This is a genomic window from Chryseobacterium aahli (assembly GCF_022699665.1).
Lineage (GTDB): Bacteria > Bacteroidota > Bacteroidia > Flavobacteriales > Weeksellaceae > Chryseobacterium > Chryseobacterium aahli.
In genome coordinates, this window is the sequence record NZ_JALDNB010000007.1 from 56,603 (window position 1) to 114,273 (window position 57,671).

A 57,671-nucleotide genomic window follows, 5' to 3' on the forward strand; every position below is an offset into this window, starting at 1 on the left:
GATGTAGGCGTTGACTTCTTTACCGTTTGAAAGTCTTACCCTTGCAACTTTTCTAAGTGCAGAGTTAGGTTTCTTAGGAGTGGTAGTATATACTCTCGTACATACACCTCGTCTTTGTGGACAAGAATCAAGGGCAGCCGATTTACTCTTCTTGGTGAGTGCGACTCTTCCTTTTCTTACTAATTGTTGAATAGTAGGCATTTAATTGCTTTTTATTTTAGGGTGCAAAATTATGAATAATTTTTTAATTGACAATAAGTTATGTGTAAATAAATATTTTTTATTGAAAATAAATTCGACAAAGAATCAGGCGTTTATCTCATAAATATTGACATTACTAAGATAATTCAATCTAAAAAAATTAATCTATAGAAAGTTGTGATGTATATAAAACTTCAGATTTGTTTCGCACCGTATCATACTTTAACCATTTTATTTTAGGATAAACGCTTCCGGCTAAACTTTCTTTAAGCTTTCCTTTCTGCTTATTGGTATGTTCATAATTGAACGTTTTCTTTATAATAGGTATCTCGTATGTCGTGAGTGTTTTAATATTTCTTTCATCATTAAATAAATATTTTTTGTTTTTAAATTTTGGCATCTGAGCTTTTATCACTTCTTTCTTAGTTAAATAATATGCAGGATCTTTTAAGCTGTAGGCAGTTAAAAAAACTAAGAAGAAACACGATATCCACCAAATCTTTTTATCATCAGCATTATATTTAAAATACAAGATAAGAAATGAAAAAAACAAACAGAAATTAGCCGCCGCCAAAAGCCTGATTCCCATTTCCTCAATCTGCTGAATCCAGCCAGAGAACAACAATGCAAATGTATAAACCACTGCAACTACCCAAAGTAAAACATGAAAATTTCTATGAGGAGCTCCCTTTGCTTTTTTGTAATATCTAAAGAAATACATAAAGATGAAAATATCTACCACTAGAATAAACCCTTGAAACAGTAAACTCCCTAAACTATTAGACGCAGGCTTTAACCCAATAAAAGGATCAATAACATTACAAACGCCTAACAAATCTCTTATTATATATAGGTACGTCATTCCACTTGGGGTTCCTCTTAATTGCTCTCCTGTAAAGCTTTTAAATTCTAAATAATTTACAAATAAATATCCTGAAATTCCGAAACCCGATAAAATCAAAAACAAGAAGAAGGCTTTAGCATAAATTTCATTTTTAATTTTAATAAAATTAAAAAAAAAGAAAACCAAAACTCCCAAATAAATAAAAACTGCCGAATATCTTATAGAAAACAAGCTGACTATTAATAAAGCCGCAATAACTGCATTTTTATATAACTTTTGTGGTTTGATAAGGATTTCATGTAAAAAATAAACAAGAAAATAAAGTACAAAAACAAATGCAGATTCAGAAACAGCCTGAGTAAAAACAAAGAAGAAAGTTTTACCCGCAAACAGCAATGTGGTCTCTCTGAAATAAAATTTCTTTTTGTAAGAAAAAACTAAAATAGAAATAGTAAATAGAAGATTAAGAATTTTATACGCCCAAAAATAATCTTGAAATATCAGATGAAAAAACTTAATCAACAAGGGATATCCCAAAGGAAACAAATTAGTTTCTGGTCTTGGCAAATCTTCCGCAATGCCAAAATACGAAAGACTGTCTGACATGATACCGCCAAAAGGTGTGAATATTGATTGTAAAAAATAGATAACGACAACAATTATCGCAAGTACTTTATATTTTTTCATGTTTGTTTAATAGCAAAATTTTAATACAAATTAAAAATACCAAAGATAAGTATCATCAATCATCTTCATACAATTTCGGCACAATATTTCCTGCCTTTAGTATATAAAAAATAAACATTATGAAAAACGCCAACATTATTGGGTTACAAGAAGCGGACTGTAAAAACATCTCAGAAAAACTCAATATACTTCTAGCCAACTATTCAGTATTCTATCAGAACACAAGAGGTTCTCACTGGAATATAAAAGGTGAACAATTCTTTACGCTTCACCCAAAATTCGAAGAGCTTTACAATAGTCTGGTTCTAAAAATTGATGAAATCGCAGAAAGAATCCTTACTTTAGGCGCAACTCCTGCACATAATTATTCAGATTACCTTCAGGTTTCAACAATTAAGGAAAGCAAGGAAGTAAGTGATGGGAACAAAAGTGTAGAAATCATTCTAAACTCTTTCAAAGTTGTTATCGATTTACAAAGAGAACTTTTAGACATTACTAATGAAGCTGGTGACGAAGGTACCAACTCTCAAATGAGCGACTATATCACCGAACAAGAAAAAGAAGTTTGGATGTACAACTCATACTTAGGAAAATAAAACAAAAATCATTTCATTGATTTCAAAATCGCCCGTCAAAAAGGCGATTTTTTTTATTTATTTTATTAAATTTATTTAAAATTAAAATATGTCCGAAATACGACTCAATTCAATACTCGACAACGATTTTTACAAAATTACCATGCAAAATGCCGTTGTCAAACTTTTCCCAAGCCAAATCGTAAAATATGAATTCATCAATCGTGGAAAACATCATTTCCCTGAAGGCTTCGACGTTGCCCTGAAAACTATTGTTGATAAAATGGCAGAATTGAAACTCACAAAAGATGAGAAGAAATTTCTGGCTAGAACTTGTCCATATTTAAATTTACCTTATTTAGATTTTTTAGAAGGTTATCACTACGACCCGTCAGAAGTAAAAATTACACAAACCGGAAATGACTTGAGCGTTATCGTAGAAGGACTTTGGTACAGGACCATTTTATGGGAAGTCCCTTTATTGGCTTTAATAAGCGAGCTGCATTACGAGATGAACCACATGGAAAGAGATTCTAACGACGTGGTAATGAGCAAAACATTAGAAAAAGCAGACTCATTAAATGACTTAGGAGTAAATTTCGCAGAATTCGGAACCAGAAGAAGGCATTCTTATAAAGTTCAGAATTTGGTAATGGAAGCTTTGACGCAGAAAAAAGATTCCACATTTATCGGAAGTTCAAATGTACATTTTGCGATGAAGTACAATGTAAAACCTATTGGAACACATGCTCACGAGTGGTTTATGTTTCACGGTGCAGAATTTGGCTTCAAAATGGCCAACGAATTAGCCCTTGAGCATTGGGTAGATGTTTATCGTGGTGATTTGGGAGTTGCACTTTCAGATACTTACACTACCGATGTTTTCTTTCAGCAGTTTGACAAGAAATTTGCTAAACTTTTCGACGGTGTACGTCACGACAGTGGTGATCCGTTTGAATTCGCCGATAAAACAATTGCCCATTACAAAAGCAACGGAATCAATCCTTTATTTAAATACATCATATTTTCAGATGCTTTAAATCTTGAAAAAGTAGAAGAAATCACCAATTACTGTAAAGGAAAAATCGGCGTTTCTTTCGGTATAGGAACCAATCTTACCAACGATGTCGGTTTAAAACCCATGAATATTGTGATGAAACTAATCGGAGTTCAAGCTTTAAACAAGGAGTGGATTCCTACAGTAAAACTGTCAGACGAACACGGAAAATACACCGGCGATCCTAAAATGATTGAGTTGGCAAAAGAATTTCTAAGAATTAAAGATTAATTAAAACATAAGAATGATGAAAAAACTTATTACACTAATTTTAATCTCATCCACTTTGACCTCTTGTTTTGTTTACAAAAAAGGTGAAGATGGAAAACCTGGAGCCCCAGGGAAAGATGGAAGTTCTGGCGATTCAAAAATCAGTTACAAGCAAAAGTTGGCTGACTCTCTAGGTGCGGATCAATACGGCATGAAACCTTATGTTATTGTAATGCTGACAACAGGTTCAGCAAAAATTGATGATAAAACAAAAATGGGAGAATTGATGAAAGGACACATGGAAAACATCGGTAAACTCGCCAAAGAAGGAAAAATTGTCATAGCCGGACCATTCTCAGGAAAAAACCAACGCGACTATCGTGGAATGTTTATTTTCAATACAAAATCTAAAGAAGAAGCCGAGTCTTGGGTAAAAACAGACCCCGCAGTTTCGGCTGGAGTTTTCAATTATGAAGTTTTCCCATGGTATGGCTCTGCTGCACTACCTCTTTATTTAAAGCATCATGACGAGATTGCAAAAGAGAATCCTTAAACAACAAACGGAAACCTTTCAAAACTGAAAGGTTTTCTTATCTTTAAGTAAAACTAAACCACCATGAAAACTATCGAAGAAGTTCTGAAAAAATTAGATGAAATTATCATTTGGAGTAAAGCAAACCAGAGTCCTATCGGCTATTTTGCTTGTACTTACAGAATAATGACCGCTCAGGTTTTGAAAGGAATTCGGCAGAAAAAATTTGAAGACAATCCAAGAATGGTTCTATTGGATCTCGCTTTTGCTAACAGATATCTTGAAGCTTGGGATAATTATAGTAAAGGGAAAAAATGCACAAACGCTTGGTATCTCGCTTTTGAGGCGACAAAAAATAAAGACCTTTTGATTCTTCAGCATATTTTTCTTGGGATGAATGCGCACATTAATTTAGATTTGGGAATTTCTGCAGCTTCGGTGATGCCTTACCGTAAAATAAATCCTTTGAAAAAAGATTTTGAAAACATCAATTCTGTTATTGCATCGATTAATCAAAATGTTCAGGATTCGTTAAATAAAATCTGTTATCCAATCAATCTTATCGACAAACTTTCTAACGGAAAAGACAATGTAATTTTAGATTTTGCGATCTCTAAAGCGAGAGAAACTTCGTGGACGACCGCCGTGATTGCTTCAAACACACCAAATTTCTTGAAAGAATCTGTAATCAATATCGTAGATTATGCCGCAGCAAAAGTTGCTTCACAGATTTTAAATCCCAAATTGCTTTCTTCGACTTTAGCCAAAGAATTGAAGAAATGTGAAAGCCATGATGTTGTGAAAAATATTGAAATTTTAGAGAAAACTAAAACCATATAATTACAGTAAGATTACTGTTAACCATAAAAAAAAATAATTCATTGTTTTGTAATTTTGAAAAATGGAAATCACTTATCTCATCATCGGTTGTTTTATTGGAGGAATTTTAGGTTCAGTGCTAATTTATTTTTATCTAAAGTCTTCAATGATTTCAAGAAAATCTTATGATGAACTGAATCATTTAAATATTAAGTCTAATGCAGATTTAGAAAACTCTAAATTCAAAATTCAGGATTTAGAACTAATTATTAAAAGTGAAAAAGAAGCCAATCTTCAGCAATCAGATCTTTTAAATGATTTAAAGGCCGAATTTGCAAAAGTTGCTGCTGAAAACACTTTTTTGAAAGCTCAAAAACAAGAAACAAAAAGAATTCAGGAAGAAGGAAAACTGCAGTTTGAAAATTTAGCCAACAAAATCTTAGAAGAAAAAACAGAAAAATTCACCAATTTAAATCAAACCAATTTAAAAAACATACTTGATCCTTTTCAGGAAAGAATTACTGATTTAAAAAATAAGGTGAATGAAGTTTATGAAAAGGAAAACAAAGAGCGCTTTTCTTTGGGCGAAAAAGTAAAAGAATTATCCTTACTGAATCAACAAATCTCCGAAGACGCTAAAAAACTAACCAGAGCATTGAAAGGCGAAAGCAAAACTCAGGGAAATTGGGGTGAAATGATTTTAGAAAGTATTTTAGAAAAATCAGGTTTGGTAAAAGGAAGAGAATATTTTCTGGAACATGAACTTAAAGATGAAGATAATAAAGCTTTATTTTCAGAATTTTCGGGTAAAAAAATGCGTCCGGATGCTGTTGTAAAATATCCAGACGAAAGAAATGTGATTATCGATTCTAAAGTTTCCCTGACCGCTTTTACAGAATTGGTTGATGAAACAGATTCAGATATTCACAAAATAAAAGTCAATCAACATTTGTCTTCTATTAAAACTCATATCAGCCAATTGAGCCAGAAAGCTTACGATGATTACGGAAAATCATTGGACTTTGTGATGATGTTTATTCCAAGCGAGCCGGCTTACATTGCCGCCATGCAGGCAGATCAAAACCTTTGGAATTTCGCTTATGAGAAAAGAATTCTACTTCTTAATCCGAGCAATCTGATTACTTCTCTGAAATTGATTGCCGATCTCTGGAAAAGAGAATATCAGAACAGAAATTCTATGGAAATTGCAGAAAGAGGGGCTAAATTATATGATAAATTTGCAGGTTTCATAGAAAATCTCGAGAAAGTCGGGAAAAATATTGATCAGGCAAAAAATGTTTACAATGATGCTTTTAAGCAATTATCTACCGGTAATGACAACTTAATTTCGCAAACTCAAAAGCTGAAATCTCTAGGAATTAAAAACAAAAAAGAGCTTCCACAAAGTCTGATTAATGGTATAAATGAGGATTTATGATGGTTAAATGATTTTTAAAAATTATTTTTGCATCAACTATCATTTATCAACCATCAATCATGATTATCGAAAGTTTTCAGAACGAAAAAGTAAAAAACATCACAAAACTTTTAACGGATAACCGTTTCCGAAAAAAATCGGGTGTTTTTGTTGTGGAAGGACAGCAGGAAAACGAAAGAGCTCAGAAATATCATTTTGAAGCTGAAGAATTCTTTGTTTGTGAAAGTATTTTCAAAGGAGAACTTCCGAAAGAGAAAATCTATTACGTTTCTGAAAAAGTCTATGAAAAAATAGCCTACAGAGGAAGTTCTGAAGGAATTATTGGGATTTATAAAGCAAAAGAAGCTGCATTGAATACTTTTAAACCTAAAGAAAACTCAACCGTAATCATTGTTGAAGGCGTTGAAAAACCAGGGAATTTGGGAGCCATTCTGAGAAGCTGCGAAGCTTTCGGAATTGATGCTTTGATTATTGCTGATGCAAAAACAGATTTCTACAACCCGAATGTAATCCGTTCCAGCGTGGGATGTTTGTTTGGAATGGAAGTTTTTCAGGCTGAAAATCAGGAAACCTTAGAATTTCTTAAGGAAAATAATTTCAACATCTACACAACCATTATGGATGAAACTTCTGAGGATTTATATAAACGTGATTTTACGAAAAGATCTGCTGTTCTATTTGGAACCGAGCATTCAGGACTAAGTGAGTTCTGGTTTGGAAAAGGTAAGAATACATTAATTCCTATGTCAGGAAGTATTGATTCTCTAAACTTGAGTAATGCCGTAGCAATTACCTGCTATGAAACTTTGAAACAAAAGAAAAATTAAAATTGATTAAAGTAGCGTTTTCACATTCTTTGATTTAATTAAAATTCAATAGTGTAAAGACTACTTTGCGATTCGTCATTATAAGACATAAAAAAACCGCTTCGCTAGGCGAAACGGTTCTTTTATTCTTTTGTAACTACTAATTACTTAGCAACTTTAGCAGAATCAACTTTTTTCTCAACAGCAGTAGTAGCTGAATCAGCTTTTTTGTTGATTGTATCGATAGCAGCGTTAGCTGTAGAATCGATGTTTTGAATAGCTGAATCACCTTTGTTCTCTAAAGAATCTGTAGCTGTAGTTGTAGCTTCACCTTTCTTACAAGCAACTAAAGAGATTGCAGCAATAGCAGCTACGAATAATGACTTTTTCATAATAAATTAAATTTAATTTGTTAATATTGTTTTTTAAATCTTTTTCTCTGTTCGGATATTTGAACAAGACAAAGGTAGAGCAGATATGAAATTTGTTTATGAAAAATAATTGTAATACCTTTGTAAAACAGTTTTACAAATAAATAATACTGAAAATCAATACATTAATACTTTATTAAAAAATTGACTGATTTAGATTTACTACACTTTGAGCAGCTGAAAAAGGACGTACAGGCTCAATATTTGAAAGAATACACTCCTTCCTATGATGATATATCAAAATGGAAAGGGATAGACATCATATATTTTCAGGAAGATCTCCGAAAAAAGGCTAAAGGTAACATTAGCGAGAAGTCTTTTTATACTTATTTTAAAAATACTCCGGTTACCAAATTACCTCGTATCGACATGCTTACTTTACTCAGTGTTTATGCAGGTTACACTTCATGGTTTGATTTTAAAAAACAACATCTTTTTGCCGGTGAATTGCTACAGGATGAGAAAGATTTGGAAGATGATGAGCGCAGGGAATTAGAAAAAACAGTTTCAAGCGCATTAAATCTTCCGAAAACTGATTATCAACCTAAAATAATTGAATTTAAAGCACCTGAAAACACTGTTTTACAAAAAAACGATACTGAAAATCAAATCATTGAACAAAAAACAGCAATTGAAAATTCTCCTGATAAAACAGAAGCAAAACCAATAAAAAAGAACCATCAAAGAATAGCTTGGATTACCGCAACATCAATTTTTGTAATCTTATTGGGACTTTTAGGTTTTAAAGATGAATTATTTGAGAAAACTTACACTTATTGTTTTACGGATGCTGACAGAAATCAAAAAGTACAAAGTAATATCGAAATAAAAGTGATTAAACAAAACGAATCACCCGTTTATTTCAGATTAAAACCCGGAGAATGCTTTCATTATCCTACGAAAGATAAGAACTTAAGGATGCAAATAAGTTCTACAGTATATGAAAATCTGGAAATCAACAGAAATCTGGAAAATGCTTCAGATGAAGAAACGATTGCTCTAAAACCAGATGACTATAAGATGGCGGTATTTTATTACTCAACGAAAGATGTCTCGGGAAACCCATCGGAGCAAATCACCACTAAAAGACGTCAATTAGAAAACCGTATCAGCAACGACGCTGTTATTTCTCAAGTTTATGATAATGAAATTTATGGAATTGAAACTTTAGATAAGCAGAAATACATTACTTTAGTTACAACACCTACAACCTCCCTGAAAAACCTTTCGGTTATTGAAATGAAAAAGGACAAAAAGGGCAAAATAATTTCCATTAAATTTAAAATCTCAACCAATGAAAATAATCAATAAACTTTGGATTTTTGCATTAATGATGCTCGCTTTGACATCGTGTAAAAAAGAGGAACAGACTATCAGCGACCTAGAAAAATTAAGAAACAGCAGCAATCAGAAGACCTATCCTGCCGTGCAGATGGATAGCGTACAGGTCATCAACGGAATTACAACCCTAAAAGTAGAGCAATTATTAGAGCTCACTACTTTATATTTGTCAGGAAGCAGAAATACGGAGATTGACACGACCATTTATTCTCAAATGCAGGGATATTTCCACAAACCGGACAGCCTTACATTTAAGCCATTATTCAAAGAGCTTGAAAGTCTTAAAGTAAAATCTGTGAAAGTAAATAATTTGAAGGTCTATAAAGAAATTCAGAATCAGGATACCTTAGATTTAGCTAAATTTAATGTCGAATATTTCGATAGCAAAAACAAATCAATCGGCACATTTGAGAAAAATGCTCAATATACCTTGATTTCAAAGCCTAAGAAATTTAAAAAAGAATTTCAGTTTTACTTTGTTAATTTCTATCAGAACCCTTTTAAAAAAGATAGTACTTCTTTAGGAGTTACCAGGTAATCTAAGGGAATATCATTTTCCCAGACATCATCAACTATATCATCGGGGTCAAAATAATTGACTCCGATTTTTTTTGAATCTTTGGAAACGCTTTCAAAAAATTCATCATAAAAACCTTTACCATAGCCTACTCTATTGCCTTTACTGTCACAATATAAAAGCGGAGTAATGATAAAATCAAAATCATAAATTCCTGAATCTTGATTTGAGACAGGCTCAGAAATTCCCCAATTATTTATTTCAAATTTTGTTTCATTGAAAATCTCAACAGAAATCAATTTAGTATCAACAATTTTTGGGACAAAAACCTGAATATTTCGGCTTAAAAAATATTGAATGAAACTTTCAGTTCGGATTTCATTAAATTTTTCAATCGGAATAAAAATATGAATTTTCTGTTCCGAAATCGGTTTAAAATAATTGACGAAATTCTCGAAAATTTTCTCAGACAACGAAACAACCTCATCTTGCGACATTCCTTTTCTTTTCTCAAGATATAATTTTCTGATTTCTGACTTTTTCATTCTCAAATTTATAAAAAATAGCGTTGAATCGATAAAACTGTAAGAGAGTTTCCAAAATACTGTAATGATTCACAAAAAAAAGTTGCACTCCAAAGAATGCAACTTGTATATCATCAATCTAAGATTATTATCCTAAAATTTTATATATTTTATCAGACAAACGAACTCTGAAAGGAAGTTCGAAAGTAATCTGATCTCCTGTTTTTGCAGTTTCACAAGAATTTCCATCAACGAAAATTTCAGTGATTGTAACTTCCTGTTCACCGGTTGTAGGTCCTGAAATCAAAACTTTATCACCAACTGAAAGTTCGTTTTGTTCAATTAAAAACTGTGCAATTTTTGATTTTGTATAATAATGTTCAGCCTTACCAATCAATGATTTTTTAATGGCAATTTTTTGACGGATATTCTTTGTTTCTGCTTTTGCCAAAGGTTTATCTGGTAAATCCCCTGAGTTTTTAAAGGTTAAAGAATCAGATTTTCCTTTTCTGAATACTTTATTTCCGACTTGTAATCCTTTTCTTAATCTTAATTGTTCAGCTGCAGGCAAATGCGTTATTTCTAGGCATTCAGTTGAGCAGCAGTTTTCCATCGCCGCTTTGCAGTCATCACATTGAATGAACAATAAATGACAAGCATCATTAGAACAATTGGTATGGTTGTCACAAGGTTTACCACATTGGTGGCATTGTGAAATAATATCATCTGTAATTCTTTCACCTAAGCGATGGTCGAATACAAAGTTTTTTCCTAAGAATTTACTTTCAACACCGTCTTCCTTTACCTGACGTGCATACTCTATAATTCCGCCTTCCAACTGGAATACATTTTTAAAACCCTGATGTTTAAAGTAAGCACTTGCTTTTTCGCAACGGATTCCTCCTGTGCAATACATTAAAAGGTTTTTATCTTCTTTAAAATCCTGTAGCTGCTCGTTGATAATGGGTAAGCTTTCTCTGAAAGTTTCAACATCAGGAGTGATTGCGCCTTCGAAATGACCAACCTCACTTTCGTAATGATTTCTAAAATCAACGACAATTGTATTTGGATCTTCTAATAAATTATTAAATTCCTGCGCTTTTAAGTGAATACCTTTATTGGTTACATCAAAAGTTTCGTCATTCAGACCGTCGGCAACAATTTTATTTCTAACTTTTATTGTCAGTTTTAAAAAAGAATGGTCATCCTGCTCCACCGCCACATTTAATCGGATTCCTTTCATAAAATCATAAGCTTCCAGCGTATCACGAAGTTGTTCCAGATGATCAGCAGGAATACTCATTTGGGCATTAATTCCTTCATGGGCAACATAAATACGGCCAAGTGCATCAAGTGCATTCCAGGCTATAAATAAGTCATCGCGAAATTTTTTGGGATCTTCAATTTTGGCGTACGCATAGAAAGACAAAGTAAGGCGTTGCTTACCGGCTTCATCAATAAGTTGAGCTCTTTCTTCTGCGCTTAAGGTGTTATACAGTTGCATGCTATAAACGTTTTAAGTGAGAAAAATTTTTGCAAATATATGAAATTCCGACGGTATGACTAAAATGCAAAAACAGATTCTATATCATGTAAAAATGTCACTTTTTCTTTAATAAAATCTTAAGCTTTGTTAATAAATATTTTAACAATTATGATTTAATGTATAAAATGACACAATAGTCGTTAAATTTTAGTTAAAACAGTAACACAGCATACATATTGCATACTAATTAAGCATTAAATTTACATTCACTAATACAAATAATTTTAAACAAAGAAGATATACAATGAAGAGTACTTTAAAAAAACTTTTACCGTTTGCCGTTGTAGGGGTTATCTCAGGAGCTACTACCGTTGGCGTACAACAATACTTAGGTCATGATTCTAATAATACTGACCAATCTTACTTTACCTCATCAAAGAATGCCTCTTTTGTCGGTATGAATACCGGAGCTGTAGGTGATGATTTTGTAAAGGCTGCCAAAACGACAGTTCCGGCGGTGGTAACTATCAAAAATTACCAATCAAGAAGTACAAGCCGAGCGTCTGAACAAGATTTATTCGATTATTTCTTCGGTGATCCGTTTGGAGGAAGAGGTCAGCAAAGACAGAAACAACAGCAGCAACAGCAAGCGCCTGATAATATGCCTTCAGGTATGGGTTCTGGCGTTATTATCTCTGCAGATGGATACATTATCTCCAACAATCACGTTGTGGCCGGAGCTAATAAGCTTGAAGTTGTTTTAAGCAATAAAAAATCTTACATCGCAACTTTAGTAGGAACAGATCCCAATACGGATATTTCTTTATTGAAAATTGAAGAGAAAGGTCTTCCGTTCTTGAATTTTGCTAATTCGGATAATATTGATGTCGGACAGTGGGTTTTAGCCGTAGGTAATCCATTAGGTTTAAATTCTACGGTGACTGCCGGAATTATCTCTGCAAAAGGAAGAGGAATCGGAATTTTGGGTGGACAAGGAAAAGCAACAAACCCTATCGAAAGTTTTATACAAACCGATGCGGCTATTAACCCAGGAAACTCCGGAGGTGCATTAGTAAATGTAAATGGTGATTTAATTGGAATTAACTCAGCGATTTCTTCTACCACAGGATACTACCAGGGTTACGGTTTTGCAGTTCCTGCAAATTTGGCAAGAAAAGTTGTTGAAGACATCAAAAAATTCGGAATCGTACAGAGAGGTTTCTTAGGGGTAATGTCATTGGATCTTTCAGACCAAAATCAAGTTACCAATTATAATAAAACTGAAAAAGCAAACCTTAAAGTGGGTTCAGGAGTTTTCTTGAGAGCCTTCCCTGAAAAAAGCGGAGCTCAAGATGCCGGACTAAAAGTAGGTGACGTTATCGTAAAGGTTGATGATATGCCAATCACAGATTTCGCAGACTTATCTATCTCAATTGGCAGCAAGAGACCTGGCGATAAAGTTTTGGTAACTTACCTTAGAAATGGAAAAGAAAATACAGCAACCGTAACTTTAAAAGATCAAAATGGAGGAACTACCGCAAGATCAAAAGCTGACTTGAGTGTTACTGAAAAAATAGGAGCAGAATTTGAACCGCTAAATGAAAGATTTAAAACTGAATACGGATTAAATAGTGGTGTTGTCAGCAAGAATGTATCTGAAGGAAGCGAAATGGCTAAAATAGGCGTCGTTGACGATTATATCATCATTGAAATCAACGGGAAGCCAGTCAATTCTCAGAAAGATGTAGAGAAGATTTTAGATAAATATCAAGGTAATGTACAAGTGAAATTTGTAGATAACTTTGGAAGAATTTATACAAAAGGATTTAAAATGCCTTAGTAGAAATTCAGAGCAAAAGAAAAACGCTGCGGTTTAATTACTGCAGCGTTTTTTATGTTTTAAAAATCTATCGATTATTCATTTTATCGGCGATTCGTTTTTTCTTTTTTCTTTCATAAATGATTTCTACAATTTTCCCTCCCATCCAGGCAAACGGAAAAAAGATGAGGAAAATTGAGATTTTATAAAAAGTTGGGTGATAAGGAAAAACAATAACATCAAGCATTGCTATAAACAACATGATGAAACCAATTAAAATCGCATAAGCCACCTTAGCATATTTAACAATAATAGCTGTAGCAACTCCACCAACTGTACTTCCCAATCCTGAAATAAAAAGAAGAAAACCGAAAAATGCATCATTATTTTTCATGCTTTCCAAAAATCTTTGCCAGTGCTCGAAAGGCGCAAAAGCTTCAAAAGTCACCCATTTCGGGAAAGCTCTTATGCCCAGCGTGATGATAAGCCCTGCAATAACAAGACCCACTAAAACAGCAAATGTATTTCTGATAAAACTCATTAATCCTGATGTGCAATCATAGAAATTTCAATATCAACATTTTTTGGCAGACAAGAAACCTGTACAGTCTCTCTTGCCGGATAGCTTTCTGCATCTAAGTAAGAAGCATAAATATCATTCATCACTGCAAAATCATCCATGCTTTTAAGAAAAATACTTGCCTTAACAACATTTTTGAAAGTCATCCCAGCTTCAGTAAGAATAGCCTCAAGGTTTTTCATTACCTGATGCGTTTCTTTTTCTATTCCTTCTACCAATTTGCCAGTAGCCGGATCAACCGGAATTTGTCCTGAGATGTATAAAACTCCGTTTGCAAAATTAGCTTGAGAATAAGGCCCGATAGCTGCAGGAGCATTTACAGTAGATACTATTTTTTTCATAAGTAGATATATTATTTTATTATGTATATCGCACTATCTTCACTACAAGTGAAAATCATGCCGATTTTGACAAAATTTATTTCGGATGCAAATATAAAATTTAAAATTAAATAAAAATATCGATTAGAAAGGTGGATTTGGCGATGTAAAGCTACGGTCTTTGTACTTCAATGCATCGCTTAGGATATTGGCTTTAATTCCGATAAAAAAGTCATATACTTTATATTGTCCGAAAGGTACCCAGTTAAAATTGATGGTGAAACTTCGCTGATCTCTTGAGAAACCAATTCTGGTGTACGCCAACTCTCTGGTCACCATATCGTAGTGAGTACTTCCTGTAATATTCCAGAATGGAGTTAGTTTAATACTTCCGTCTAATCCTACAGAAGCGATTCTGTTTGGAGTTCTTGCGGTTGTTTTAGAATATGCGTAGTTGGCATTGACATTCAGCGTCCACGCCTGATCAAAATGGGCATAATTATCATCATCAAAATAATAGTTTTCGTTTCTGATTTCCCCTTTCTGTTTGTATTTTTTGGCGTAATCTGTTTTCTCTCCAAACAATTCGCTGCTTAAAGGATAAGATAACTGAACATTGAATCCCTGTACGCTGAAAGCACCAAACTCTTCCGTTCTCACTCCTATTTCCTCGCCCGGAGCAAAAACTGTTCTATAAGGATCTAAAGTTAAACTCGTATTAACACTCAGTTTATTATCAAACAATGACGTCTGACCGTTGATAGAGATGATAGACCAAGGATGAGTTTTTGCAGCAAAATTATAATTACCAGTAATATTTAATGATTCAAATAGTTTGACTTTCTTAATTCCTGTAGAATCGCTTTTAGATTTTACTTTCATCTCGATATTATTCCCGATATTAAATCCTAAAGCTCCTACCATTCCTGAAGTTGGTGCACCTACAATTCCGCCATCAAAAATTGAGTAAGGCGTTATCGCACCATTGGCATCAGAAAAGTTTCTGAAATACCCAAATCCTGGCTCACCAAAATCCGGAGAATAAGTAAAACCAATGCTTGGCGACATCATGTGTCTTATCGCTTCAATTGCTGCTCCTTTTTTGAAATTAGCCTGCCCGTACAACTGCGTCTGAATACTTGCTGTGGTAGAAAAAGTAGAATATCCTGCTACTTTTTTATTCACCTGATCAACCACTTTGTTTTGAAGCGGATCATAGAATCTTGTCAGTGTTTTCGTCGTTAAAGCATTATCAATATTAGCTCCCAAACTGAAGGTAAAATATTTTGCAATTGTGGTATTCGTTCCTATCGTGATATTATTTTTAAGACCAGTCTGCATCTTATCCCACATCGCTTTTGTGAAAAGTTCGCCTTCACCAGTGCTCACAAAATTGGTTAAATTTAAACCTGTATTAACCGTAATATTTTCTAACAAACCACTTCTAACCCCAGTTTTTGAACCAAATAAATAAAATTGATTAATCGCAACATTCATTTGAGGCAACCTTAAATCTGCTAATCCTGTAGAGAAATTCTGAGAATAAGAAGCCGTTCCGGTAATTGTAGCGGGAAGCTTTAGAAATCTTTTGGTAAGTGAAAGCGTGGAATTCTGAGAGGTCCTCAATACACTCTCATTCAAAATATAGGCATTATTGACCGTATTGTTATAAAACGTCTGGCTGGTAACATCCACCGATGCAGAAAACGTTAAAAATGGATTCGATTTTGCATCCTGGCTGTGTCTCCACGCGATTCTGTAAGTTCCGGTTTTGCTGTAATCATCTAAACCTTTAATCCCTCGAATAGTTGTCCCAATATCTGCCGAGAAGTTACCCGAATATCGGTATTTTTTGAGGTAATTCATTTCAGGACGAAGATTCCAGCTTCCTTTTGTATAAATATCTGCTAAAACTTTCAGGTCAAAATGTTCTCCGATGGGTTGATAATATCCTATTCCATTTAAGAAAAACCCGACATCTTCCCTTTCTCCAAAGCTAGGAATCAAAATACCTGCGGATCTTTTTTGCGAAAACGGTAATATAGCAAAAGGCATTACAAGCGGAGTCGGAACTTCCTCTATATACATCTGCACCGGACCCGTAATTAAAGAAGAACCGTTTTTACCTTTTACCATTTTTATATGGGATGCACGTAATTTATAATCGGCTACGGTATCTTTCTTTTTGATAAAATAATCATCTGTCGTAAAATCTGCACGTCGCATTACATATACAGAATCATTGTACTTTTTTGTCTTCTGAGCAACAATCACCCCTTCACTTTCCTCAGTTCTTGCATTATAAGCAATTGCCTGCTTCGTTTTTGTATTGTAGCTAAATTCTGTTGTTTCGTACTTTTTACCAGCTTGTGTAACTTGTACCAACTCTACAATTTTACCTAAAGAATCTTGCTTACCTCGGGCAAAAACGGTACTTTTTGCTTCATCGATCGATATATAATCTGCATCAACCTGCATATCCTGATACTTTATCTGAGCATTTTTGATCAGATAAATCATCTTTTTCGGAAAATCTCTACGTTCTGTGTCTGCCTTAGTCTCGAATACATCCTCTAGGGCTTCTTTTTTTACAATAATGGTATCCTTTTTGGGGATGGTATCATTAACTACCTTTGTTTCCGTTAATTTTTTAGGCGACTGCTGTGCTAAAAAACTGTTAAAAATTAGGATAATTAAAATTTGTAATATATTTTTGAAGACGGTTTTGTCCAATTTTGTTTTTATATAATTTAGGCTCAAAATTAGTATAATTTTTAAAACTGTAAGATGTACACACGAAAATTTAAAATAATTTTAGCATTTCTCTTCATACTTTCTACTCAATTTGTCTTTTCTCAAAAAAAATTCACTGTTGTTTTAGACGCAGGGCATGGGGGAAGCGACCATGGAGCGAATAGAAATTATTCAGATATCGGCACCGTTTTGGAGAAAAACGTCACTTTGGCAATTGTACTAAAATTAGGCTCTATGCTTGAGAAAAACAAAGATTTCAAAGTAATATACACCAGAAAATTTGATGAATATCCATCATTAACGGATCGAACCAATACAGCCAACAGAAGTAAAGCAGATTTATTTATTTCTGTACACGTAAATTCTTCGCCCAGCAGATCAGCAACAGCAAGAGGAACCGAAACTTTTGTACAAGGGCCTGCCCAAAACAGGGAAAACCTGGAAGTTGCGAAGCAAGAAAACAATGTAATCTATCTTGATGAGAAAGATAAAGAGACTTTTGCCTCGTATGATGCAGGTTCTCCTGAATCTTTAATCGCCTTAAAACTTCAGCAAAGTAAATATCTTGAAAACAGTTTAATTGTAGGAAGTTTTGTAGAAGGAAATTTTGAAAAAAGCGGACGTTTTTCAAGAGGGGTAAAACAGGAAAACCTTCACATTTTAAGAAGAAGTTCGATGCCTTCTATCCTTATTGAAACAGGATTTGTAAATAATTATGAAGACGCAGCATTTTTGAACTCAGAAAGCGGACAACAACAAACGGCTGAAAACATTTACAAGGCAATCATTGATTACAAAAAAGCAGTCGACAGAAAAGGCGGCGTGCAAGAACCAACGAGAAAACCCGAACCTGAGAAAAAAGAAGAAGTTCCGTTGAAGAATGATTTCAGAATATTATTGATGACTTCTGCGGTGAAATACAACGAAGATGATCCTGCTTTAAAGGGCTTAAATTATATTCTTGCTCTAAAAGAAAATGGAATTTACAAATATTATTACAGCGTGACCAATATGGCGTCTGTAAGAGATAGCAATATCAAAACTGCTAAAGACGCAGGATTTAGAAATGCGTATGCAGTAGGATTTATGCCAAACCAAAAATTAAATGCCGGATATTACACCATCGAAGTCTTTACCGGAAAAGATAAATTGAGCGCCAACTCATTTATTCTACAAACTTTAAAAGATGTGGAAAGAGAGAAAAACAATGGTATGTTCTATTACACCTACGGAAAAGTGTCTTCTTTGGAAGATGCTGTAAAACTTCAAAAAGAATTAGAAGCCAAAGGGATTAAAAATACGATTATCCAGAAAGTGTATAAATAAGGAGAATAATTTTGAAGTGTAAATGTTAATTAATATTTTTGCATCCTCAAAATTTGGTCTATTCGTCTAGTGGTAAGGACTCAAGGTTTTCATCCTTGCAACAGGAGTTCGATTCTCCTATAGACTACCATATGGTAAGTTATAAATATTTTCACCAACCCTTCAAAAGCCCTATAGATAGGGCTTTTATCATTTTTACACTTTAGTTTATTTGACATTTTTTATATCGTTTTATAGAATTTCGTCTCCGGTTTGTCCTTGATTTGTCCCTCGTTTGCCATGAGAGATTAACTTTAAAATAATTATTTACATATTATCTCGATATATATGTGAACGGAATACGAACAAAAAAGACACTTTTTAAAGTGACAAGTAAAGATGATGAAAACGAATGTAAACGGTTTATCTAAATTTAAAAGAAGCCAAAGAGCAATGGAAATTGAATGCCAAGGTACAGACTTCACACCTTCATTCAAGAAAAATGTTCAGGTGATAAAGTATTGCAAAAAAATGTTGACGATTACACAAATTTAAAAGGAGGACTTTCCCCCATCAAACCCTGTAGGATCTGCAAAGTTAACAGGATCGTTCCAGACATATGCATAAGGAGATAAAGTAATATCTGCTAACGGGTCTACAGACAACCAGAAACTTCGTTTTGGGTCGTAATATGCACCATAGTAGTAATACCACTAAACAAGATGAAGCATAAACATTTTGTCTCAAAAAAGATAGCAACTCCACCTTCTTAACTTCGAAATTAAGATACATTTTGGTTTTAAATCGATTACACTTATATAAGCACATCTAAAACACACCCAAGCATGGGGAAAGTACTTTTATTTAATATTATGAAAGAAATCAATAGTTATAAGTTCGTAGTCATAATTATACATCATTTCAGCTCTAAATTTCTCAGTTAAAATGTATCCTAATTTGGTATCAAAATCTCCAATTATAATATTAACTTGAAAAGGTAAAAATATTTGTTCATGATATTTTTTTGTAATATAAATATCACTTATAACAATAGAATCATGATTTTTTATTTCATGATTTTTTATGCTTCCACTAATCTCATGACTTGATGATAAAAAGTAGCTTTGGCTATCATTATTTTGATTAATGTAAGAAAAAAGATCTTTAGTTAGCTTTTCAACATTAAAAATGGGTTCTAGTTTTTCAAAAAAAAGATTGTAAATTTTATTTTCAGTCATTACTTTTTATTTTTTATATCATATAAAAAAATACCATCTTCATTTACAATAAGAAGATCATCATTTTCAAGCCATCCTACGAATATGGAGGCGTTTATTTTAATAATTGAAAAAGATTCCATTCTTCATTTAGACTTACAATGTCTTCTTGCAATAACTCATTATTAAATTTTGTTTGTAAAATATCTATAATTTTCATAGTTTAAAAATCTAACAAAAACTCTTTGTTTTTTTCATAAGTATTTTTTATCAACTCAGGATTATCGTTTATTAATGTATCAAGATCAGACCCGCACCAAGGACAATATAATATTCCTACTTCTCCTACAGTTAAAATGCCCGTTTTATCATCTCTATCCTTATTTCTATATTGCTGAACAAAGAAAAAAGCTGTATTATTATATCTACCCATTTCAACTAAAACTGAAAAACCACTATTTCCAGCATTATTGATAGCTGTATAAAGTCCATCACAACAAAAATTATTATTTATCATGTTATATTGTTTTACTATTATTTAATATGATTTTGTAATATAGGAAAAGTTGAAGATTTGAATCTTATTTCTTTGTTATAAACTCCTGTGGCGTGGTCTAAATCTCTTCTTCTTTCTATAAAATTGATACCTTTACTTCTCCATTCCTGAAATTGGCTTAAGGGAATTTCAATTTTCCACATTTTACCCGATCTGTTTAAGGCATTTACCGCTTCAAATTCTGTTCCTGTGCTTAAAAATCCTTTATTAGGATTTAAAATACCACCATTTAATTCTCCTTTATGATAGAATGTCATTATAGGATCAGAAAAATCAACACCACCAGTATAATCAATAGGGGGTTTTTTCACATTTTGCGCACCTACTTTAGGACTTAATCTAATACTTCTAAAACTATTTAATAAAAAGCCTCCCCCCTCAGTCAAAGCAGCTGTCGTCGCAAATTGTGCACCATTATACCCAGCAAAATGTCCAACATCATAAGCAGATGCTTTAGAAACACTCTTAAAAAGATCCATCCCATTTGTAGAACCATCAGGACGAATTTTATTTATGTCACTTATAAATGCAGCACCCATTAGGGCTTCACCGCCTTTTTGTTGCCAATATTTTTTTGAATACGCATTTTTAGTTGCAAAATTATATGCATCTTTAGTGTAATCCATGACTCCATCATCAAATCCTTTATCTAAATCTAGGGACATTTGCATAAAAGCATGAATTCCATTTTGCTTTTTTGCACCTCTTATTACAACTTCTTGAATAAGTACACCACCTTTAGGTCCATATATTTTATTAGGATCAGGTTTTCTCCCATCTCCAGGACCATCTCCACCTTTTCTCTCACCCATTAACCCCGTAGGATCTGCATAGTTTACAGGATCATTCCAAACGTAGGCATAAGGAGATACGGTAATTTCTGCTAATGGATCTACACTTAACCAGAAACTTCGTTTTGGGTCGTAATATCTTGCACCGTAATAATAATATCCTGTAGCCATATCCAATTCTTTGCCGTTGAACTTGTAAGGATGATCGTAATTCATGGTGGTGTTTTCCATCAGCATTTCACCATATGGCATGTACTCGTACCAATTGGTAACATCTCCTTTATTATTGGTCAATATAGACGCACCACTCAGATGGTCAGGATGTATCCAATACATTTCATGCTCTACACTTTCTGGTGGGGTATAGTTGGTCATACAATCTTCTTTCAAAAATTGATCCCACCAATAACAAAACTGGTAATCATTTAACGCCATGGCAAACATATCAGAAAGTAGATTATAACACTGTGTATTATTATCCTGCTGAAAGGCGTCCATTTGTTGATACATGAAGAATTCACAGGCACCTTGAGTTCCATTCGGTGGTGTATAGGTACCCTGAGAATCTTCATTCTGCACCCAGACTGGCGAAGGAAGACCAGCTGCTTCTATGATTTCCTTTATTTCAACTTCTAATAAATCTGCTAAACCATTATAATCGGTATTGCCCGTCTTAAATCGATGAGTCGGTATTTGTCCTACACTGGTAGCAATTTTTTGGTTTCCCATGTAGTAATGCTTACTCATGGTTTTTTCGCTGAGCACCAAATATCCGTTTGGATAATAGATGAAAGAGCCCATTTGTGTTGTACTATTGGGATCATTACCGTTTACATAAAGATTTTTAGAAACGGCATCATTTTTCAGTATTCTCTCTCCGGCAGCATCATACACATAGTAATTTAAATTTTCTTTCTGGGTCACTACAGCTTTCAGGCGGTTTTGATCATCCCAAAATAAATTTCTAAAACCTACTTTCTCACCATTAGCGTCTACTTCCTGTATAGATTTCAGGTTACCGTTTACATCATACGAAAAATATTCTTTTGCGGTAACTACAGCATTAGCAGGATCGGGACCGCAATCTAACGGGGCTGTGAAATTCTCAAACTTGGTATAGTCTATAGCCGTTACCGCATTAGGATGATCGGGGTGACCATATATATACTTTCCTATATCCCCTTCATTATCTGGAGTATAGCACAAGAGATTAGCATATGTTTTAAGTTTAGAGTCTTTTGTGGACATGTTTCCTACACTATCATAGGCCATGTTTAAATTATAATATTTTGTATTATCTTTTCCTTTGGCTGTAATTTCTGCTGACCCTAACCTTCCAAAAGTATCGTAGGTAAATGTTTTATTGGTGGCTATACCCAAGTCCATAGACGGGTAGTTCCCTGCCATTGGTGTTGTTCCTACTATATTTGCAGCATTGTCATTACCATCAAAAGTATAGTGGTTTTTACGGATTAAATCTCCCTTGGTATACAACAATGAAAGCTCATTGACCTTTCCCCAAGGATCATAGTCATATTGGGTTCTTGTTCCATTAGGAGCGAGATAAGAAGTCATCTGATCTCTATGATTATATTCCATAGAGTATGCAATCTTTGTAGGTTTAATTCTTCCCGGAAGCTTGCTCCCGATAGCCTCAAGGAGCCCTGACATATTATAGTTATACATCACTTTTTCTGTATCCGGATAATTAATCTCATTGATTCTTCCATACACATCATATAAATGAGAGGTCTTAAACATTTTTGTCACATTATTTGGTGCTACCACAAAACGCATGTTTTCCTTTACATTACCTCGTACATCATATTTAAAAATCTGCACACCTGTTCTATCAGTCTGTTTTACCAGCCTTCCATTCTCTTCAGGAGTGCCTCCTTGCGAACCATACGCAAATGCAACTAAATGATCAGGATATTCTGCTTTTACTAACTGGTCAAAATTATATGTATATTTTATGTTCTTGCCAAGCGATAGCAAAACAGCATTATATGAACTTATCAATTTGCCTGATAAATCATATTTAAAACCTGATTCTCCTGCATCCGGCTCTACTTTCTTTATATTTCTTCCCAACTTATCGTAGAAATATTGAGTAGGATTATTTCCGGTATCTTCCATCGTCGTAAGCTGATTGAGACGATTATATCTGTAGCCTACCCAAATATCATTATTTCCATCAGTTTGTCTAGTTGAAGTTGTTTGACCAAATTCATTTGTGTATGAGATGCCGGTATTTCCCAAAGGACTTACTACTCTCGTTGAGAATTGAGTTCCACCATATCTATCTGCTCCAAATTCGTAGAACATATTTGTAGTAAGATCCTCAAGACCATTGTTCGTTGTTACATTATGTTGTGTAGTGGTGAGAGGACGGTCTAACTCATCATATGTTGTTGTTGTATAAATTTGGGCTGCCTGATCTTCCGGAGTGGTATAATCATCAAAAATTTTCAGGGAGGTCATAATATCATCTCCGGTTGTCACTTTATCTCTCAGAATTGTTTTCACTGGTCTTCCCAATTTATCCTTAATCTGATAGATATTATTGGCAAAATAGTAGCCCTTTCCATCTTGCTTAAACAGTTTTTTTGACATCAGCCCTTCTCCCCAAGCATCGGTAAATAAACTGATGAAATAATTAGGATAACCATTACTGGGATCATATTGAAAACTTTTTCTTTCTGTGATGGCAACCGGTATTGTTTGGAAAGGATAATAGTGCATTTTTATTGTCCAATCGGTATCTCCGGGGGCAAGATATTCTGTTATTCTTCCGAAAGAATCGTAAGTATATTGAGCGGTTGAGCCGTTGATATTTGTTATGGTGAGAGGAATTCCTAACAAATAGTTATTATCATATTGCGTAGTGCTGGTAAATCCGTATGCATCAGTAGTAGCTTCTAAATAGGTATGGTATACAGGGTCATAAGTGTAGTTGAAAAACATACGCTGCCCGTTCTCTGATTCAGGTTGTGTTACCTTAATCATATTTCCGTAATTATCATACTCCATATCAAAATCTGCAGTTCCTGAAAAACTTCCTCCGGTTCCCAGAAGATCTTTTTTGATTTTTTGGATATTCTGATTACCATCAAGAATGGTCATTGTTTTTCGCATGACTTCATTATTGACAACTGTAATTACTGTTTGTTCCGAAGGAATCCCGACAATATTTTTAGCTCCAGGGGCATGGTAAGAGATTCTTGTTTCTATATCATCCGGAGTATAAGCAGGTGTGGAACCTTTGTCGGTAGAACGCAAAACATTTCCATACTTATCATACGCATCAACTGTATTGAATGTCGTTTTGGTATGACTACTTGATCCCGAAAATTCTGTAAATGAAGATTCTGTTTTATACAACAACGGGATAATCCTGCCAATGTCTTTATATTGAGGTTCCGATTGAGATTCTGTAAGTAAATATTGTGAAGATGAAGGCTCTCCAAAATATCTGTAGGTGTATTTCGTTTCACTACGCTTTCTATTTTGGTTGTCAAGCATGTAGGAAGAGCGTACAATTCCTTTTTTATAAAAATACTGTCTTACTCTAGTATCATTGAAATTAACATAAAAATTACTCTCATTCCCTGTAAAATCAGTCTCATACTGAGTTACGTGAGTCTGGTGAAGAGTCTGCTCATTAAAAACTTTAGTTTTTATAATCCCGAAGCCTAAAAACTCTCTTTCTCTTCTGTCCTGTATTCCTTTTTCATATTCAAAATGCAATCTTTGGGCAGGTTTTATTCTCTGTGGATCAAGAACTCCATTAGTGTAAGGAAGAGTGGTATCGATAGCTCGGAAATTCCAGACAGCTGCTCTCCAAAGTATTGTTTTTGAGAATGGCATCTGGTAAGTTCCTCCGACAAGTGTTGAAAGGTTATCTTTTTCATTAACATTATCATACTCCATCATTATTATCCCCTGCAGAGGATTTTCAATGGTCAGGAGCAAATTAGAACTTCCAAAGTTATTGCGATAATAAGTAAGCTCAGTATCATTTTCAGAAATAAGCAAATCAGGATATCCGTCTCCATCGAAATCTCGAAGATCTACTTCTTGTTTGGTTACTGATTTGTCAGTTCCAGCCCCTACAGAAATACATAACTTTACCCCTAAACACGCACACAAAGTTCCATACAGATTAAAACCGGATGAATTTTGTTTATTATCTAAACTGAAATTTTTATTGATATTAAGAGTCGCAATAAAAGAAGTTCCGCTATTGATTAAAAAATCGTAAGAATTTCCATTTTTAATAATCTTATCAGCAAGACCATCACCGTTTAAATCAATCAATCCTATTTTAGCTGTTGATTTTGATTTTGAAAGTCCGACACCTCCTGCCCAGCTCCCATTAGCCCAACTAAAGCCTCCACCTCCTGAAACCGCAAAAGAATCTCCTTTTGACACTTCTGAAACATCCCATCCGTATGACTCGACTGCAAAACCATTTCCGGTATTGATATGTGTGCTTCCATCTGAAATATAATCAATAAGGCCATCTCCATTGATGTCTGCCCAAACACCATTACCTTCAGCCCAAGCTTTACCAATACCAAGGTTAAACCCTATGCCAAGTGCAAAAGAAGAAGCTCCCGTATGAGTATCTTTTTCTCCTGCTGATGCAATAAACGTGTTTGCCAAATTGCTGAATTTCGCTACGGATGCTGAACCCGAAAGACCTGCTCCCAATACGAAACTTCTATTTTTAATTTCTTTGTTCGCTATAGATGATACAGCATCCAGCTGCCCCAAAACATTTGTCTTTTGGAAGTAGCTTCCCGAGATAATATCCGGATAGTGGTCTCCGTTAAAATCCTGAAAATAATCAGAAGTTCTATCATTAGAAATTCCTGCCTGACCATTAATTCCCAGCCATGGACTTATTGATCCCGCAGCATACGCATGAAATGAATCAGATTTTGATCGAAGAATGATGCCTCGAGGATTAGGTACCGAAAAGACAGGAGTAGTAACAACTGTAGAACTGCTTGAAGATACTCCTAATACATAAGGCTGTAAATCATACTCTGATAATTCCACAGCTTCCAGAGGTGATATGAACGCATTTTGCTCTGCTTCCAATTGCAAAGGAGTAAAATATCTGTTATTATTCTGCTGGACAATATAATTTGTCATACAGGTATAATAGTTCGGATCAGTAGGATTACAAGGCGACGCTCCACCAGGAGGAGGGATATTTCCTAAAGGGTTTGATGTAAATTCATTTTCTCGTATAGCCTCATCAGGGAACTTCGATCCGTTATAACTGAATGCGCCCCAGCCCTGGTATACTAAACCGGTATTGATATTATAGTGAGTGTTAGTTGATCGATAAGCAAAATAATCAGCTTTTAAATCGGTATTAGCCATTGAAGGATTGGCTGCATATACTGAATTTATAATGAACGGATTTACTTGTGCTAATCTTTTTGCAACATCATAATCGGGCGAACTTATTTCAAAATAGAATGGAAGCAAATAAAGCTCGCTGTAAGGAATAGGTATGGTCGAGAAAAAAGCACATATATCAATCTTAGGAATAGGCATTACATTGTTGATAACATCTACGGTATTTTTAGCTGTATAAACTTTACCATTATTATCTTTAATTTTTAAAGAGAATGTAACCCTTGTATTATGTAATGCGCTTAAACCAATTGTATAATTATTTTGTGTACTGCTATTGCCATTAAAATCCGGAAATACATCAGCAAAACCTGATAGAGTGCAACGTGGACAATCCTCTTTATTGCAAAAATTACCACCTCTATATTTCTCAAAATTCTTAGGTAAAGTATTAATAAGCCTTTCACTGAAAGGATTGTACTGTACTAATGCCTTAACTGCTGTAGTATCTGTTGGAGACATTATTGTAATAATAGGTCTCCACTTGATTTTTTCCCACGAAACATTTGTATCGGAAGAAACATCAAAATGCAGAAGAGTCATTGTAGAATCTGAAGGATTTTGATTAAGCAACAAATCTGAAATATCAGAGTTTGGAATCTCATTGCCAGCAACCGTAACAGAGCTCAAATCGCTGCCCTTAAGTAATCTTTGATGATATATTAATGTTGTTACCGGTGGAGGAGTTGTTGTGGCAGTATTGGATATGGAGTGAATACTTTTGTAGATTTTAAAATCGACATCATCTGTAAAAATTGCATTTTTTAATAAATCCCAGGAAATATTCACATTACTTTTATCACCAATTAAGTTTTGCTGCTGACTAGATGGTAGATAATACCGTCTTGCATCAAATTTGAAGTAATGATTATCATTAGCATCTTGGATGGTTATATCTGACCCATCCGAAACATTACTGTATCTGATGTGAGTATCAATCCTAATCCGGTCTCCATTCTGATCTGTCTTTGAGGAAGCAATTATAAAGATCCTTTGCCCTTTCTCAACATGAGTTGTCGCACTCTGGCCTTGAAACTGACCTTGGGTACTTAATGTAACCTTGGAAGAAATTTGAGTTGAATTCGCTGGATTGTAACTTGAATTATCTTCATTTGCTTTCGTCATTCCCCCTTTTTCAATCCAAACTTCTACGCCATCTTGTGAATTTTGTGTAAGGGTTATTTCATTGCTAATCTGGATATCTCCTGAAACCGGAGCTTCCCACATTCTTACAATATTAGCTAAGGAAGAAGAAAACTGGGTTGTTGTAATGGTATCTTGAACGGCAGCACTACCGGCTAAAATAGCGTTTGGTGTTTCTTCCGTAACATTTGTTGATCCGGTTTGAGACCTAAACTGAGGAATTCCGTTTCTTATCTTACCAAAGAAAACATCACCATAATGAATCATATCCAAAAGACCGTCCCCATTAACATCGGAGAAATAGATTGGAGAATTGCTATTTCCAAAAGAGTAATTAGCACCAATTACAGCTTTTGGTAAGGAATATTCTAAACCAAGGGTTGTATGATAGCTGTTATGGGTATATATCGGAGTTTCTCCTGGTAGTCCCATAGAAGCATATACGCCACTAAATCCTGTCTTTGTGTTTTTTCTGAAGTTAATATTTCCATTGGAAGAGTAGAAAACTTTATCTAACAATCCATCGCCATCAATATCTAAAAGCTGATTTTTTCCATATGCCCTATTGTCATCGTAACTTACCGTAATTCCGGCTGTTCCTTTTTTATCAATTCCAAATAAAAAGCAAAAACCTCCACCAAAACTTAAAGCTCCTCGGATATTTTTATTTTTACTATATGTCCCGGAGATAAAACTAGTATTACCTCCTGAAAACGACCCTACATCTCCATTATCTTTTGGTGTATTATACACTTTAATAGGTGTTTTACCAAAAATTTCAAGGTTATGGCTATAACCTAACTTGTGCTCATTGAAAAAAACACCATTACCATCCTTTTGAATGATTTTTGTTAAAAGTCTCTTTGAAAAAAGCCCTACTGAAGTATTATTGAGTTCATATTCTCGGATATTGGTATTGGCTCTTTTTACTATAATCTTATTTAATATTTTTGCATCCGTTAATTTAACTCCCAATTTATAGTTGAAAGTCATATCTCCCCTTATTCCTCCCTCATTTTCAAACTCAATTACGGTATTGTTACTATACGTGATTTTAGATAGGTATTTATTTTTCCCTCCTCCATCATAAGAATCTAAATAGGTATATGTGATGACATTTCCAAAACGATCGGTTACTCTAGATAAGTACCATTTAACAACATTCCCAGAAGAGTTGCCGGAAGGATTAGCTGTCAACACATCCAGATATTCTTTTTTTGTTCCGCTTCCATCCAAGGTTTCCCAAGTATATGTCGTGGGTGAAGATCCTTTTCTTGTAATGATATAGCCTTCTTTTATTCCGTTACGATAATAGAACTTTCTGTCTGCTGTTCTTGGTTCAGAGTATGGAAGTTTATTAGGTAAATAGTCATCTTTAAAAACAAGTTGCTCTCCTGCAATTAAGTAAATTTCACTTTCATGACTGGAAAATGACGGAACACCCCATCTGGTGTCAATATCAATAGTTTCCAAAGGAATATCCCAACCTATTCCGGCCCAACCAAATTTGTTGTCACTGTTATAAACAAGTGATACCTGTGGTTGAAATCCTCCAATTCCTGCAGGTATTTCAATTGGATATTTTACAACTGCACTACCCTGCTGGTTAGCTGTAGGCGGAGCAATCATGTTCATTTTAGACCCCGGATTAGCTATGGGCGAATCATCAAAAGTGATAGGAGCATTCGCTCCTGTCTCAGGGCTTTCAGGTTGTTTTACAACTCCCGCCATAAAGTTGGCTTCGAGCAATGTGGTACTCAGAACTACATATTTTTTGACCGTATTTACGCTGTCAATTTTAACAGGTGTCCATTCCTTTTTAGTAAAATCAAATGTAAATGCTGTAATATCATTTTCCTGATATCCTTTAGGAAGCTTTTTCTCATCGTATGGAAGCTGAAATTCTACTTCTTTTGATATTCTGTTATAAAACCGAAAACCGGAATAATCATTACTTACATTTACAACCGAAAGATCTACCGGAGGTATATCAATACTTCTTAATCCCTTTAAAATTCCCGAAGCATTCTGATAAACAATATTATGCCCTTTGTTCTCATAAGAACCGATTTGGACAAAAGAATTATCTTTTGTTTTCTCAACAATAATTTCAGGGACATATTGCGAACCTGTAAATTTAATAGTAAAAGATTCTGATTCTAAATTTTCATGGGAAACATATTCAAATTCATTTCCTTTCAAATCTATTTTTTGCCCTTGGATTTCAAGGGATTGAATTCCAGATTGAGAATTTACAAATCCCCTAATATATGCAATGTTATCATTGTAAATTTGAGAAACAATGGTATATGGAACGAAAGAAATACTTTGATTTTCTGTAATCCTTACATTTTTTATTGTATAATAATCTCCTTTATTTAAAGCATTGAATAATACTTTGTTATTTCCTTTTTTTAAAAGTATCGGATCAAGAGTCTCAGAAACTTCACTCCAGCCTTCTTTCTTATGTTTTATGTAACCGCCAATTGCAAAGCTTCCATTAATACTACGAGTTACAGAATTTACATCAGAATAACCATCTACTTCATATTTGAGAATATAAGATTTATCAGGGTTAATACCTGAAAGCTGAATATCAAATATGTTATCTGAAGCATTAGCATCTCCCCTCAGAGGATCTTTATTTCCAATTTCTCCAATAAATCCAGAATTAACAAATGATGAACTTAAATTATTAGAAAATGATTGAGTTTGACTTAACTTTTGATTTGACAAATTCCTAAATGGTCTCCCACCTGAAGGTAAATAGTTAGTAGATGTTGAATCACTCTCGTTATTTTTTATGATATATTGATCAGTTTCCTTTGGAATCCGATCAATATTATCCTTCGATTTTGAAGGCTTTAAAAAATCACAATTAATTTTGAATTGATTTGAATAATGATTTGAGACCATTACTATTTCATTGGCTTCCTTATCTTTATTGATAACTTTATACAGTGTCCAGCTGCTCAAAGAAAGAATGATAGGAATAAAAACGGGTAAAAGTTCTATCTTTTTTATAGTTGAAGAAAAGATTTTTTTCATAGTGAATAATATGTGGTCATTTGTGTTTAGTTAATTAAGAAGTTCACTCCTTTTCCTTCTTCAGGAATAAATATTTTAATATTATAATATCCTACCACAGCAGGGATAGTCATTGGAATTGAAAAATCAGACGCCGCATTGTATTGTCCTTGTTTAACAAGTACTCCTAAGCTGTTAAATATTTTTATTGTTAATGGCTTAGCCATGGTTAATTCAACTTTAATGGTAAGATTACCATCATGAGAAGGATTAGGTGATACCGTTATTTTTTTAAATAAAGAATTGCTTTGCAAAGCATCATATTCAGCTTGATTTAGAACAGCTAATGTTTTAATTACTTCGCAACCTAATTTATTTTTAATCTTTAGTTGGTAATTACCTAGTCCATTCAGGAAGTAGGGAGCAGCATTATTCGTTGCACCTGAAGGAGCCGTAAGTGTATATTGATAAGAAGCAGTATTGAGATCTAGTTCTATTGGTGTTCCGTTCCAGATATACTGATTGTCAATATTCTGATTAATAATCCCTTCAAGATCAAACATTCTTATAATATCTGGCTGTCCTTGTTTATGAAGGCTTAGTTCATAATTATCAGGAGCTAAGTTACTGAACAAAATAGGATTGGAACTGCCTGAAATATTATTGATCAGCACTTGATTTGTTGTAGTACTTTTTAGGGAATATGAAAATGGAAAAAGATTTTCAGGAATTGATATTTTTACGACACCATTACCTAATTCGGCACATGTACTTGTAAGATTTACAAGTACATTACTTTGTGGGTTCTGTAAATTAAAGGTAAAATAATCCATACCATCATGATCAATATCCCAAACCGTATCTTTGAAAACATAAAGAGAATCATTTAGTTTTTCCCCTAAAATATCCGTAGAAATATCACTTTGATAGTTACTTTCATTACCGAAAATACGAAGTCTTAGTTCATCATTTTGGGTCAATCCGGTAAGAGTAAAATAAAGATGAGTTTTTATAGGAACAGATCCTGTGTTTTTCACTTGAGTCTTCCACATTCTTTTCATGTCACGTTTAGGATGTGCAGAAATCAAATCAACTTCTTTAAAGGTCATAGTCTGATTATTATCTCCCCACAAAAAAAAGCTGCCTTGATTAAGAATGGAAGTATTTTGTTTGTTCGTTGTTTTTATTTGTCCTAAAGAAACTACAAGATGATCGTCTTCAGAATTTTGTGATTGTTTCTGATATAACCCGAAAGGATTATCTCTAGCTATTCCCGTAATCCTAAAATTATAATTTTTATTTTTTTTAGAATCCCATACAATTTCATTGTCTGAAGAAATGTAATTTTTTTCTGAAATATCATTGATAGTGATTCCGTATTTTATAGAAAGATAAGTTTCAATTTTTTGCCTATCAGTTAAAGATAGGCTCTTAGCAAAAACAAGTATCTCAGGAATTAATAATTTTTTATCTGTTTTCTTATTGAGAAAAACAACAGAGTGAATTTTATGGTTGCTGTCATTCTTAGTAAAAACCAATATTTTAGGACTAACTTCAGCACTGTTAATTTTTAGGGTATCATTGAAGTCGTTAATCCCGGTACTGCTGATAATAGAACTTCCTATTTTACCGTATATTTTTTTTTCAGTTCCTCCAAACTTATTGCTTACAAAAAATAAAGAAGTTTGATTTAAGCCAGTGTCTAATTTTTTAAAAAAAGAACCGGATACAGGATCATGCACTAAATGAAAATTCATTAATTTATTAGCAAGTGTATCGGTAGGTAAAATACTGTCTTTTACATTGTTTTTTCTGAATGAAAGTCCAGAAACTCCACCGAAAATGGTGCTTTGGGAGAATAAAAAAGAACAGCAAAATATAAATATGAAGGTATATGCTTTACTCATATTGAATTAAGGTATAGAATATTATGGAAATTATTAATCGATATGTTGTAATTAAGAGAATATGGAATTTAATCAGAAATAAATTCCAGCGAGGAGCATAAGTGTATTTTTTTCATATTTATGTGTTTTAAATAAATTAAATCTCTTTTGATGAAAGCAGCGGATTTGACTGATTAAATGCTTAAAAACACTTTTTTACTTTGCTTTAAATTTTGTGAGATAATTAATAAAAATAATTTTACAAGTTTCAAAATTCTGAAAACTAGTAAGATTAAATAATTAAAATTGAGAAAATAAGTTTGGTTTTCATGTTAGTTTTAATTGTTGGTTTTTAGTTTTATTTGTTTTTTTCAAAAATATAAAAAAAAACAAGACCTCATTAATTAAATCAAAAAAAATGTTAAAATATTTCGTTTTTTTTAATTAAATAGAATTTTAATTATATCTAACCACATCAAATCAGCTAAATAATATGGATATCCAAATCCACACTTGCGCATAATTCATATAATTTTAAGACTCTCATAAACGAACGTTTTACAATACCATTCGACTCATTCACTTTGCTAAACTTAACTTTTATGATTGAGAAACCAACGAACCTCTCTGAATTTATTAAAGTAATTTTTCAATGATATCGATAACTTTCAATATAAATATTAGACTACACTTCAAACCAACAAAAGCCTTCCAATTGGAAGGCTTTTGTTGGTTTAAATTTTAATAATGCATCTTCTAATCTTTAACGTTATCAGATTTAAGAATAAAATAAAAAGTACTTCCTACACCAATTTCACTTTCCACAGCAATTGTTCCGCCTTGGGCTTCAATAAATTCTTTGCTGATGCTAAGACCGAGACCGGTGCCTTCGGTTTTGGTTCCAGGAATTCTGAAATACCGAGTGAAGACTTTATTTAAATACTGCTCTTCTATCCCACGACCATTGTCTGTAACCGAAAATTTCACCTGATCGTTATCCAATTTAACTACATTGATTTCAATCATCGATTTCTCATGCGAATAACGGATGGCATTTGATAAAATATTGTTCAAAACCCACGATGTTTTCTCACTGTCTGCATTCACGACGGAAATATCCGAGGCGATATTCATTTTGATGGCAATCTCTTTATTCTCTGCAGCCGATTTGTTTGCTGCAATGACATCTTCAATCATGTTCTGAACTGATGAAGGTTTTATATTTAATTGCACCACGCCAGATTCCAGCTGAGTCATATTGAGAAGTTCTCCGGTAATTCTGAGTAAACGCTGCGTATCATCTTTAATTCCGGAAACCAATTTCCCTTGCTCCTCATTGAGATGACCAATTCTTTCATTTTCCAACAATTGCAAGCCCATTTGAATGGATGAAATAGGTGTTTTGAATTCATGAGAAACTGTTCCCATAAAATGAGTTTTGGCTAAATCTAATTCTTTAAACGGTGTGATATTCCTCAGCATAATGACCTGACCAATGAAACGGCTTTCTTTTTCGCCTGTAGGAATTACATTGATAGCTAATATTTCTTTTTCAAAATAATTTTCTTTCCCTTCCACAAAAATTTTCAGTGTCGCTGTAGAATTTTTTGCAGCATCCGGATTAACAATTTCACGGATAAGATCACGCACCAAGTCGTTAGAAACGGCAACATCCTGAATGAGTTTTCCTACGAAGTTTTCTTTTTTCAAACCTGAAATTTTCAACGCTTCATCATTCACGAAAAGAACTTTTCGGTCTTCATCTATTCCAATCACCGCATCATGCATATTGTCAATAAGCGTTTCAATTCTTTTTTTCCCTTTTAAAATTTTATCGATCCTGCTTTCAGAATATTCCTGAAGTTTTTCTGCCATTGTATTGAAAGATCTCGCCAATTCTCCAAACTCACTGCTGCTTTCAAACTGCACCCGCTGTCTGTAATTTTGATTGGCAATCTGATGAATACTCGAAGTCAGCTCTCGAATCGGATTTGAAATATTAGCCGGCAAATTCACCATTAAGATAAATGCAATCAGAAAACACAGAGTTCCGACAATAGAAATCACCGCAATTGCGTTTTCTGCCGTCGTATTAGCAATTCCGCTTTTGATCTGGATTGCATTCATATTCAGCTGCATCAGCTCGGCAATATCTTTCCGTATGGCCGAATGTAAGTTTAAATTCCCCTTATCAACTTTCAGCTCCGAAAAATGATCATGAATATTTTGAGTTGCCTCTTTCTCTCCACTTTCTGTAATATTCAGACGCTGAAGATCAAGGTTTTTTTGAAATTCTGACAGCGCAAAAGGCTCGGTAGAAATTTCTTCAAGTGACAACAGCATATTTCTGGAGTACTGCAACGTATTGTAGTTGGCTACAAGAATATTCTGTGTATCTTTTTTCAGCTGATAAATAAACCATCCACCCAACGTTGACAGCACAATTATCATAAAAAACAGCAGACCAACGCCTGCATTAAGCTTAGTTTTTATTTTCATTACGACAAAATTACTAAATCTACGTTCTGTTTAGACAGTCTTTTGAGTAAGGAATTAAAAGTGTCTGTAGCCAGAATAATTCTCCAGATATCCAAATGTGGTTTTCCGATACACATCGTCGTAATATTTCTTTCTTCGCATTGCTCCATGATGGTCATTGCAATATTTTTACTTTGAATTTTTATGATTTCTGCGCCCAATTCGGTAGCCAATCTGAAATTATTAATCAAATGTCTCTGTTTATTCAGCGCAATTCTGTCCGCCGATTCTCTCGGAACCTGAACATACAATAAAAACCACTGACTGTTGTAATAACTTGCCAGTCTTGCGGTCTTCCGGATAACATTTTTTGCTGTCACTTCGTTTGAACTGATGCAAGCAAGAAATCTTTCTTTTTTTAAAGTTTTTCCTGTGACAACTTCTGTTTCAACTTTCCTTGTAACCTGCGATGCAACTTCTTTCAGTGCCAACTCACGAAGTTGAAGGATATTTTCGTTTTTAAAAAAATTATTGAGTGCAGAGGGTATTTTACTTTGATCGTAAATTTTCCCTTCTTTTAATCTTAAAATCAATTCATCAGCGGTAAGGTCAATATTGACGACCTCATCCGCCGAAGCTAGAACGGTATCAGGAATTCTTTCGGCAACTTCAATTCCGGTTACAGCTTTTACCTCATCGTTGAGACTTTCCAAATGCTGAATGTTCACAGCACTGATGACATTAATTCCGGCATCTAAAATCTCAAAAACATCCTGCCATCTTTTTTTATTTTTGCTTCCTTCGATATTGGTGTGAGCCAATTCGTCAATAATCACAATTTCCGGACGCAGGACGATGATCGCCGGAACATCCAGTTCTTCCAGCTCTTTGCCTTTGTAAAATAATTTTCTTCGGGGAATAATAGGAAGACCTTCCAGCAAATCGTGTGTTTCCTTACGATTGTGTGTTTCCACATATCCTATCTTTACATCTATTCCGTTTTGAAGGAGTACGTGAGCTTCCTGAAGCATTCTGTAGGTTTTCCCTACGCCCGCACTCATCCCGATGTAAATTTTCAGTTTACCCCGTTTTGAACTGTTGATGAGATGCAGAAATTCTTCTGCGGATTTTCTTGATTCGTTCATTTGTAGAATTGATTATTTCAGGTAAGAAAAATGTTTTAAACCATTAAGGGTATTGAGTTTTTAAGGACAAAAATAATTTTCATTTTTTTAGATTCACCAAGGTGAATCATTAAGTTACACGCTTAAATCAATTTATTGATTCTTAACATTCCTTAATCAATTAATTCCCTTAATAGTTTATAAAAATTCACAATCTTTTTTAGCTAACTTAATTTAACTAAAAGTTATATTCCTTATTACTAAAATGAAATGGCCAATGCCGTCGTTGCCGTCAGACTATTGCTATTAAATTCATCCGTCCTATTCATAAAGATAGCATCTTTACTGTTTAAATTTCTAATTTCTGTTCGCCAAACGAGATTCAGCAGGATCTGATAATCAGCATTCAGAGAATACCCGAAAGTTTTAAAACCGTTTTCTGTTCCCGTAGCAATGATCACTCCCTTTTCATCTTGGTAATATTCTCCCCTTGCGGTAAAACTCAGTTTTTCTGTAGCATTGTATTTTGCAATTAAAACCGGTGTGTACCAAATATTATACTGCTCGCTTCCTTTTGCTTTTTGTTCGGCACCAATGTCAAAACCTACTGTCACTCCGAACTTTTTATTAATTTGATACACTGCATACAGATTATGAAAATATCGCATCTGGCGAATGCTGTCGGGTTTATCATTTCCGATAAAAGAACTGCTGTTGATGGTCAGTTTTTCATTAGGTTTAAATGTCAACTGATGTCCGAATGCAGGCGTAGAATTTCCGTCAACTCTCTGAATACGCTGCCAACCATTGAGTACTAAACCGCTTACAAACCACTTTCCGCTTTCTGAAGTATAGGAAATTTTAGCACCTGTCTCGAAATACGGCGAGTTGTCAGCAAAAAGACTTCGTGTCAATGTCCAGTTATCTTTTCCAACAGCACTTTCAAATCCTAAATGGGATGGAAAAATTCCTGCATCAATCCAAAGATTATGTTTTTTTGAAATTTTCAAACCTACATTGGCTTCGTAAATATTTTTCATCACACCTTGCTCTGCTGCGTAATTGGCATTCATGTATGTTCCGACTGCTAAAGCAAGATTGGCTCTCACATTTTCTGTATTGTATGCTGTTTTTACAAACGCTAAATTAACGTTCACTTCATTGTTTCGGTTGTGACTGTATACGAATCCGGGACGGTTATTATTTTTCGGATTATTAAAATCTGCAGTGTAATAAACCTCAGCGTATCCGCCAACAGTAAGAGGTTTTGCAATTGAATCGTTTTGAGCAGATGCACTGATACCGCATACAGCTAACAAAACAAATAGTATTTTTTTCATTTAATTTAAATTTAAGAAAAAGATGGGATTTTATTAAAAAAAATAAAACCTACGATGATAAATATTGATTTTAAAATTTTACTTTCCACTTAATTGATCAAGTGCGATGTTGAGTTGAAGAACATTGATTTTTTCAGGACCAAATAATCCTATCACAGGTTTTTCTGTATTTTGAGTAATCAAATTATTGATTTTCACCTCATCGATATTTCTGATTTTCGCAATTCTTTTCACCTGAATTTTCGCTGCCTGCACAGAAAAATTCGGATCTAATCCGCTTCCGCTGGCCGTCACTAAATCTGCCGGAATATCTGACTTTACAATTCCAGGATTTTTCATCAAAATCGTATCGATACGAGCCTGAACTTGTTTGAGATACTCTTCATTCGATGGACCTTTGTTGCTTCCTCCCGAACCTGCTGCATTGTAATCGACTGCTGAAGGACGAGAATTGAAATATTGATCTGTACTGAACGACTGTCCGATATTGGCGTAATAGGTTTTATTATTATGTTTAATTAAATCTCCTTTTCCTTGATTAGGTGAAAGCTGAGCAATTGCCCAGATGGATATCGGATAAACAATGGTAAGAAAAACAATGCACAAAGCGGTCAGTTTGATTGCTGGTAAAATATGTTTTTTCATTTGATGATAATTTAAAAAGGCATGAAACAGGAAGAATTGAGATAGTTAAAAGGACGAAAAGTTACATGATAAAAGTTTCTTCCTGCCGTGCCTGTGATATATTTAGAAAAATAAGGATACAATAATATCTATGATTTTAATTCCGATAAAAGGGATAATGACACCGCCTAATCCGAAGATGAATAAATTCCTTCTCAGCAAAGCAGATGCGCCGATTGGTTTATAAGCCACCCCCTTCAATGCCAACGGTATCAGTATAGGAATGATAATCGCGTTGAAAATGACTGCCGATAAAATTGCACTTTCCGGACTGTGAAGATTCATAATATTTAAACCTTGCAAAGCAGGAATTGCCGTGATAAACAATGCCGGAATAATGGCAAAATATTTTGCAACATCATTGGCGATACTGAATGTAGTCAGCGTACCTCTTGTCATCAGCAACTGTTTGCCGATTTCTACAACTTCAATTAATTTCGTAGGATCATTGTCGAGGTCGACCATATTTCCTGCTTCTTTTGCAGCCTGTGTTCCGCTGTTCATGGCAACACCTACATCTGCCTGAGCCAATGCCGGAGCGTCATTGGTACCGTCACCCATCATGGCAACCAGACGACCTTCCTGCTGTTCTTTTTTGATGTAGTTCATTTTATCTTCCGGTTTTGCTTCGGCAATAAAATCATCAACACCTGCTTTTTCAGCAATAAATTTTGCAGTCAGTGGATTGTCACCAGTCACCATCACGGTTTTAATACCCATCTTTCGGAGACGTTCGAAACGTTCGCTGATTCCGGGTTTAATGATATCCTGAAGTTCAATCACTCCCAGAACTTTTTCATTTTCTGAAACTACGAGTGGCGTTCCTCCATTCTGAGAAATTTCTTTAACTTTTAAATCAATTTCTTGTGGAAAAATATTTCCAGCAGCTTCAGATATTTTTCTGATGGCGTCGGTTGCTCCTTTTCGGATGCGGTTTCCGTCGTAATCAATTCCTGAACTTCTGGTTTCTGCGGTAAATTTGATAAACTGAGGATTACTGATTTCATAGCTTAAAGGATTGATTCCCGCCAACTCAATGATTGATTTTCCTTCAGGAGTTTCATCTGCCATCGAGCTCAAAACAGCTGCTTTTATTAATTGTGTTTCATCAACTTGGTTAGCAGGATAAAAACTCGTTGCCTTACGGTTTCCAATGGTGATTGTCCCTGTTTTATCTAAAAGTAAAACATCGATATCTCCAGCTGTCTCCACTGCTCTACCGCTTTTTGTGATCACGTTGGCGCGCAATGCTCTGTCCATCCCGGCAATACCAATCGCTGATAATAATCCGCCAATAGTAGTAGGAATTAAACAAACAAAAAGTGAGATAAATGATGCAATAGTAATCGTGACATTAGAATAATCTGCGAATGGTTTTAAAGTCACACAAACGATGATAAAAACCAATGTAAAACCTGCCAGTAAAATTGTTAAGGCAATTTCGTTCGGTGTTTTCTGTCTTGAAGCACCTTCTACCAACGCAATCATTTTATCTAAAAAACTTTCGCCGGGTTGCGTTGTCACTTGTACAACAATTTTATCCGACAAAACTTTTGTTCCTCCCGTTACAGAACTTTTATCACCTCCAGATTCACGAATGACAGGAGCAGATTCTCCGGTAATTGCACTTTCATCTATGGTAGCAAGTCCTTCAATGATTTCTCCGTCAGAAGGAATAATGTCTCCAGCTTCACAAACAAAAACATCTCCTTTCTGTAATTTAGATGAAGAAATTATTTCACCGTTTTGCAGTTTTGCAGGCGTTTCTTCTCTTGTTTTACGAAGACTGTCTGCCTGAGCTTTCCCTCTTGCTTCGGCAATTGCTTCGGCAAAATTCCCAAACAGAACGGTGAGTAAAAGAATGATGAATACCGTGAAATTGTAAGCAAAACTTCCCTGAGATTTTTCTCCTGTCAAAGTCCAGACGCTTACAAAAAACATCACCAATGTACCGAGCCATACAAGAAACATGACGGGATTTTTAAACATTAGTTTCGGATTCAGTTTCACAAAAGACTGTTTCAATGCTTCCTGAACCAATTCTTTTTGAAACAAAGATTTATTTTGAGTCATTTTAATTTCTTTTATTTAAAATTTATTTCATTGAAAAATATTCTGCAATCGGACCCAATGCCAATGCCGGGAAGAATGATAATGCTGCAATAATTGCAATCACTGCAAAAGTCATCAGTCCGAATGTTGAAGTATCGGTTTTCAGCGTTCCTTCTCCTTCAGGTATGTATTTCTTCTGAGCCAATAATCCTGCAATCGCTAAAGGACCAATAATTGGTAAGAAACGACCAAGAAGCAATACAATTCCTGTAGAAATATTCCAGAAGAGATTATTATCACCCAACCCTTCAAAACCACTTCCGTTATTGGCTGCTGAAGAAGTATACTCATAAAGCACTTCACTGAAACCGTGGAATCCAGGATTATTGAGTGTAGAAGTTCCGACTTCCGGAAAATAAGTAGCTATTGCTGCCCCTACCAAAATAAGAAACGGATGGAAAAGTGCTACAATCATGGCAATTTTCATTTCACGTGCTTCAATTTTTTTACCCATAAATTCCGGAGTACGACCAACCATCAATCCGCTGATGAAAACGGCAAGAATAATGTAGATGAAAATATTCAGAATACCTGCACCGTCGCCGCCGTAGAAAGCATTCACCATCATTGCAAGCATTTGGGTCATTCCTGAAAGTGGCATCGCACTGTCATGCATTGAATTAATTGATCCGGTAGAAATTACCGTGGTCACAATACTCCAGAAACCTGAAGCCGCTGCTCCGAAACGAACTTCCTTACCTTCCATTGCGCCGAGTGATTGGTCGATTCCCATTTGGCTGATGGCAGGATTGCCATTCATTTCCATAATAACCGTCGGCACTGCCAATAAAAGAAAACCGACTGTCATGACACCAAAAATCATATATCCGAATTTCTTTCTGCGGATAAAATGTCCGAATGCAAAAACCATTGCCATAGGAATGATAAATTGCGCAAACATCTCAACCATATTGGTAAAGTAGTTCGGGTTTTCCAGCGGATGCGCTCCGTTAGCTCCAAAAAAGCCACCACCATTGGTTCCGACATGTTTTATAGGAACAAATGCAGCGACCGGACCTGTAGAAACTTCCACATTTTTACCTTCCAGCGTAATCATTTTATCTTTTCCTTCAAAGGTCATAGGCATCCCCTGAAATACCATTACTGCGCCCATCAAGAATGATAGCGGTAATAAGATTCTGGTCGTTGATTTAAGAAAATAATCATAAAAGTTACCAAGCTTTTCGGTAGATTTTTCTCTGAAAGCTTTAAAAATAACAATTGAAGCTGCCATTCCCGTTGCTGCGGAAACAAACTGGAGGAACATTAACCAGATTTGACCAAGATAACTCAATCCTGTTTCGCCTGAATAATGCTGTAAATTACAGTTAACTAAAAAAGAAATGGTTGTATTAAATGCCAGATCTGGCGACATATCCGGATTTCCATCTGGATTGAGCGGCAGCCAGCTCATATTCATCAAAACCAGCATACTGATGAAAAACCATAAAAAGTTGATGGTTAAAAGTGCAATCAGATGTTGTTTCCAGTTCATTTCATGATCAGGATCGATTCCTGACATTTTGTAGAAAAATCTTTCTACGGGTTTGAAAACAGGATCCAGAAATGTTTTTTCTCCTGTGTAGACTTTTGAAATGTACTTTCCAAAAGGTATCGCCAACAGCAATGTTATGACAAACATTGCTACAACGCCTAAAATTTCAGTGTTCATAGTTTGTTTAATGAATTAGTGCAAATTCTTTTACCGTAATCACTAGATACAAAAAAGCGACGATGAAGCTGATCCAAAAAATCAGAATTCCCCACTCTTTTATTTGATGTATGATCTTACGGTTCATTTGCTTATTAATTGGTTTTAAAATTTTTCCGGCTTTACGAGCACATAGCAGATATAAATGAATATGGCTATTGATATAAAAAATAGTAGGGTCATTTTTAGAATTTTAGATCTTGATCTTTTTTTGTTTGTTCGCTGTATACCATTCTAAAATCTTTTGGAATTTCCTGATAAAGGAATCTCCACTGTTGCGGTTTTAGATTTTTACTCAGACTTGCAAATGAGCGTATAAAGAGATTCTCTATAATGTATCTGATGTAAGAATTTCCGTTTTTGTAAATCCAGTACATTCTTTTGATTGAAATATTGATTTTCTGTACGTTTGATTTTTGCGTATCTATTTTCATATCATCAATCATAACCTGTATCACTCCCGGGAAATTGTTTTGCTCAGAAAGTGTAACAATCTCTCTTCGAACTGACGGAAAAAACACTTTCAGATATTCTACAGCGGTGAATCTGTTTATTTTGTTTAACATTTTAGATTTTGTCGAAATATTCAACAAGACGGTAAAACAAAACAAATAACACAACTGCCGTGATTAATAGAATAATTGTTATCATTTTATTTAATTTTAATTAACCTGCAGAATCGCAGCTGCTACAAACACACCAAGGATTACAGCAATGTTGATGGTAATTACCTCGAGGTTGTGCTTTTCACGGGTAGACTTCAGAAGTTTCCAGTCTCCGATTTTTCTGATTTTTGATTTCATATGTAGATTTTTATTGTTTTTTAAAGGTCATCCCGAATGGTCGGGACAGGCTATGCAATCGCTGAATCTTCAATACAATTTTGTATTTCCAAATCATGGCGATTTCATTTCTTTAAAATTTTTAAATTCCTGATTTATATACTTGGCGTAAGTAGTTGTTTTGAAGACTTGGTGACATTTTAGAAAAAATCAAATCTTTGTATGAAGGTTCACAACAAAACGTAAGACTGTCTAAAGAATAAATGAAAATGTTTTCGATGGCGTTCTTTAATGCCTGATCCCCTTTGTTGTAAAGCTGATTCATCTTGGTAATCGACTTCATCAGAATTTTCTGATCATGATTTTTAATCAGTTTTTTAATTTGTTTGGTGAAAATACTGATCACCATAAACGGAGTTTTTGTTTTGTAAGACTCTTTAAATTCTTCCTGAGATTCAGGAATGATTTTAACGATTTCTCTTACAGCATCTGTATGATTCATTTTTAGATTGTTTTGAATCTCTAATGCCAAGATTTATTCCCTTGAATAAAAAAAATACCCAACTCATTATAAAACAAATATTTAAACAAAATTTAAAACATTTCAAAACACAAAAAACCCTATCAAAATGATAGGGTCGTTATCAGAATGGAATTATTTTTTAAGAAATTTTGTATTCATCCACTTTTCTGTACAAGGTGGCAATGCCAATCTCGAGTAAACGGGCAGCTTCGGCTTTATTACCTTTGGTATGATTAAGCACTTTTTGGATCTGCATTTTCTCTGCACTCGCCATAGAAAACGCTGACATCATTTTGGTTTGAGAAGACTCTATCTCGTTATTATAGACCGAAATATCTAGAGGAAGACTATCTATCCCTAATTCAGATGAATCTGTGAGAATTACACTTCGTTCAATTACATTTCGAAGTTCACGAATATTGCCTTTCCAGGGATGATTTTTTAAGGCTTTTAAATAATCAGGAGATACCGAACTGATATTTTTACCGGTTTTAAGCGAAAAACTTTTCAAGAAAAACTGAGCCAGCAATTCAATATCAACCACTCTTTCTCTTAAGGAAGGAAGCTTAATCTGAAAAATATTAATTCTATAATATAAGTCTTCACGGAAATTCCCTTTCTCGATTTCAGTTTCTAAATCTCTGTTGGTGGCAGCGATGATTCTCACATCCGTTTTAATAGGCTTGTTATCGCCAACTTTCAGAAATTCGCCTGATTCTAAAACACGCAAAAGTTTTGCTTGCAAATCTAAAGGCATCTCACCGATTTCATCCAAAAAAACAGTTCCCAGATTAGCTTCTTCAAAAATACCTTTGCTATCTTTCAGAGCCCCGGTAAATGCGCCGGCTTTGTGACCAAACAATTCATTTTCCAACAAATCTTTCCCGAAAGCTGAGCAATTGATTGCAATAAAATTATTTTTATTCCTATTACTAGCATGGTGAATGGCTTGTGCAAAAACCTCTTTACCGGTACCCGTTTCGCCTGTTAAAAGAACTGTAGCATCTGTAGTAGCGACTTTCCTTGCAGAATCTACCACTGTGGTGATTGCTGATGATTTTCCTATGATGCTGTCAAATGATTGTTTTCTGTTGAGTTGCTTTTCCAGATGCAGAACGCGTTTGTTTAACGCAACTTTTTCAGATGCTTTATAAATGAGAGGAAGAATTCTGGTATTGTCGTCACCTTTTGTAATGTAATCAAAAGCCCCGTTTTTAATCGCCAAAACGCCGTCAGGAATGTTTCCAAAAGCTGTTAAGAGAATAATTTCTACGCTAGGAAATTTATCTTTTATAATTTTAGAGAATTCCACTCCGTTTCCGTCAGGTAGTTTGACATCGCAGATGACAATATCGATCTCTGAGGTTTCAAGTTTCTTTAAACCACTCTTCAGATTGCTCGATTCGAAAACTTCAAAACCTTCAAGGGCAATGATTCGTGAGAGAAGCGATCTTATTTTCGCTTCATCATCTATGATTAAAATGCTGTTCAATGCTGTAAAAATATAATGTTCAAAATTAGAATTAATATTTCATTCGGAATCCTTTTGAGAAAAATTATTCATCATCGTAACTGAAATAGGTTTAAAATCTCATCAATTTTGAAATACATTTGAAAAATAATCACTGGTAAGACATTATTTTGAAGCTGATAATTAGCTTTTTAACAAAAATTTTCATTTAATTAATATCTCTATTTTGAAAAAAAGAAAAAAATATTACCTTTGCACCAACCTAAAAGGGAGATTGGGAGTTCTTATAATTTAATTCATGACTACAATGGTTTTTAAAATGATTTCGTCACAGACAAATCTTTAAACCTTTATATGTCGTAAATCTAGAATGTATATAACTCTTAGATTACCAAATTTGATATCATGCCGGATTTAAAGATACAGGAAGCAAAATTGCTTTTTACTAAAATCCACTCGAACCCAAAAAGTTACGATTTAAAGATCAATGAAGAAGGGATTACAGGCAGAGATGATAAAATAAGTTTCAGACTCTACAGGAACGGTGAGGGAAGTGCCTTTGAGGTACTGATTGACGGGATAACGTTCACCAATACGACTGGGGAATGGAACAATGCTCTGAATATGCTGACAAGCACTATCAGAAAAATAGAAAAAGAACAACAGAATATAAAACTAGAACAGGCATTAGATAAGCTCAAAAAATACCTCTCAGAATAAAGTTTAATTTTTTTAAAAATAAATTTGGCTGGTATAAAAAAAGTTTATAAATTTGCACTCACATTTGAACGATATGGCAAATCATAAATCAGCTCTTAAAAGAATAAGACAAAACGAAGTTAGAAAAGTTCGTAACAGATATTACCACAAGACTGCTAGAACAGCAATCAAGGGGTTAAGAAATGAAGAGGACAAAACTGCAGCAACAGAACAATTGCCAAAAGTTATCGCTTTATTGGATAAATTAGCTAAGAAAAATATTATCCACAAGAACAAAGCGGCTAACTTAAAAAGTAAATTGACTAAGCACGTTAACAAGTTAGCGTAATTATAGTAGGCCCGTTCGTCTATCGGTTAGGACCTCAGGTTTTCATCCTGGTAAGAGGGGTTCGACTCCCCTACGGGCTACTAAAAAGAATTGAAACTTTCAAAAATTCAAAATTACTAACCCGCTATTTATAGTGTGATGGTAGATGGCCCGTTCGTCTATCGGTTAGGACCTCAGGTTTTCATCCTGGTAAGAGGGGTTCGACTCCCCTACGGGCTACAAAAGAGATTTCAGATTTGAAATCTCTTTTTTTGTTTTTGATACAGTCAAAAATCATACTTAAAATTAACTTAGATATTTTAAATTTCTATATCTTTGTAATTCATCAGATGATATGATGTTTTAATAATGCAGATTCAAAGAAAAACTTTAGCGCAGGAAGTTGCAGATAGATTAATCGAAGGAATATCCAACGATGAATATGCTATTGGCGAAAAACTTCCGATTGAATCTGAGCTCATGAAAATCTACGGCGTTGGTCGCTCCAGCATTCGTGAAGCAATAAAAATTTTATCCATTAAAGGAATTCTCAATGTACAGCAAGGTGTTGGAACTTTTGTGGTTGCTAAAAACGCTCTGGAATCTTTAGAATCTCAAATGAATAAAGCAGAGATTCAGGATGTACAAGAAGTGCGTTCACTGCTCGATTCGAAAATTGCAGCGAAGGCAGCGATGAACCGATCGGAGGAAGATTTAAAAACAATTAAAAAATATCTGGATCTCAGATCTCAATTTGCAGAAGAAAATCTCGCGACAGAATGTTATCAGGCAGATATCAATTTTCATTTAGCCATTGCAGAAGCTTGTGGAAACCAACTTTTACGGGAAATTTACAAAGTAGCAACAAAACATATATTGAGTTCTTTTGAAATCAGACATCACAACAATACGGACTCATTTAAAATTTCGCAAAAAATACATAGCAAACTTTATCAATCTATCGAAAACCGCGATGCTGAAAAAGCTTCCATCATTGCACAAAAAATAGTTGATCAGATTTACTAAAAAAATTTAATAAAATTCATCAGATGATATGATGAATAAAAATAATATTATGGAAAATATATCTACAAAAACAATTGACACCACAAAAATTGTTTACCCTATCCTGTTCATGATTAGTTTTTCTCATTTTTTGAATGACTTAATTCAATCTACCATTCCGTCACTGTACCCCATTTTGAAAGGAGAATTCAGTTTATCTTTCGCTCAAATTGGAATTATTACCTTAGTATTTCAACTTACAGCTTCCATTCTACAGCCGTTTGTCGGAATTTACACTGACAAGAAACCCAACCCAAGATCTTTAGCCATCGGCATGGGATTATCAATGGCAGGATTACTTCTGTTAGCTGCTGCTCATCAGTATTATGTCATTCTTATTTCAGTCGCATTAATCGGAATGGGCTCTTCTATTTTTCATCCTGAAGCTTCAAGGGTAGCACAATTGGCATCGGGTGGGCAAAAAGGATTGGCTCAATCTATATTTCAGGTAGGCGGAAATTCGGGAAGCGCCATCGGACCTTTGTTGGTTGCGTTGATTGTTCTTCCGTTGGGACAAGGTTATGTAGGCTTGTTTGCCATAGCAGCGTTTATCGGAATCATCGTACTGTGGCGAATCGGAAACTGGTACGCTGAAAGATTATCATTGAAAAAATCAGCAAAACATCCAAATGACATCATTGAAATACAGCTTTCCCGTAAAAAAGTTCTGTTTTCAGTGACTATTTTATTGGCTTTGGTATTTTCAAAATACATTTATCTGGCTTCAATGACCAATTATTTTACTTTTTTCCTCATTGATAAATTTCACATTTCGGTACAAGATTCTCAGTTATTTTTATTCATGTTTTTAGCGGCAGTTGCTGTCGGAACCATTTTAGGAGGGAAATTAGGTGATAAATACGGCAGGAAAAAAATCATCTGGATTTCTATTTTAGGTGCGGCACCCTTCACACTTTGTCTTCCTTATCTTTCATTATTCTGGACAATTGCATTTGCAGTTATCATAGGATTAATCATCGCTTCCGCATTTTCCGCAATATTAGTCTACGCCACAGATTTGATGCCCAATAAAATCGGATTGGTTGCAGGATTATTTTTCGGATTTATGTTTGGAATGGGCGGAATAGGATCTGCTGTTTTAGGAGCAGTTGCAGATGATACCAGCATAGAATATGTTTTCAAAATCTGCGCATTCTTACCTTTAATGGGAATTATTACCGCATTTTTACCCAATATAAAAGGACATAAAAAATAGTCCTCAATGCTATGAATGAGGACTATTACAATAGTAGAATTTTAGGTTTAAGAAAGAATTTCGACAATTGCTTTTTTACCTAAAATTCTATTTTCTATTTTACTTTAAATACCAAAGTTGATAAAAATACTGAATCTTGATTTCGCTTCAATATCTCCTCCCGCCAGATTGGTATAAGTCGGAAGCATTAATTCTGTTCCCAAGCTGAATTTTTTGTAAGAAGCTTCAAAACCTAACTTTCCATACAGAGCACTTCCTGCAGTTTTCGGAAGAGCTTCTTTGAACTGTCGATTTCGGTCATACACTTCACCCTGAAAACCAAATTTTGCAGAAAGAATGCTTTTCTCATTTCCAAAGAGTTGATAAAATCCTGTGGCTGAATAATTCCATTGATTCCCAAACTGATAGTGTTTTTTGTTTTCAGTTTTAATCGTGTAATCGGTATTGAGAAGCACAGCCAGTTTATTTTTCTGAAATCTGTAATTTAAAACTGCCTGATAATCCCAACTTCCGGTTCCCAACTGAAAACTCGGATTGACTCCGGAAATTCCTTTTTCATCAAACTTTCCGAGCGGAACTTTTACTCCAACTCCGCCATTCAGCTGATGAATATTGTCTTTTGAATTAATCAACTGATAAATTCCCATCAAATTAAAATCTCCGATTCCGTTAATATTGATGTCGCCCTGCAAAGTTTTCTTATCATGAAAATGAAATGGCAGACTTCCGTAAATACTCAATTTTTGAGTCAGAGGAATTTTTGCCCAAAGCTGAAGGGTATTGAAATACTGATCCTGCGTTAATTCATTGACAAATAAATTCTCTTTCGCTTTATAATGCTGAGCGAAATATTTAATTCCGATAAACTGAGGATTTAACAAAGATTCAAAACCGGACGAACCATTTCCTGCTGCGCAACCACATGCATCGCATTCATTGAATAAAATCTCATCTTGAAAATTATTTAAAATGTATAAACTGTCATTCACTGTTTTTGCCTGAAAACTGTTCAAAGAAATCAGACTTATGATAAAAATTATTTTCTTCATTTCTATTAAATTATTCAGCGAATTTTGGATTGGAGATAAAATTTTTGTCCGATAACGTTTTCAGAAAAGCAATAATGAATTGTTTTTCCTGAGTATTCATCGCAATTCCTATATGGTTATCCTGTTTCAACTGCGGATCGAGATTAGGATGATCTTCAACACCATCAGAATAAAAATTAAGTATCGCTTCCAAAGTGTAAAATCTTCCGTCATGCATGTAGGGAGCAGTATACTCAACATTCCTTAAACTTGGAACTCTGAATTTCATCCAGTCATTTTGATCCAACGTCACACGATGTCGTCCTGCATCTTTAAATTGGGTATTGTAATACATTCCGGTGTTCCTGAAGCTTTCATCGGTAAACAATTCTCCACCGTGACAAGAAGCGCATTTTTGCTGAAACAAAGCCATTCCCTGAGATTCTTCAGAAGATAAATTTACTTTCCCCTGTTTAAACCGATCATATTTGGAATCTGCCGAAATCAAAGTGGCCATAAACTGCGACAATGCTTTCAACACTCTTTCTCCGGTAATACTTTCGTCTCCGTAAGCCTGCTTAAATAATTTTTTATAAACATCCTCTTTACTGAGTTTGGTAATCACTTCAGGCATTGAACTATCCATCTCGTTTGCATCGGTGATCGGAATAATCGGCTGTTGGTTTAAATTATGAATCACTCCGTCCCACATATACCGTTTCAGAAAAGCCATGTTTTGAATGGCCGGCGCATTTCTGATTCCTATTCTGTCGTTAATTCCATGACTTACCGTGTGACCATGATGGGTAAATGCATGTTCCTGAATGTGACAGAAACCGCAGGAAATGGTATTATTTCTTGAAAGTCTGCCTTCATAAAATAATTTTCGGCCCAACTCTACTCCATTTTTTGTGATTGGATTTTCATCTTTATCAAAGGTCATTTCTGGAAAGTAAGATGGAAACTGAAGATTCACCGCTTCATCTTTATCTAAAGGCTGAATCACCTCATCAGAACACGAAATGAAATTCAGAAAAGCAATGATCAATACTCCTGTTTTTAAAATAAGTTTAGTCATTGTGAACGTGATCTACTTTAAACATTTTCGTTAAATTATTCGTCACATTCACCAAATGCTGATTGGAGCCCATTGCCATATCATTAGCTGTAGAAAGGCTTAAAGCAGTTTCTCCACTTAAGTATTGGTTGAAATCTGCCAAAATATGAATCGAAGGTTTTACTGTTGTCGAGACTCTCGCGGTTGTTGGAAGATCTAAAATCACTTCACGATACAAATCCAGAGTATTATTGGCGGCTACATTTCCCATGTTTCCTGTGTGATTCATAAATTCAATGTTGGCAGAACTCGTTCCGTATTTTCCTTCGAGTTTGACGAAAATATATCCTGCAGCCCAAGACCAGGTAAGGCTTTCTTTCTTGGACTTTTCCCAAAACTCTGCCTGTCCGTTTTGTCCAAGTAAATAAGCATTATGACTGATTCCCAATCCAAATTTTATTTTTTTGTAATTGCCTTTAGGAATTTCATCTAAGTCTACATAAACAATTCCGGCAACGGCTTTCTCCTGATTGATGATAAAAGCACCTTTGTCGGGATTATTTTCGTTGTATTTGAATTCATTTCCGTTTTCGTCGATCAAACTGATGTTGCTGATGACATATTTTAAGGTTGAAAACTGATGTTTTTGTCCGCTGGAAGACGTTTGAGTAGTCTGATTAAGCACAATATTTCCGAGATTATTGAATCCGTTTTCAAATTTAAGCTGAAGTTTTCCTTTTGTTTCTGGTGATGAATCGTCTTCATCATTGTTACGGCATGATGTAAAGGTTAAAAAAGTAAAGGCAATAAAGAATAATGATAAAAATTTATAAATTTTCATTCTGATTTTGATTTTTTAGTTGAAATGTTGTTTTATGCTGCATCCGCGATAGGGATGGTAGCGGTTATCCTTTTTGTCTTTTCTGAATCGTAGTTTTATAGACTCACTTGGCAAGACAAAAAGATATGAGCGGACAGCCCGACCCGAGCGGCTGGAAAAGCCAGGGAAAGGGAATCGCCCAAAAAATTGATATGTACAACTAAAAAATCGGTGGTCTGAAAATGTTTTTCAGAAAGTGAAATGTGTAACCTGTTTTGTAAGTGAAATTCAGGTTTGGGAATGAGAAATTGTTCTCGATTAGGGTTTTGAAAATCTCTGTAGGAATGTAAAAATCCAGTACTTTTTGAACGGAATTTTTCCCTTTGGAAAGTGGTGAAGAATCGGTATCGTTTGTTTTTGACAATTCTTTTGCCAGATAACATTTTCCGTTACAATGAAGGTCAACATTTTTCTTGTTGACGCAGAGTTCTTCGCTAATGTATTGATAATTTACAGCATACTCCACCAACGGAATCAGAGGCCTGAATACCGTAAAAAAGGTAAGGAATATGCTGCAAATTAAATTCAAAAGATTATTTTTTGCTTAACGCTTCATCATATCTTCTACTGATTTCTTTCCAATTGGTAACGTTCCAAATGGCAGTTAAATAATCAGCTCTTTTGTTTTGATATTTCAGATAGTAAGCGTGCTCCCAAACGTCGATTCCGAAGATTGGAGTTCCTTTTTCTTCCACAACATCCATTAGAGGATTGTCCTGATTTGGTGTTGAAGAAACAAATAATTTCCCGCTTTTATCTACAGAAAGCCAAGCCCAACCAGAACCGAAACGGTCTGCTCCAGCTTTAGCCATTTTTTCTTTGAAAGCATCCATACTGCCGAAAGCATCAGTGATTGCTTTTGATAATTTAGCTGAAGGCTTTGTGTCTTTTTGTGGAGTCAAAACTGTCCAGAATAACTCGTGGTTGTAATGTCCACCAGCGTTATTTCTTACCGCCATTGGCAAAGTTCCCGCTTTTGAAAGAATTTCAAACAAAGTTTGCTTTTCCTGTGGTGTTCCTGCAATTGCTTTATTCAAATTCGCCACGTAAGCCGCTGCGTGTTTTGAATAGTGAATCTCCATAGTTTGCGCATCCACATTTCCCTCTAGTGCATTGTAAGCATACGGTAAAGGTGTTTGCTTGAACTGTGCAAACGCAAACTGCGCCGCAAATACTGCAGTGAATGCAGCTACTTTAAAAATCTTCATAATGTTTTGTATGTAAGGTTAAACTTTTAATTCTTTGGCCGGAAGTTAGATGTTTGGTGATGGGAGTCTTTTTCATTATGATAACAACTTCCAGCTTTAATCATCCAGCCCTATTTCAATAATTTCTTTATATCCTCAATTAAAATTTCTCTGTCGGGGTGGAACTTCCCGGTCAATTTAGGGATTTTTCCTTCGGCATCTTGATAATTCAAACCTGAATAGTAAAGAATCGGCATATTTTCTTTGTTGTACCGACATCTGATGTTTCCATCCTGATCAACTAATGCGATCATTCCGCTGTGATTGAGGTTTTCGCTTTCGTCTTCTTTATCGCCGACATAGATATCAAACTGATCCGCAAGATTTCCAATATAAGCTCGATCACCAGTCAAAAAATGCCAGTTCGGAGATTTTACACCTATTCTTTGAGCATGACTTTTCAATAGCTCAGGAGTATCATTTTCAGGGTCAATGCTGATAGAAATAATTCCAAAATCAGGATTGTTGATCTCATCTTCAATCGCTCTCATGTTGGTATTCATCACCGGACAAATCGTTGGACATTTGCTGAAGAAAAATTCAACCAAATAAACTTTCCCCAGCATATCTTTATTTGTCACCTTTTTACGGTTTTGATCGGTCAGTTCAAAATCCGGAACTTTCATCACCGTATAAAGATTGCTTTTAAAATAACTCATTCCAAATCCTATTCCTAAAAACAGTAAGGCAATGATTGCAATCGGAATGATAATCTTCTTTTTTGCACTGCTATCAGCCTTTTTATTTTTGGACATACTTCTCAGGATTTTTCTTAAACTCATCCTTACAGTAGCTACTGCAAAAACCGTACGTTTTATTTTTGTAGACCGCAGTATCTTTCATATCACTTTCGGTAGGCATATCACAAATCGGGTCTACAGCGTTTGCAAACTTTACTTTTTGGGCAGTCGTTTTTGTAGCAGTATTTTTCTTTTTATGCTTTACTTTCGGGGTTTCCTGCGCACAGGCTAATAATGAAACAGACAAAAATGCCGTTAATAATATCTTTGATTTCATTTTATTTAAATTGAAATTAATAATTGAGATGAATAAAATTAATTGAAGCCTTAAACTAAATTTAATATTAATTAATCATTTTGAACCATTAAGATCAGTTAAGTTGTTAAGATTCTTTAAGGAAATCGGATAGATTTTTAAGCCTAAAACTTACACCTTTTAATCTTCGATAGTTTATATAGATTAAACACAACTATAAATTTAGTTTAAATGAAGTTTAGGATAATGGAGGATGGAATATTCGGGAGAAATATTCTGAAGTATGAGAATCAATATAATCAGAAGTAAAATTTTCTAATTGAATCTCTGATAGTAATTGATCTGAAAAAGAAAGAATTTCATGAGATAGAAAAACATCTAATCCCGCAATTTTTATATTTTGTGAGTTATTGGACTGCTTTTCTGTTTTTGCCAATTCTTTTTTGACGAAACATTTTCCTTTACAGTCAGACTCGATCACTTTTCTATTCTCACAAAGGTTTTTTACAATGTAGTCATAATTGACAGCATAATTGACCAATGGCAAAACCGGACGGATTGCAATGGTGAAAATGATGAAAAAGGATAAAAGAAACTTCAAGTATCAAATCTTTAGTACAAATATAGTGTAGAAAATTGAGTTGTGGAGTAATTTATGATGAAAGTCAGTTGCGAGTTGAAGCGGGATGTTTTTTTTAGTTCCCGCAGATTGTACAGATTTTTGAAAATATTTATGCAGATGATGGATACAGAAAGTTGTTTCCCACAGATCTCGCAGATTTGCACAGATGATTGAAAATATATTCTGAAAATATTTAAGTTTTGGCTAAAGCCAATCATATTGGAAATTTAGAAGGCGGGCTAAAGCCCGCCCTTATTGATAAAAATGCATCCACAGATTTACAGTTTATTTGTAAACTTCCATCTCCCAGCTTCAGTCTTCTAGCTCATCAAAACTTCATCCTCTGAATTCTAACTGCATTTAATATCGCCAACAATGCAACACCGACGTCGGCAAAAACAGCTTCCCACATGGTTGCTAAACCACCTGCTCCGAGAATCAGAACGATGGCTTTGACGGCAAATGCAAGAATAATATTTTGCCAAACTATTTTTTTAGTTTGTTTTCCTATATTGATTGCCATTGGAATTTTACTTGGCTGATCATCCTGAATCACAATATCAGCAGTTTCAATGGTGGCATCGCTTCCTAAACCTCCCATCGCAATTCCTACATCGCTTAAAGCAACAACAGGAGCGTCATTCACACCGTCTCCTACAAAGGCAACGGTTTGATTTTTTGCTTTAATTTCTTTTACTTTATTCACTTTATCTTCTGGAAGTAAGTCGCCGTAAGCATTTTCAATACCTAACTGATTGGCAACGAACTGAACTACGGAAGTTTTGTCACCACTTAACATGTTTGTTTTTACGCCCAATGACTTCAATTTATTAATCGTTAATTGAGCGTCTTCTTTAATACTATCTGCAATTGTAAGATAACCAACAAACTTTTTATCATAAGCGACGGCAATTAAAGTATAGACAATCTTTTCAATATTGACATCAAATGAAATATTGAACTGCTTCATGAGTTTTAGATTTCCAACTAAAATTTCCTTGCCGTCGATGTCTGCTTTCAAACCTTGTCCTGCAATTTCCTCTACGTTCTCTAATTTGACGGAATGATCGATTTCGCCAACAAAATCATGAATTGCCGTTGCGACCGGATGAGTACTTTGACCTTCAAGCGCATTAACTAATTTTAAAATTTCTTCCTGATTAAATTCTTTATTAAAATGAACTTCCTGCACTTTGAAAACGCCTTCAGTCATCGTTCCAGTTTTATCCATCACCACATTCTGAATATTAGCCAAAACATCTAAGAAATTGCTGCCTTTAATTAAAATTCCATTACGGCTTCCTGCTCCAATTCCACCAAAATATCCTAGTGGGATAGAAATAACCAAAGCACACGGACAAGAGATTACCAGAAAAACCAATGCTTTGTAGAGCCATTCTTTAAACTGATAATTTTCAATGAAAAAATACGGTAACAAAGTAATTCCTATCGCCAGAAATACAACAATCGGTGTATAAATTTTCGCAAATTTTCTGATGAACAGTTCTGTAGGAGCTTTTTGAGACGTCGCATTCTGAACCAATTCTAAAATTTTGCTCAGCTTACTGTCTTTAAATGAAGCAGTAACTTTAATTTGGCTGACAGTATTTAAATTAATCATTCCTGCTAAAACAGTTGCCCCTTTTATTTTGGTGTCGGGTTTACTTTCTCCGGTAAGTGCAGAAGTATTGAAAGATGATTTATCTGAAAGCAATTCGCCGTCTAATCCTAGCTTTTCACCAGATTTCAACTGAATAATATCCCCAATTTTTGCATCGACAGCTTTCACCAATCTCGGTTTCCCATTTTCTAAAACGGTGACTTCATCAGGACGCTGATCAAGAAGAGATTTGATATTCGACTTGGCTTTGGTCACTGCCATTGCCTGAAAAACTTCACCAACAGAATAGAACAGCATTACTGCCACACCTTCGGGATATTCTCCGATTGCAAAAGCGCCTACAGTTGCGATTCCCATTAAGAAAAACTCAGAAAACACATCACCTTTCGTGATGCTTTCGTAGGCCTCTTTCAAAACTGGAAGTCCGACAGGAACGTAAGCAATTAAATACCAAACCAAGCGAATCCAGCCCGAAAACCAGTCAGGTTTTATATAATAATCTAAAGCTATTCCTATTAATAATAAAGAAAAAGAGATAATCGCAGGAAGAAACATCTGAAACGTAGATTGATCTCCCGTATCATGAGAATGGTCGTGGTCATGACCTTCATGATTGTGATTATGTTCTTTTTTAGGTTTTGTAGTGCAACATTCTTCCATAACTGAATAATTTTAATCAAATTTAGGTCTAAACTTAATGCAATACTATTGCAAACTTTCAAGGCAATTCTCGCAAATTCCTTTGGCAAAAAGCCTTATTTCATCGATTCTGAAATTCGTCTGAATATTTTCAGGGATTGAAACATCTTCTTTGCAAGTCGTCTGTTTGCAAATTTTACAGTAAAAATGAAGATGCCAGTCTTTATGTGTTGTCTCGTCGCAACCATCGTGGCAAAGCTTATATTTTGTCGTGGTATTTTCCTGTATGCTGTGAACAATTCCTTTTTCCTCAAAGGTTTTTAATGTTCGATAAATTGTGGTTCGGTCGGCATTTTCAAAATAATTTTCAATTTCTGATAATGACAAAGCTGCTTCCTGAGAACTCAAAAAATCATACACCAAAATCCTCATGCTTGTAGGCTTGGTATTTTTATCTATTAATTTATTTTCAATATCTTTTTTCATATTTTTTGAAAATTAATGTTCGTGTTCTCCGGAATTCGTCAATTTAGCATTAATGAAAAACGCTCCTTTTGTAGCAATTTTTGCACTTTCAGGAATCGATTTTACAGGCGTAATTGCTGTGTAACCCATTTCTGAAGTCCCTTTTACCACTTCTACTTTCTCAAAGTTAACGGTTTTTTCGTTGTTTTTTTCCTGAGTTTTTTCATCTTTATGATCTTCCGTTTTTTTATCATTTACAAGAAAAATATAATCTTTTCCGTCAGCACTTGTGATAGCCGTGTTAGGAACGGCAGACATTAATCTGTTATCTAAACTTACCACTGCAGTGGCATTCATTCCATCAATCAAACCATTTTTATTTCCTTTTACTTTACAATGAATCGGAATGGTTTTACTTTGATTTTCAAAAGCTGTTCCGATGCTGTAGACCTCAGCATCATATTCGGCAACCGGGCTATTCGTCAATGTAAAATGAATCTTCTGCCCCACTTTTATCAATGGTAAATCTTTTTCAAAAACCTGCAAATCAAGATGTAAAGAGCTGTTATCAACAATTTCTGCAACAGGCGATGAAACATCAATATAACTTCCGATCTGCAATAAAATATTACTGATTGTTCCGCTAATTGGCGCCGTAACGGCAAGTCCGGATCTTAAGTTCTGGTTGGTAACATTTCCAGGACTGATCCCCATCATTTGAATCTGTCTTTGTAAGGAAGCTCTTTTCGTTCTTAATGTTTTTAACTCTGCGTCAGCATTTTGTAGATTTTTTTTCGCTCCGGCATCGTTATCGAAAAGTTCTTTCTGCCTTCTGTATTCCTGTTCTGCAAAAGTAATGCGACTTCCCGTTGTCAAATAATCTTCCTGCAATTGAATAAACTCCGGATTGGCAATTGTAGCAATCACCTGACCTTTTTTCACATAATCTCCGACCTGAACATTCAACGTTTTGATCACTCCGCCGTATAAAGAAGTCGCGCTGGCTTTGTTGTTATTGGGAACACTCAACGCACCGTTGGCTTTGACGATCGATGTGAGCTCTTTCATTTCAATTTGCCCTAACGTAATGCCGACTGCATCCATTTGATCTTGCGTCAATTCTGCAAAATCTGAGCTTTCATGTTCCGAATGTTCTTCGGTTTTCTCTTTTGGCTCTTCTGCTTTTTCAGATTTTCCACAACTCGCTAGAAAAAATGATAGAAGAATTATTATGATGATATTAAATTTTAATTTCATTTTATTTGTTGATTAAAGAATTAATGT

The 57,671-nt window shown here is 34.7% G+C and carries 49 protein-coding genes, 3 tRNA genes and 1 pseudogene (2 of these 53 running past the window's edge); 18 read left to right on the forward strand and 35 right to left on the reverse strand.

Features of this window, described 5'->3' with window-relative positions:
- Positions 1–201: the start of a 30S ribosomal protein S12 gene (rpsL, locus tag MQX03_RS11960; RefSeq protein WP_027383325.1), read on the reverse strand. Its footprint begins 213 nt before the window's first position; only the first 201 of its 414 coding nucleotides appear in the window; the start codon lies at positions 199–201; its stop codon lies off the left edge, out of view.
- 160 nt (positions 202–361) lie between these two features.
- Positions 362–1,732 carry a hypothetical protein gene (locus MQX03_RS11965; protein WP_242803375.1) on the reverse strand — a complete coding sequence of 457 codons (1,371 nt, stop codon included), beginning with the start codon at positions 1,730–1,732 and terminating at the stop codon, positions 362–364.
- A gap of 119 nt (positions 1,733–1,851) precedes the next feature.
- Between MQX03_RS11965 and MQX03_RS11970 the strand changes: the two genes are divergently transcribed.
- The 6 genes from MQX03_RS11970 (at position 1,852) to MQX03_RS11995 (ending at position 7,190) form a co-directional block, all read left to right on the forward strand.
- Positions 1,852–2,328 carry a Dps family protein gene (locus tag MQX03_RS11970; RefSeq protein ID WP_242803376.1) on the forward strand — a complete coding sequence of 159 codons (477 nt, stop codon included), beginning with the start codon at positions 1,852–1,854 and terminating at the stop codon, positions 2,326–2,328.
- An 88-nt stretch (positions 2,329–2,416) separates the two neighbouring features.
- Positions 2,417–3,595: a nicotinate phosphoribosyltransferase gene (gene pncB, locus MQX03_RS11975; RefSeq protein ID WP_242803378.1), complete on the forward strand. Its 1,179-nt coding sequence runs from the start codon at positions 2,417–2,419 to the stop codon at positions 3,593–3,595.
- A 13-nt stretch (positions 3,596–3,608) separates the two neighbouring features.
- A complete protein-coding gene (locus MQX03_RS11980) occupies positions 3,609–4,127 on the forward strand; it encodes a YciI family protein (RefSeq protein WP_242803380.1) in 519 nt (172 codons plus the stop codon).
- A gap of 63 nt (positions 4,128–4,190) precedes the next feature.
- Positions 4,191–4,946 carry a DUF5995 family protein gene (locus MQX03_RS11985; protein ID WP_242803382.1) on the forward strand — a complete coding sequence of 252 codons (756 nt, stop codon included), beginning with the start codon at positions 4,191–4,193 and terminating at the stop codon, positions 4,944–4,946.
- 61 nt (positions 4,947–5,007) lie between these two features.
- Positions 5,008–6,363: a DNA recombination protein RmuC gene (rmuC, locus tag MQX03_RS11990; protein ID WP_242803384.1), complete on the forward strand. Its 1,356-nt coding sequence runs from the start codon at positions 5,008–5,010 to the stop codon at positions 6,361–6,363.
- 59 nt (positions 6,364–6,422) lie between these two features.
- Positions 6,423–7,190, forward strand: a complete 768-nt coding sequence (locus MQX03_RS11995) for a TrmH family RNA methyltransferase (protein WP_242803385.1) — start codon at positions 6,423–6,425, stop codon at positions 7,188–7,190.
- A gap of 143 nt (positions 7,191–7,333) precedes the next feature.
- On the opposite strand, the gene MQX03_RS12000 is transcribed toward MQX03_RS11995, so the two are convergent.
- The gene (locus tag MQX03_RS12000; RefSeq protein ID WP_129535128.1) at positions 7,334–7,561 is read right to left on the reverse strand and encodes a hypothetical protein; all 228 of its coding nucleotides are present in this window, start codon (positions 7,559–7,561) and stop codon (positions 7,334–7,336) included.
- 183 nt (positions 7,562–7,744) lie between these two features.
- Between MQX03_RS12000 and MQX03_RS12005 the strand changes: the two genes are divergently transcribed.
- Positions 7,745–8,911, forward strand: a complete 1,167-nt coding sequence (locus tag MQX03_RS12005) for a hypothetical protein (RefSeq protein ID WP_242803386.1) — start codon at positions 7,745–7,747, stop codon at positions 8,909–8,911.
- The gene (locus MQX03_RS12010; protein WP_242803387.1) at positions 8,895–9,479 is read left to right on the forward strand and encodes a hypothetical protein; all 585 of its coding nucleotides are present in this window, start codon (positions 8,895–8,897) and stop codon (positions 9,477–9,479) included. The genes MQX03_RS12005 and MQX03_RS12010 overlap by 17 nt, the downstream gene beginning before the upstream one ends.
- On the opposite strand, the gene MQX03_RS12015 is transcribed toward MQX03_RS12010, so the two are convergent.
- Positions 9,431–10,003 (reverse strand): 5-formyltetrahydrofolate cyclo-ligase, encoded by a 573-nt coding sequence (locus MQX03_RS12015; protein WP_242803388.1) that lies wholly within the window; start codon positions 10,001–10,003, stop codon positions 9,431–9,433. The two genes, MQX03_RS12010 and MQX03_RS12015, sit on opposite strands and share 49 nt — an antisense overlap.
- 127 nt (positions 10,004–10,130) lie before the next feature.
- Complete coding sequence (gene trhO, locus MQX03_RS12020; RefSeq protein WP_242803389.1) at positions 10,131–11,486, reverse strand: oxygen-dependent tRNA uridine(34) hydroxylase TrhO; 1,356 nt, start codon at positions 11,484–11,486, stop codon at positions 10,131–10,133.
- A 286-nt stretch (positions 11,487–11,772) separates the two neighbouring features.
- Here trhO and MQX03_RS12025 point away from each other — a divergent pair, with 286 nt between their 5' ends.
- Positions 11,773–13,308 carry a trypsin-like peptidase domain-containing protein gene (locus MQX03_RS12025; RefSeq protein WP_242803390.1) on the forward strand — a complete coding sequence of 512 codons (1,536 nt, stop codon included), beginning with the start codon at positions 11,773–11,775 and terminating at the stop codon, positions 13,306–13,308.
- Between the two features lie 67 nt (positions 13,309–13,375).
- Here the strand turns inward: MQX03_RS12025 and MQX03_RS12030 are convergent, their stop codons facing one another.
- The 3 genes from MQX03_RS12030 to MQX03_RS12040 form a co-directional block, all read right to left on the reverse strand.
- Entirely contained in the window at positions 13,376–13,828 is a 453-nt protein-coding gene (locus MQX03_RS12030) for a hypothetical protein (RefSeq protein ID WP_129535132.1), read from the reverse strand.
- Positions 13,828–14,208, reverse strand: a complete 381-nt coding sequence (locus MQX03_RS12035) for a RidA family protein (RefSeq protein WP_129535133.1) — start codon at positions 14,206–14,208, stop codon at positions 13,828–13,830. Before MQX03_RS12035 ends, MQX03_RS12030 begins: the two co-directional genes overlap by 1 nt.
- 123 nt (positions 14,209–14,331) lie before the next feature.
- Positions 14,332–16,920, reverse strand: coding sequence for a putative LPS assembly protein LptD (locus MQX03_RS12040; protein WP_242803391.1), 2,589 nt, complete (start codon positions 16,918–16,920; stop codon positions 14,332–14,334).
- Between the two features lie 54 nt (positions 16,921–16,974).
- Here MQX03_RS12040 and MQX03_RS12045 point away from each other — a divergent pair, with 54 nt between their 5' ends.
- The 3 genes from MQX03_RS12045 (at position 16,975) to MQX03_RS12055 (ending at position 18,801) form a co-directional block, all read left to right on the forward strand.
- Positions 16,975–18,267, forward strand: coding sequence for an N-acetylmuramoyl-L-alanine amidase family protein (locus tag MQX03_RS12045; protein ID WP_242803393.1), 1,293 nt, complete (start codon positions 16,975–16,977; stop codon positions 18,265–18,267).
- A gap of 55 nt (positions 18,268–18,322) precedes the next feature.
- Positions 18,323–18,397 (forward strand) — tRNA-Glu (locus MQX03_RS12050).
- A 248-nt stretch (positions 18,398–18,645) separates the two neighbouring features.
- Entirely contained in the window at positions 18,646–18,801 is a 156-nt protein-coding gene (locus MQX03_RS12055; protein WP_242803394.1) for a hypothetical protein, read from the forward strand.
- On the opposite strand, the pseudogene MQX03_RS12060 reads toward MQX03_RS12055, so the two are convergent.
- The 15 genes and pseudogenes from MQX03_RS12060 to MQX03_RS12130 all read right to left on the reverse strand — a co-directional run.
- Positions 18,798–18,947: pseudogene (locus MQX03_RS12060) on the reverse strand (RHS repeat-associated core domain-containing protein); the annotation flags it as partial. The gene MQX03_RS12055 and the pseudogene MQX03_RS12060 sit on opposite strands and share 4 nt — an antisense overlap.
- 159 nt (positions 18,948–19,106) lie before the next feature.
- Entirely contained in the window at positions 19,107–19,484 is a 378-nt protein-coding gene (locus MQX03_RS12065) for a hypothetical protein (protein ID WP_242803396.1), read from the reverse strand.
- Between the two features lie 202 nt (positions 19,485–19,686).
- Positions 19,687–19,980 carry a hypothetical protein gene (locus MQX03_RS12070; RefSeq protein WP_242803397.1) on the reverse strand — a complete coding sequence of 98 codons (294 nt, stop codon included), beginning with the start codon at positions 19,978–19,980 and terminating at the stop codon, positions 19,687–19,689.
- Between the two features lie 17 nt (positions 19,981–19,997).
- Positions 19,998–30,434, reverse strand: a complete 10,437-nt coding sequence (locus tag MQX03_RS12075; protein ID WP_242803398.1) for an RHS repeat-associated core domain-containing protein — start codon at positions 30,432–30,434, stop codon at positions 19,998–20,000.
- A gap of 26 nt (positions 30,435–30,460) precedes the next feature.
- A complete protein-coding gene (locus tag MQX03_RS12080; protein ID WP_242803399.1) occupies positions 30,461–32,320 on the reverse strand; it encodes a hypothetical protein in 1,860 nt (619 codons plus the stop codon).
- Between the two features lie 735 nt (positions 32,321–33,055).
- The gene (locus MQX03_RS12085) at positions 33,056–34,798 is read right to left on the reverse strand and encodes a sensor histidine kinase (RefSeq protein ID WP_242803400.1); all 1,743 of its coding nucleotides are present in this window, start codon (positions 34,796–34,798) and stop codon (positions 33,056–33,058) included.
- On the reverse strand, positions 34,798–35,922 hold the full coding sequence (locus MQX03_RS12090) for a sensor protein KdpD (RefSeq protein WP_242803401.1): 1,125 nt from the start codon (positions 35,920–35,922) through the stop codon (positions 34,798–34,800). The genes MQX03_RS12085 and MQX03_RS12090 overlap by 1 nt, the downstream gene beginning before the upstream one ends.
- Positions 35,923–36,161: 239 nt before the next feature.
- The gene (locus tag MQX03_RS12095) at positions 36,162–37,241 is read right to left on the reverse strand and encodes a porin (RefSeq protein WP_242803403.1); all 1,080 of its coding nucleotides are present in this window, start codon (positions 37,239–37,241) and stop codon (positions 36,162–36,164) included.
- A 78-nt stretch (positions 37,242–37,319) separates the two neighbouring features.
- A complete protein-coding gene (locus tag MQX03_RS12100; protein WP_242803405.1) occupies positions 37,320–37,886 on the reverse strand; it encodes a K(+)-transporting ATPase subunit C in 567 nt (188 codons plus the stop codon).
- A 102-nt stretch (positions 37,887–37,988) separates the two neighbouring features.
- A complete protein-coding gene (gene kdpB / locus MQX03_RS12105; protein WP_129535137.1) occupies positions 37,989–39,998 on the reverse strand; it encodes a potassium-transporting ATPase subunit KdpB in 2,010 nt (669 codons plus the stop codon).
- Positions 39,999–40,020: 22 nt separating this feature from the next.
- The gene (gene kdpA / locus MQX03_RS12110; protein WP_242803406.1) at positions 40,021–41,709 is read right to left on the reverse strand and encodes a potassium-transporting ATPase subunit KdpA; all 1,689 of its coding nucleotides are present in this window, start codon (positions 41,707–41,709) and stop codon (positions 40,021–40,023) included.
- A gap of 224 nt (positions 41,710–41,933) precedes the next feature.
- On the reverse strand, positions 41,934–42,314 hold the full coding sequence (locus MQX03_RS12115) for a DUF7674 family protein (protein WP_129535138.1): 381 nt from the start codon (positions 42,312–42,314) through the stop codon (positions 41,934–41,936).
- Between the two features lie 96 nt (positions 42,315–42,410).
- Positions 42,411–42,551, reverse strand: a complete 141-nt coding sequence (locus tag MQX03_RS12120; RefSeq protein WP_164463419.1) for a hypothetical protein — start codon at positions 42,549–42,551, stop codon at positions 42,411–42,413.
- 121 nt (positions 42,552–42,672) lie between these two features.
- Positions 42,673–43,032: a DUF7674 family protein gene (locus MQX03_RS12125; protein ID WP_129535139.1), complete on the reverse strand. Its 360-nt coding sequence runs from the start codon at positions 43,030–43,032 to the stop codon at positions 42,673–42,675.
- Positions 43,033–43,192: 160 nt separating this feature from the next.
- On the reverse strand, positions 43,193–44,545 hold the full coding sequence (locus MQX03_RS12130; protein WP_242803407.1) for a sigma-54-dependent transcriptional regulator: 1,353 nt from the start codon (positions 44,543–44,545) through the stop codon (positions 43,193–43,195).
- Between the two features lie 384 nt (positions 44,546–44,929).
- Between MQX03_RS12130 and MQX03_RS12135 the strand changes: the two genes are divergently transcribed.
- From MQX03_RS12135 to MQX03_RS12160, 6 genes are all read left to right on the forward strand, one after another.
- Positions 44,930–45,244: a hypothetical protein gene (locus MQX03_RS12135; RefSeq protein ID WP_129535141.1), complete on the forward strand. Its 315-nt coding sequence runs from the start codon at positions 44,930–44,932 to the stop codon at positions 45,242–45,244.
- A 73-nt stretch (positions 45,245–45,317) separates the two neighbouring features.
- Positions 45,318–45,572, forward strand: coding sequence for a 30S ribosomal protein S20 (gene rpsT / locus MQX03_RS12140; RefSeq protein ID WP_047442289.1), 255 nt, complete (start codon positions 45,318–45,320; stop codon positions 45,570–45,572).
- 8 nt (positions 45,573–45,580) lie between these two features.
- A tRNA-Glu gene (locus MQX03_RS12145) sits at positions 45,581–45,652 on the forward strand.
- Between the two features lie 67 nt (positions 45,653–45,719).
- Positions 45,720–45,791: transfer RNA gene (locus MQX03_RS12150), tRNA-Glu, on the forward strand.
- A 129-nt stretch (positions 45,792–45,920) separates the two neighbouring features.
- Complete coding sequence (locus MQX03_RS12155) at positions 45,921–46,577, forward strand: FadR/GntR family transcriptional regulator (protein WP_242803408.1); 657 nt, start codon at positions 45,921–45,923, stop codon at positions 46,575–46,577.
- Between the two features lie 49 nt (positions 46,578–46,626).
- Positions 46,627–47,832 carry an MFS transporter gene (locus MQX03_RS12160; protein WP_242803409.1) on the forward strand — a complete coding sequence of 402 codons (1,206 nt, stop codon included), beginning with the start codon at positions 46,627–46,629 and terminating at the stop codon, positions 47,830–47,832.
- 104 nt (positions 47,833–47,936) lie between these two features.
- Here the strand turns inward: MQX03_RS12160 and MQX03_RS12165 are convergent, their stop codons facing one another.
- From MQX03_RS12165 to MQX03_RS12220, 12 genes are all read right to left on the reverse strand, one after another.
- Positions 47,937–48,881, reverse strand: coding sequence for a transporter (locus tag MQX03_RS12165; RefSeq protein ID WP_242803410.1), 945 nt, complete (start codon positions 48,879–48,881; stop codon positions 47,937–47,939).
- Between the two features lie 10 nt (positions 48,882–48,891).
- The gene (locus MQX03_RS12170) at positions 48,892–49,938 is read right to left on the reverse strand and encodes a cytochrome-c peroxidase (RefSeq protein WP_242803411.1); all 1,047 of its coding nucleotides are present in this window, start codon (positions 49,936–49,938) and stop codon (positions 48,892–48,894) included.
- Positions 49,931–50,758, reverse strand: a complete 828-nt coding sequence (locus MQX03_RS12175) for an MbnP family protein (protein WP_242803412.1) — start codon at positions 50,756–50,758, stop codon at positions 49,931–49,933. Before MQX03_RS12175 ends, MQX03_RS12170 begins: the two co-directional genes overlap by 8 nt.
- 199 nt (positions 50,759–50,957) lie before the next feature.
- Positions 50,958–51,326, reverse strand: a complete 369-nt coding sequence (locus MQX03_RS12180) for a hypothetical protein (RefSeq protein WP_242803414.1) — start codon at positions 51,324–51,326, stop codon at positions 50,958–50,960.
- A 4-nt stretch (positions 51,327–51,330) separates the two neighbouring features.
- The gene (locus MQX03_RS12185; RefSeq protein WP_229983413.1) at positions 51,331–52,005 is read right to left on the reverse strand and encodes a superoxide dismutase; all 675 of its coding nucleotides are present in this window, start codon (positions 52,003–52,005) and stop codon (positions 51,331–51,333) included.
- Positions 52,006–52,115: 110 nt separating this feature from the next.
- On the reverse strand, positions 52,116–52,799 hold the full coding sequence (locus MQX03_RS12190; protein ID WP_242803416.1) for an SCO family protein: 684 nt from the start codon (positions 52,797–52,799) through the stop codon (positions 52,116–52,118).
- Complete coding sequence (locus MQX03_RS12195; RefSeq protein ID WP_129535149.1) at positions 52,786–53,061, reverse strand: YHS domain-containing protein; 276 nt, start codon at positions 53,059–53,061, stop codon at positions 52,786–52,788. Before MQX03_RS12195 ends, MQX03_RS12190 begins: the two co-directional genes overlap by 14 nt.
- Before the next feature lie 217 nt (positions 53,062–53,278).
- On the reverse strand, positions 53,279–53,641 hold the full coding sequence (locus tag MQX03_RS12200; protein WP_242803417.1) for a hypothetical protein: 363 nt from the start codon (positions 53,639–53,641) through the stop codon (positions 53,279–53,281).
- Positions 53,642–53,990: 349 nt separating this feature from the next.
- Entirely contained in the window at positions 53,991–55,943 is a 1,953-nt protein-coding gene (locus MQX03_RS12205) for a heavy metal translocating P-type ATPase (protein WP_242803418.1), read from the reverse strand.
- A gap of 45 nt (positions 55,944–55,988) precedes the next feature.
- A complete protein-coding gene (locus MQX03_RS12210; RefSeq protein WP_129535152.1) occupies positions 55,989–56,408 on the reverse strand; it encodes a Fur family transcriptional regulator in 420 nt (139 codons plus the stop codon).
- Between the two features lie 12 nt (positions 56,409–56,420).
- Entirely contained in the window at positions 56,421–57,644 is a 1,224-nt protein-coding gene (locus MQX03_RS12215) for an efflux RND transporter periplasmic adaptor subunit (protein ID WP_242803419.1), read from the reverse strand.
- 1 nt (position 57,645) lies between these two features.
- Positions 57,646–57,671, reverse strand: partial view of a CusA/CzcA family heavy metal efflux RND transporter gene (locus tag MQX03_RS12220; RefSeq protein ID WP_242803420.1) — the 3' portion only. 4,339 nt of this gene lie beyond the right edge of the window; only the last 26 of its 4,365 coding nucleotides appear in the window; the start codon falls outside the window, past its right edge; its stop codon occupies positions 57,646–57,648.

Excerpts from the sequence above, each read along its gene's own strand:
- MQX03_RS11980 (WP_242803380.1), top strand. The coding sequence starts at position 3,609 with ATGATGAAAAAACTTATTACACTAATTTTAATCTCATCCACTTTGACC.
- MQX03_RS12090 (WP_242803401.1), bottom strand. The coding sequence starts at position 35,922 with ATGAACGAATCAAGAAAATCCGCAGAAGAATTTCTGCATCTCATCAAC.
- MQX03_RS12010 (WP_242803387.1), top strand. The coding sequence starts at position 8,895 with ATGAAAATAATCAATAAACTTTGGATTTTTGCATTAATGATGCTCGCT.
- kdpA (WP_242803406.1), bottom strand. The coding sequence starts at position 41,709 with ATGAACACTGAAATTTTAGGCGTTGTAGCAATGTTTGTCATAACATTG.
- MQX03_RS12185 (WP_229983413.1), bottom strand. The coding sequence starts at position 52,005 with ATGAAGATTTTTAAAGTAGCTGCATTCACTGCAGTATTTGCGGCGCAG.
- MQX03_RS11965 (WP_242803375.1), bottom strand. The coding sequence starts at position 1,732 with ATGAAAAAATATAAAGTACTTGCGATAATTGTTGTCGTTATCTATTTT.
- MQX03_RS12215 (WP_242803419.1), bottom strand. The coding sequence starts at position 57,644 with ATGAAATTAAAATTTAATATCATCATAATAATTCTTCTATCATTTTTT.
- MQX03_RS12085 (WP_242803400.1), bottom strand. The coding sequence starts at position 34,798 with ATGAAAATAAAAACTAAGCTTAATGCAGGCGTTGGTCTGCTGTTTTTT.
- MQX03_RS12095 (WP_242803403.1), bottom strand. The coding sequence starts at position 37,241 with ATGAAAAAAATACTATTTGTTTTGTTAGCTGTATGCGGTATCAGTGCA.
- MQX03_RS12035 (WP_129535133.1), bottom strand. The coding sequence starts at position 14,208 with ATGAAAAAAATAGTATCTACTGTAAATGCTCCTGCAGCTATCGGGCCT.
- MQX03_RS12120 (WP_164463419.1), bottom strand. The coding sequence starts at position 42,551 with ATGAAATCAAAAATCAGAAAAATCGGAGACTGGAAACTTCTGAAGTCT.
- MQX03_RS12065 (WP_242803396.1), bottom strand. The coding sequence starts at position 19,484 with ATGACTGAAAATAAAATTTACAATCTTTTTTTTGAAAAACTAGAACCC.
- MQX03_RS12055 (WP_242803394.1), top strand. The coding sequence starts at position 18,646 with ATGATGAAAACGAATGTAAACGGTTTATCTAAATTTAAAAGAAGCCAA.
- MQX03_RS12175 (WP_242803412.1), bottom strand. The coding sequence starts at position 50,758 with ATGAAAATTTATAAATTTTTATCATTATTCTTTATTGCCTTTACTTTT.
- pncB (WP_242803378.1), top strand. The coding sequence starts at position 2,417 with ATGTCCGAAATACGACTCAATTCAATACTCGACAACGATTTTTACAAA.
- MQX03_RS12100 (WP_242803405.1), bottom strand. The coding sequence starts at position 37,886 with ATGAAAAAACATATTTTACCAGCAATCAAACTGACCGCTTTGTGCATT.
- trhO (WP_242803389.1), bottom strand. The coding sequence starts at position 11,486 with ATGCAACTGTATAACACCTTAAGCGCAGAAGAAAGAGCTCAACTTATT.
- MQX03_RS12165 (WP_242803410.1), bottom strand. The coding sequence starts at position 48,881 with ATGAAGAAAATAATTTTTATCATAAGTCTGATTTCTTTGAACAGTTTT.
- MQX03_RS12195 (WP_129535149.1), bottom strand. The coding sequence starts at position 53,061 with ATGAAATCAAAGATATTATTAACGGCATTTTTGTCTGTTTCATTATTA.
- MQX03_RS12075 (WP_242803398.1), bottom strand. The coding sequence starts at position 30,434 with ATGAAAAAAATCTTTTCTTCAACTATAAAAAAGATAGAACTTTTACCC.
- MQX03_RS12210 (WP_129535152.1), bottom strand. The coding sequence starts at position 56,408 with ATGAAAAAAGATATTGAAAATAAATTAATAGATAAAAATACCAAGCCT.
- MQX03_RS12030 (WP_129535132.1), bottom strand. The coding sequence starts at position 13,828 with ATGAGTTTTATCAGAAATACATTTGCTGTTTTAGTGGGTCTTGTTATT.
- MQX03_RS12205 (WP_242803418.1), bottom strand. The coding sequence starts at position 55,943 with ATGGAAGAATGTTGCACTACAAAACCTAAAAAAGAACATAATCACAAT.
- MQX03_RS12135 (WP_129535141.1), top strand. The coding sequence starts at position 44,930 with ATGCCGGATTTAAAGATACAGGAAGCAAAATTGCTTTTTACTAAAATC.
- rpsT (WP_047442289.1), top strand. The coding sequence starts at position 45,318 with ATGGCAAATCATAAATCAGCTCTTAAAAGAATAAGACAAAACGAAGTT.
- MQX03_RS12190 (WP_242803416.1), bottom strand. The coding sequence starts at position 52,799 with ATGTCCAAAAATAAAAAGGCTGATAGCAGTGCAAAAAAGAAGATTATC.
- MQX03_RS12000 (WP_129535128.1), bottom strand. The coding sequence starts at position 7,561 with ATGAAAAAGTCATTATTCGTAGCTGCTATTGCTGCAATCTCTTTAGTT.
- kdpB (WP_129535137.1), bottom strand. The coding sequence starts at position 39,998 with ATGACTCAAAATAAATCTTTGTTTCAAAAAGAATTGGTTCAGGAAGCA.
- MQX03_RS12025 (WP_242803390.1), top strand. The coding sequence starts at position 11,773 with ATGAAGAGTACTTTAAAAAAACTTTTACCGTTTGCCGTTGTAGGGGTT.
- MQX03_RS12115 (WP_129535138.1), bottom strand. The coding sequence starts at position 42,314 with ATGTTAAACAAAATAAACAGATTCACCGCTGTAGAATATCTGAAAGTG.
- MQX03_RS11985 (WP_242803382.1), top strand. The coding sequence starts at position 4,191 with ATGAAAACTATCGAAGAAGTTCTGAAAAAATTAGATGAAATTATCATT.
- MQX03_RS12015 (WP_242803388.1), bottom strand. The coding sequence starts at position 10,003 with ATGAAAAAGTCAGAAATCAGAAAATTATATCTTGAGAAAAGAAAAGGA.
- MQX03_RS12170 (WP_242803411.1), bottom strand. The coding sequence starts at position 49,938 with ATGACTAAACTTATTTTAAAAACAGGAGTATTGATCATTGCTTTTCTG.
- MQX03_RS12155 (WP_242803408.1), top strand. The coding sequence starts at position 45,921 with ATGCAGATTCAAAGAAAAACTTTAGCGCAGGAAGTTGCAGATAGATTA.
- MQX03_RS12160 (WP_242803409.1), top strand. The coding sequence starts at position 46,627 with ATGGAAAATATATCTACAAAAACAATTGACACCACAAAAATTGTTTAC.
- MQX03_RS12080 (WP_242803399.1), bottom strand. The coding sequence starts at position 32,320 with ATGAGTAAAGCATATACCTTCATATTTATATTTTGCTGTTCTTTTTTA.
- MQX03_RS12070 (WP_242803397.1), bottom strand. The coding sequence starts at position 19,980 with ATGATAAATAATAATTTTTGTTGTGATGGACTTTATACAGCTATCAAT.
- MQX03_RS11995 (WP_242803385.1), top strand. The coding sequence starts at position 6,423 with ATGATTATCGAAAGTTTTCAGAACGAAAAAGTAAAAAACATCACAAAA.
- rmuC (WP_242803384.1), top strand. The coding sequence starts at position 5,008 with ATGGAAATCACTTATCTCATCATCGGTTGTTTTATTGGAGGAATTTTA.
- MQX03_RS12125 (WP_129535139.1), bottom strand. The coding sequence starts at position 43,032 with ATGAATCATACAGATGCTGTAAGAGAAATCGTTAAAATCATTCCTGAA.
- MQX03_RS11970 (WP_242803376.1), top strand. The coding sequence starts at position 1,852 with ATGAAAAACGCCAACATTATTGGGTTACAAGAAGCGGACTGTAAAAAC.
- MQX03_RS12045 (WP_242803393.1), top strand. The coding sequence starts at position 16,975 with ATGTACACACGAAAATTTAAAATAATTTTAGCATTTCTCTTCATACTT.